This window comes from Paenibacillus amylolyticus, assembly GCF_036894225.1.
GTDB classification, from domain to species: Bacteria; Bacillota; Bacilli; order Paenibacillales; family Paenibacillaceae; genus Paenibacillus; species Paenibacillus amylolyticus.
In genome coordinates, this window is record NZ_CP145892.1 from 5,075,083 (window position 1) to 5,132,753 (window position 57,671).

At 45.6% G+C, this 57,671-nt stretch carries 56 protein-coding genes (2 of these 56 only partly in view); 17 read left to right on the forward strand and 39 right to left on the reverse strand.

The window, feature by feature from the left end; translation table 11 throughout:
- The 5 genes from V6668_RS22455 to V6668_RS22475 all read right to left on the reverse strand — a co-directional run.
- Positions 1 to 697, reverse strand: partial view of an alpha/beta hydrolase gene (locus V6668_RS22455; protein ID WP_338706782.1) — the 5' portion only. Its footprint begins 251 nt before the window's first position; the window shows 697 of its 948 coding nt (coding positions 1-697); the start codon lies at positions 695 to 697; the stop codon falls past the left edge of the window.
- Positions 698 to 806: 109 nt separating this feature from the next.
- Complete coding sequence (locus V6668_RS22460; protein WP_036668609.1) at positions 807 to 1,523, reverse strand: expansin EXLX1 family cellulose-binding protein; 717 nt, start codon at positions 1,521 to 1,523, stop codon at positions 807 to 809.
- Positions 1,524 to 2,042: 519 nt separating this feature from the next.
- Positions 2,043 to 3,248 carry a cation:proton antiporter gene (locus tag V6668_RS22465; protein ID WP_017687037.1) on the reverse strand — a complete coding sequence of 402 codons (1,206 nt, stop codon included), beginning with the start codon at positions 3,246 to 3,248 and terminating at the stop codon, positions 2,043 to 2,045.
- A 3-nt stretch (positions 3,249 to 3,251) separates the two neighbouring features.
- A complete protein-coding gene (locus V6668_RS22470; protein WP_036617317.1) occupies positions 3,252 to 3,758 on the reverse strand; it encodes a cation:proton antiporter regulatory subunit in 507 nt (168 codons plus the stop codon).
- Entirely contained in the window at positions 3,748 to 4,221 is a 474-nt protein-coding gene (locus V6668_RS22475) for a GreA/GreB family elongation factor (RefSeq protein ID WP_017687035.1), read from the reverse strand. The genes V6668_RS22470 and V6668_RS22475 overlap by 11 nt, the downstream gene beginning before the upstream one ends.
- Before the next feature lie 388 nt (positions 4,222 to 4,609).
- Between V6668_RS22475 and gdhA the strand changes: the two genes are divergently transcribed.
- Together gdhA and V6668_RS22485 are read left to right on the forward strand one after the other, a co-directional pair.
- Entirely contained in the window at positions 4,610 to 5,995 is a 1,386-nt protein-coding gene (gdhA, locus tag V6668_RS22480; protein WP_338706784.1) for an NADP-specific glutamate dehydrogenase, read from the forward strand.
- Between the two features lie 155 nt (positions 5,996 to 6,150).
- A complete protein-coding gene (locus V6668_RS22485) occupies positions 6,151 to 7,005 on the forward strand; it encodes a pentapeptide repeat-containing protein (protein ID WP_338706786.1) in 855 nt (284 codons plus the stop codon).
- A gap of 159 nt (positions 7,006 to 7,164) precedes the next feature.
- Here V6668_RS22485 and V6668_RS22490 read toward each other — a convergent pair whose 3' ends face one another.
- The 6 genes from V6668_RS22490 to V6668_RS22515 form a co-directional block, all read right to left on the reverse strand.
- Entirely contained in the window at positions 7,165 to 8,142 is a 978-nt protein-coding gene (locus tag V6668_RS22490; RefSeq protein ID WP_370739099.1) for a diaminopimelate dehydrogenase, read from the reverse strand.
- Between the two features lie 212 nt (positions 8,143 to 8,354).
- Entirely contained in the window at positions 8,355 to 8,933 is a 579-nt protein-coding gene (locus V6668_RS22495; RefSeq protein WP_338706787.1) for a hypothetical protein, read from the reverse strand.
- 32 nt (positions 8,934 to 8,965) lie between these two features.
- Complete coding sequence (locus V6668_RS22500) at positions 8,966 to 9,112, reverse strand: hypothetical protein (protein WP_165790037.1); 147 nt, start codon at positions 9,110 to 9,112, stop codon at positions 8,966 to 8,968.
- Between the two features lie 47 nt (positions 9,113 to 9,159).
- Complete coding sequence (locus V6668_RS22505) at positions 9,160 to 10,143, reverse strand: alpha/beta hydrolase (protein WP_338706788.1); 984 nt, start codon at positions 10,141 to 10,143, stop codon at positions 9,160 to 9,162.
- A gap of 233 nt (positions 10,144 to 10,376) precedes the next feature.
- On the reverse strand, positions 10,377 to 11,132 hold the full coding sequence (locus tag V6668_RS22510; protein ID WP_338706789.1) for an exodeoxyribonuclease III: 756 nt from the start codon (positions 11,130 to 11,132) through the stop codon (positions 10,377 to 10,379).
- Between the two features lie 110 nt (positions 11,133 to 11,242).
- On the reverse strand, positions 11,243 to 11,800 hold the full coding sequence (locus V6668_RS22515; RefSeq protein ID WP_338706790.1) for a GNAT family protein: 558 nt from the start codon (positions 11,798 to 11,800) through the stop codon (positions 11,243 to 11,245).
- A 133-nt stretch (positions 11,801 to 11,933) separates the two neighbouring features.
- Between V6668_RS22515 and solA the strand changes: the two genes are divergently transcribed.
- Positions 11,934 to 13,067 carry an N-methyl-L-tryptophan oxidase gene (gene solA / locus V6668_RS22520; RefSeq protein ID WP_338708989.1) on the forward strand — a complete coding sequence of 378 codons (1,134 nt, stop codon included), beginning with the start codon at positions 11,934 to 11,936 and terminating at the stop codon, positions 13,065 to 13,067.
- Between the two features lie 130 nt (positions 13,068 to 13,197).
- On the opposite strand, the gene V6668_RS22525 is transcribed toward solA, so the two are convergent.
- The 8 genes from V6668_RS22525 to V6668_RS22560 form a co-directional block, all read right to left on the reverse strand.
- Positions 13,198 to 15,042 (reverse strand): RICIN domain-containing protein, encoded by a 1,845-nt coding sequence (locus tag V6668_RS22525; protein WP_338706791.1) that lies wholly within the window; start codon positions 15,040 to 15,042, stop codon positions 13,198 to 13,200.
- Between the two features lie 40 nt (positions 15,043 to 15,082).
- The gene (locus tag V6668_RS22530) at positions 15,083 to 16,435 is read right to left on the reverse strand and encodes a glycoside hydrolase family 43 protein (protein ID WP_338706792.1); all 1,353 of its coding nucleotides are present in this window, start codon (positions 16,433 to 16,435) and stop codon (positions 15,083 to 15,085) included.
- 438 nt (positions 16,436 to 16,873) lie between these two features.
- A complete protein-coding gene (locus V6668_RS22535; protein ID WP_338706793.1) occupies positions 16,874 to 19,912 on the reverse strand; it encodes a beta-galactosidase in 3,039 nt (1,012 codons plus the stop codon).
- Positions 19,913 to 20,183: 271 nt separating this feature from the next.
- Positions 20,184 to 21,680 (reverse strand): glycoside hydrolase family 30 protein, encoded by a 1,497-nt coding sequence (locus V6668_RS22540; protein ID WP_100529191.1) that lies wholly within the window; start codon positions 21,678 to 21,680, stop codon positions 20,184 to 20,186.
- A 90-nt stretch (positions 21,681 to 21,770) separates the two neighbouring features.
- A complete protein-coding gene (locus V6668_RS22545; RefSeq protein ID WP_036617294.1) occupies positions 21,771 to 22,616 on the reverse strand; it encodes a carbohydrate ABC transporter permease in 846 nt (281 codons plus the stop codon).
- Positions 22,609 to 23,496, reverse strand: coding sequence for a carbohydrate ABC transporter permease (locus V6668_RS22550; protein WP_017687021.1), 888 nt, complete (start codon positions 23,494 to 23,496; stop codon positions 22,609 to 22,611). The genes V6668_RS22545 and V6668_RS22550 overlap by 8 nt, the downstream gene beginning before the upstream one ends.
- A gap of 100 nt (positions 23,497 to 23,596) precedes the next feature.
- On the reverse strand, positions 23,597 to 24,868 hold the full coding sequence (locus tag V6668_RS22555) for an ABC transporter substrate-binding protein (RefSeq protein WP_036668615.1): 1,272 nt from the start codon (positions 24,866 to 24,868) through the stop codon (positions 23,597 to 23,599).
- Positions 24,869 to 25,048: 180 nt separating this feature from the next.
- Positions 25,049 to 26,077, reverse strand: a complete 1,029-nt coding sequence (locus V6668_RS22560) for a LacI family DNA-binding transcriptional regulator (RefSeq protein WP_076328228.1) — start codon at positions 26,075 to 26,077, stop codon at positions 25,049 to 25,051.
- Between the two features lie 287 nt (positions 26,078 to 26,364).
- Here V6668_RS22560 and V6668_RS22565 point away from each other — a divergent pair, with 287 nt between their 5' ends.
- A complete protein-coding gene (locus V6668_RS22565; protein ID WP_017687018.1) occupies positions 26,365 to 26,727 on the forward strand; it encodes an iron-sulfur cluster biosynthesis family protein in 363 nt (120 codons plus the stop codon).
- Positions 26,728 to 26,878: 151 nt separating this feature from the next.
- On the opposite strand, the gene V6668_RS22570 is transcribed toward V6668_RS22565, so the two are convergent.
- The gene (locus V6668_RS22570; RefSeq protein ID WP_338706796.1) at positions 26,879 to 27,304 is read right to left on the reverse strand and encodes a hypothetical protein; all 426 of its coding nucleotides are present in this window, start codon (positions 27,302 to 27,304) and stop codon (positions 26,879 to 26,881) included.
- Positions 27,305 to 27,418: 114 nt separating this feature from the next.
- On the reverse strand, positions 27,419 to 27,889 hold the full coding sequence (locus tag V6668_RS22575; RefSeq protein WP_338706797.1) for an NUDIX hydrolase: 471 nt from the start codon (positions 27,887 to 27,889) through the stop codon (positions 27,419 to 27,421).
- A gap of 411 nt (positions 27,890 to 28,300) precedes the next feature.
- Here V6668_RS22575 and V6668_RS22580 point away from each other — a divergent pair, with 411 nt between their 5' ends.
- Positions 28,301 to 28,879: a hypothetical protein gene (locus V6668_RS22580; RefSeq protein ID WP_338706798.1), complete on the forward strand. Its 579-nt coding sequence runs from the start codon at positions 28,301 to 28,303 to the stop codon at positions 28,877 to 28,879.
- 160 nt (positions 28,880 to 29,039) lie between these two features.
- Here the strand turns inward: V6668_RS22580 and V6668_RS22585 are convergent, their stop codons facing one another.
- The 5 genes from V6668_RS22585 to V6668_RS22605 form a co-directional block, all read right to left on the reverse strand.
- Positions 29,040 to 29,243 (reverse strand): hypothetical protein, encoded by a 204-nt coding sequence (locus V6668_RS22585; RefSeq protein ID WP_047843932.1) that lies wholly within the window; start codon positions 29,241 to 29,243, stop codon positions 29,040 to 29,042.
- Between the two features lie 73 nt (positions 29,244 to 29,316).
- A complete protein-coding gene (locus V6668_RS22590) occupies positions 29,317 to 29,850 on the reverse strand; it encodes a hypothetical protein (RefSeq protein ID WP_338706800.1) in 534 nt (177 codons plus the stop codon).
- 85 nt (positions 29,851 to 29,935) lie between these two features.
- Complete coding sequence (locus V6668_RS22595) at positions 29,936 to 30,448, reverse strand: hypothetical protein (protein ID WP_338706802.1); 513 nt, start codon at positions 30,446 to 30,448, stop codon at positions 29,936 to 29,938.
- 241 nt (positions 30,449 to 30,689) lie between these two features.
- Positions 30,690 to 31,334 carry a hypothetical protein gene (locus V6668_RS22600; protein WP_338706803.1) on the reverse strand — a complete coding sequence of 215 codons (645 nt, stop codon included), beginning with the start codon at positions 31,332 to 31,334 and terminating at the stop codon, positions 30,690 to 30,692.
- Positions 31,335 to 31,463: 129 nt separating this feature from the next.
- Positions 31,464 to 31,796: a hypothetical protein gene (locus tag V6668_RS22605; RefSeq protein ID WP_338706804.1), complete on the reverse strand. Its 333-nt coding sequence runs from the start codon at positions 31,794 to 31,796 to the stop codon at positions 31,464 to 31,466.
- Between the two features lie 571 nt (positions 31,797 to 32,367).
- On the opposite strand from V6668_RS22605, the gene V6668_RS22610 reads away from it, so the two are divergent.
- The 6 genes from V6668_RS22610 (at position 32,368) to V6668_RS22635 (ending at position 38,973) form a co-directional block, all read left to right on the forward strand.
- On the forward strand, positions 32,368 to 34,047 hold the full coding sequence (locus V6668_RS22610; RefSeq protein ID WP_338706805.1) for a PucR family transcriptional regulator: 1,680 nt from the start codon (positions 32,368 to 32,370) through the stop codon (positions 34,045 to 34,047).
- Positions 34,048 to 34,288: 241 nt separating this feature from the next.
- On the forward strand, positions 34,289 to 35,065 hold the full coding sequence (locus V6668_RS22615; RefSeq protein WP_036617567.1) for an ABC transporter ATP-binding protein: 777 nt from the start codon (positions 34,289 to 34,291) through the stop codon (positions 35,063 to 35,065).
- On the forward strand, positions 35,065 to 35,931 hold the full coding sequence (locus tag V6668_RS22620) for an ABC transporter permease (protein ID WP_338706806.1): 867 nt from the start codon (positions 35,065 to 35,067) through the stop codon (positions 35,929 to 35,931). Before V6668_RS22615 ends, V6668_RS22620 begins: the two co-directional genes overlap by 1 nt.
- Before the next feature lie 34 nt (positions 35,932 to 35,965).
- On the forward strand, positions 35,966 to 36,997 hold the full coding sequence (locus tag V6668_RS22625; protein ID WP_338706807.1) for an ABC transporter substrate-binding protein: 1,032 nt from the start codon (positions 35,966 to 35,968) through the stop codon (positions 36,995 to 36,997).
- Positions 36,998 to 37,190: 193 nt separating this feature from the next.
- On the forward strand, positions 37,191 to 38,567 hold the full coding sequence (locus tag V6668_RS22630; RefSeq protein WP_338706808.1) for an amidase: 1,377 nt from the start codon (positions 37,191 to 37,193) through the stop codon (positions 38,565 to 38,567).
- Between the two features lie 19 nt (positions 38,568 to 38,586).
- Complete coding sequence (locus V6668_RS22635; protein WP_047843941.1) at positions 38,587 to 38,973, forward strand: RidA family protein; 387 nt, start codon at positions 38,587 to 38,589, stop codon at positions 38,971 to 38,973.
- Positions 38,974 to 39,072: 99 nt separating this feature from the next.
- Here V6668_RS22635 and V6668_RS22640 read toward each other — a convergent pair whose 3' ends face one another.
- Entirely contained in the window at positions 39,073 to 41,130 is a 2,058-nt protein-coding gene (locus tag V6668_RS22640; protein WP_338706810.1) for a methyl-accepting chemotaxis protein, read from the reverse strand.
- 276 nt (positions 41,131 to 41,406) lie between these two features.
- Between V6668_RS22640 and V6668_RS22645 the strand changes: the two genes are divergently transcribed.
- Positions 41,407 to 41,832, forward strand: coding sequence for a hypothetical protein (locus tag V6668_RS22645; protein ID WP_338706812.1), 426 nt, complete (start codon positions 41,407 to 41,409; stop codon positions 41,830 to 41,832).
- Positions 41,833 to 41,986: 154 nt separating this feature from the next.
- Here the strand turns inward: V6668_RS22645 and V6668_RS22650 are convergent, their stop codons facing one another.
- The 5 genes from V6668_RS22650 to V6668_RS22670 form a co-directional block, all read right to left on the reverse strand.
- Positions 41,987 to 43,150 carry an iron-containing alcohol dehydrogenase gene (locus V6668_RS22650; protein WP_036674351.1) on the reverse strand — a complete coding sequence of 388 codons (1,164 nt, stop codon included), beginning with the start codon at positions 43,148 to 43,150 and terminating at the stop codon, positions 41,987 to 41,989.
- A gap of 263 nt (positions 43,151 to 43,413) precedes the next feature.
- On the reverse strand, positions 43,414 to 44,292 hold the full coding sequence (locus V6668_RS22655) for an amidohydrolase family protein (protein WP_036617253.1): 879 nt from the start codon (positions 44,290 to 44,292) through the stop codon (positions 43,414 to 43,416).
- Positions 44,279 to 47,446 carry a GNAT family N-acetyltransferase gene (locus V6668_RS22660; RefSeq protein ID WP_338706815.1) on the reverse strand — a complete coding sequence of 1,056 codons (3,168 nt, stop codon included), beginning with the start codon at positions 47,444 to 47,446 and terminating at the stop codon, positions 44,279 to 44,281. Before V6668_RS22660 ends, V6668_RS22655 begins: the two co-directional genes overlap by 14 nt.
- A 299-nt stretch (positions 47,447 to 47,745) precedes the next feature.
- Complete coding sequence (locus V6668_RS22665) at positions 47,746 to 48,081, reverse strand: type II toxin-antitoxin system PemK/MazF family toxin (protein WP_338706816.1); 336 nt, start codon at positions 48,079 to 48,081, stop codon at positions 47,746 to 47,748.
- A complete protein-coding gene (locus V6668_RS22670; RefSeq protein ID WP_017687001.1) occupies positions 48,078 to 48,380 on the reverse strand; it encodes an AbrB/MazE/SpoVT family DNA-binding domain-containing protein in 303 nt (100 codons plus the stop codon). The genes V6668_RS22665 and V6668_RS22670 overlap by 4 nt, the downstream gene beginning before the upstream one ends.
- Positions 48,381 to 48,716: 336 nt before the next feature.
- On the opposite strand from V6668_RS22670, the gene V6668_RS22675 reads away from it, so the two are divergent.
- Complete coding sequence (locus V6668_RS22675; RefSeq protein WP_338706817.1) at positions 48,717 to 49,322, forward strand: DedA family protein; 606 nt, start codon at positions 48,717 to 48,719, stop codon at positions 49,320 to 49,322.
- A 196-nt stretch (positions 49,323 to 49,518) separates the two neighbouring features.
- Here V6668_RS22675 and V6668_RS22680 read toward each other — a convergent pair whose 3' ends face one another.
- From V6668_RS22680 to V6668_RS22690, 3 genes are all read right to left on the reverse strand, one after another.
- A complete protein-coding gene (locus tag V6668_RS22680) occupies positions 49,519 to 50,718 on the reverse strand; it encodes an MFS transporter (RefSeq protein WP_338708990.1) in 1,200 nt (399 codons plus the stop codon).
- Positions 50,719 to 51,024: 306 nt separating this feature from the next.
- On the reverse strand, positions 51,025 to 52,062 hold the full coding sequence (locus V6668_RS22685) for an ROK family protein (protein ID WP_338706818.1): 1,038 nt from the start codon (positions 52,060 to 52,062) through the stop codon (positions 51,025 to 51,027).
- A gap of 199 nt (positions 52,063 to 52,261) precedes the next feature.
- Entirely contained in the window at positions 52,262 to 52,531 is a 270-nt protein-coding gene (locus tag V6668_RS22690; RefSeq protein WP_338706819.1) for a hypothetical protein, read from the reverse strand.
- A gap of 302 nt (positions 52,532 to 52,833) precedes the next feature.
- Between V6668_RS22690 and V6668_RS22695 the strand changes: the two genes are divergently transcribed.
- Both V6668_RS22695 and V6668_RS22700 read left to right on the forward strand, forming a co-directional pair.
- Entirely contained in the window at positions 52,834 to 53,493 is a 660-nt protein-coding gene (locus V6668_RS22695) for a hypothetical protein (RefSeq protein WP_338706820.1), read from the forward strand.
- Positions 53,494 to 53,770: 277 nt separating this feature from the next.
- A complete protein-coding gene (locus tag V6668_RS22700) occupies positions 53,771 to 54,808 on the forward strand; it encodes an alpha/beta hydrolase (protein ID WP_338706821.1) in 1,038 nt (345 codons plus the stop codon).
- Here the strand turns inward: V6668_RS22700 and V6668_RS22705 are convergent.
- Positions 54,805 to 55,398, reverse strand: a complete 594-nt coding sequence (locus tag V6668_RS22705; RefSeq protein ID WP_338706822.1) for a YdeI family protein — start codon at positions 55,396 to 55,398, stop codon at positions 54,805 to 54,807. The genes V6668_RS22700 and V6668_RS22705 overlap by 4 nt on opposite strands.
- Positions 55,399 to 55,671: 273 nt before the next feature.
- Here V6668_RS22705 and V6668_RS22710 point away from each other — a divergent pair, with 273 nt between their 5' ends.
- Entirely contained in the window at positions 55,672 to 55,893 is a 222-nt protein-coding gene (locus tag V6668_RS22710) for a hypothetical protein (RefSeq protein WP_036617217.1), read from the forward strand.
- Between the two features lie 16 nt (positions 55,894 to 55,909).
- A complete protein-coding gene (gene yidD, locus V6668_RS22715) occupies positions 55,910 to 56,416 on the forward strand; it encodes a membrane protein insertion efficiency factor YidD (RefSeq protein ID WP_338706823.1) in 507 nt (168 codons plus the stop codon).
- A gap of 42 nt (positions 56,417 to 56,458) precedes the next feature.
- On the opposite strand, the gene V6668_RS22720 is transcribed toward yidD, so the two are convergent.
- From V6668_RS22720 to V6668_RS22730, 3 genes are all read right to left on the reverse strand, one after another.
- Positions 56,459 to 56,935: an EVE domain-containing protein gene (locus V6668_RS22720; protein WP_338706824.1), complete on the reverse strand. Its 477-nt coding sequence runs from the start codon at positions 56,933 to 56,935 to the stop codon at positions 56,459 to 56,461.
- 26 nt (positions 56,936 to 56,961) lie between these two features.
- The gene (locus V6668_RS22725; RefSeq protein WP_338706825.1) at positions 56,962 to 57,498 is read right to left on the reverse strand and encodes a DinB family protein; all 537 of its coding nucleotides are present in this window, start codon (positions 57,496 to 57,498) and stop codon (positions 56,962 to 56,964) included.
- A 67-nt stretch (positions 57,499 to 57,565) separates the two neighbouring features.
- Positions 57,566 to 57,671, reverse strand: the final stretch of a protein-coding gene (locus V6668_RS22730; protein ID WP_338706826.1) for a YafY family protein. The gene runs 842 nt beyond the window's last position; only the last 106 of its 948 coding nucleotides appear in the window; its start codon lies beyond the right edge, outside the window — the gene reads right to left on this strand; its stop codon occupies positions 57,566 to 57,568.

The following is a 57,671-nucleotide window of genomic DNA, read 5'->3' on the forward strand; positions in this document are numbered from 1 at the left end:
CCAACGGAATACGTGTAGCTGCCGCTTGTGGATCATTCATAATAAGCCGGGTTAAGTCCTTGTTATTAGTAATCAGTTGCATTCGGGATACCTGTTTGACCGAAATACGTACATGATCCAGCAGACCAGGGAACAGATCCATCATCCGTTTTCCCGCCCGGCTTACCAGAAGATTCGGTGCAAGCTGATCTCGCATTTTCGGATTACTCGTGTCTACAAATGTAGTTGCGATCAAACCCTTAACACGCTTACTGCGTGCACTGGTGTGATAGGCAAGCATACCTCCGATGCTACTTCCCAATACAACGATTGGCTTGCCATCTTTTTTGTGTTCCCGTTCGATGAGTGACACAAGCAGCTCTATCCAAAGTTCGTAGTTAATACGTGTACCAGACATTGCGTAACTTAACCCATACGGCGGAAGATCTGGCGATACCACCTCGTATCCATGTCGCTGCAACATGCGGGCATACGGAGCGAGCAACCTGCCATTGCCTCCCGCACCATGAATGAACAGAATTTTGATTGAAGACTCCGACGCAGGCAAGCGATCGATATGCAGATGAACCCCATTTGACTCCCACCATTCTTCCTCAGGAGCTGTATGCTCCCCTAACCTCACTTCTTCCGGGAAAAAGGCCTGATACTGTTTCCAATAGGGATGTGTTGTCTGATATGAAGGCAAACTTTTTTTCATACGTTACATTCTCCTCTTTTTGTATACAAAAAAAGCCGTACAGTGTACGACTTTTCGTTAAGAATACTTCTATGACCATACTTCTTTTTATAACAACTCCGTATATCTGTCAATCGGGAAACTGTACATTGCCCGGTACGATATATGCACCACCTGACCCATCATTAGGCAGAGCCGGGATCGTGTCATTTAATACCTGACCGCGAATATCGGTAATACGAACGTTTAATTTTTCTTTGCCCAGTCCAGTTCCGAGGAAATGATTATAGTCTTGCTTTTCAAGATTGAGCCACGTGCCATCCTTCTGTTTCACTTCGAACTTCAGCACCGGATATTTGTGATTACGAACCTGTATGGCTGCCCACCACTGACTGCTGCCTTCCTTGATCCGATAGGAGACATTGCCTTGAATTGGAGCTTTGACCACTTTCCAGCTGATATCGATTTTGCCTGCCTTTGGGTCACCGATCAGGTTAAAGGCATTCGGTGAGAGATCCAGCGCTCCGCTGGCGCCTTCTGGATAAAGGTCTGTTACATAGACGGTTGTTTTACCTTTAGGACCCTGCACCTCGAGATAGGCTCCCGCTAAAGCGGCTTTGACACCGTTATAATTGAGTTGGAACGGATTAAGTGCAGTAATCTTCATGTCCGCCGGGATGGGATCAAGCAACACTGCACCTCCCGAGTAGCCTGAGCCTGTATACGTCGCGTAACCCTGATATGTATCGTTCCATGCGGCAGATGCAGGTAGAGCAAATAATACGAGACTGAGCAACATCCCTGTACCGGCCCATTTTAACCGTTGAAATCTACTTTTCTTGTTCATAAGCTATTCCTCCTCGTCATTCTAACTTCTGTTACATTGAAACATAAGTTGAACTAAAGAATATTTACACTTGCCACTCCGATGACAGAATAACCTTCCGATCACTGTTATCCCCAGATTTTTTGATTCAATTTTACAAAGGTGAAAATCTGTTGATAAAGGCGAACGCTCCGCTTCTTCAGGTTTCTTCTGTCCTCTACGTTCTCGTGTAAATGATCCATTCAACTGCTAGATTTGAATATAACATTATTTTACATAATAACTTCTTATTTTCAATCCCTCTCAACTAAATCACATCTTTAGTCCTGCCCGTGGATTTGAACATTCACGACCACGCACAAGATATGGATACATACCATAATTTGGTGAAGTAGGTATAATAACAAGGCTGTATTCGATGGGTTCCCCGTAATAAAAAAACGCCACACCCCGGAGTAATTTCGCTCTCCAAATGGTGTGACGCCTATTAAACACTACAGTCAGAATACCCGGTCTGTCCAAGGACAGCCAGCGTTTGACTCAACCCGTTTCCCTTCGTTTCATCCGCTTCCTTAGCCGCGCATACTGAGCATAGATCCGCGGAGATTCTTTGGTCAGGATAGGCCCCAGCACAGCCAGAATTAACACATACAACACGGCAAACGATTGGATGGATGCCATCAGCCCTCCGGCCTTGCCGATGTTCGCCATGATAATGGAGAATTCGCCCCGGGAGACCAGGGTAAAGCCCACATTCAACGAGGCCTTAGGGCTCATTCCAGCCAGTCTGCCAGCGATCATACCTGCACCATAGTTACTGGCAATCGTCAGAATAACGGCAATAATCGTCATCCCAACAGCTCCGCCAAGTGAAGCCGGCTCAATGGTCAGGCCAAAACTGAAGAAGAAAATTGCACCAAAAAAATCTTTGAAAGGCATGATCTGATGTTCAATCCGACTCACATGTCTTGATTCGCCCAAGACAAGCCCCATCATCAACGCTCCAATAGCTTCCGCTACGTGCAGCGTCTCCGAGAAACCTGCTACCAGGAAGAGCAGTGTCATGACGGTAAGCAGAAACAACTCTGATGACTTGATATTCAGTGCCTTATCAATATATTTGATGCTTTTCCTGCCAATAATCAGGAACAGCACAATAAACAGCAGGGCAGACAGCGATACTAACAGAACACTTAAGAATGAAGTTGCCCCGCTGAGCACAAGCCCGGTCAGGATGGAGATATGAATCGCGATGAACAAGTCATCAAACATGATCATGCCCATAATAATCTCTGTTTCAGGGTTTGCCGTGCGTTTCAGATCAACGAGCACTTTAGCTACAATGGCTGTAGAAGAGCTGGTCATGATCCCGCAGACAACAAGTGTCTCCTGAAGGGGCAGATCCATGAACCACCCCAACAGCAATCCAGAGACAAAATTCAGACCAACATAGAACATGCCCCCGGTCAGAATGGCTTTGCCAGACTTTAATAACCGGGAGACCGAGAACTCCAAACCCAGATAAAATAGCAGAAACAAAATGCCAAGCCTGCCCATAAATTCAATAAAGGTCGAACTTTCGATAAAACGTAAATCCACTATGCCAATCTGTGGTGCATGTGGTCCAACAGCCATACCAATCAGGATATAGAAAGGAATGACTGAAAATCGTAATCGTGAAGATATCAGCCCAGTAAGTGTAATCAGCGCAACGGCAATTCCCACTTCGAATATGAGCATATCCATAGGCTAAGTCCGTCCATCAGTCAACAATTGTTTGAGATGTTTGATCTGATTCCGTTCACCGGCAACTACAATTGTAGCCCCAGCGGTAAAAGCATAATCCGGGCCTGGATTAAAATGCTTCTCCTTATCCTTGGTCACAACAGCGAGAATTACGGCGCCCGTAGCCTGACGGATATCCAGTTCACCAATCGTCATGCCTACGCTTGCGGCGTGGGGCTCAATCCGTAGCCATTCGATTAACAGCCCTTCAAGCATCACTTCACGCTCATCCTGAAACTTCGGTTTATAGGTCATACCACCAACAATAGCGGCTACCGCCCGGGCTTCATCATCGTCCAGGGTGACCAGAGATACCATATCACCCACCTCTTCAGGTGTATCCCCTGACTCCATATGGAACAGGTCACGTCGCTCGTCGTTATGAATCACTATGACCAAATGCTCACCACTACGGGTATGCAGCCAGTATTTACGTCCAATCCCGGGTAAGTCCGTCTCTTTAAAGTGCATGATCTGCACCCCCTAGCGCCGGCTCGTTCAAGGTTTCGCTCCTCAGCTCGATCCCCGTAATGCGGATTCTCATGGAACCTGATGGTGTATGAACAGACCTAACTTCCCCTTTACTGCCAAGCAGTAATTGACTCCCTACTGGAGAGAGGAAAGAAATACGACCCTCATCAGGATTAGTATCCTCTGGCATGACAATCATGAACGAATCTGACGTATGAAAATCGAGATATTCAAAATCAATATGACTGCCGATCAATACAGCTGAGTCCAGATCTTCATCAGGACCCAGGAGCAGTTTTTCCACATACTCTGTATATGCGGACAATTGTTTTTCCAATTGTATCCGCTCTGGATCACGCGCGTCGAAATAGGCGTCGAGAAATGTTCTTTTCTCTTCACCGAATGTAAACAGCTGGCTCACCAGCTTCTCTCTGCAATTATGGCGGGAGGTCCTATGGTTCATAGTAGATTTCCCCCCCTATACAAGCCTTGTTCTCCATGTTGATTGGCATGTTTCTCTTCATCATCTTGTTTTCCTCCTTTATATTTTAAAAAGACCCCGGGATACGAGACCTTCTTACCATCTTACCAAAACTAATATTTTAATCCAGTATATTCGTCTAACTTGCTTTTTTATTATCATTTGTGGTCATATCTTCCATTTAATAACTTAATTCTTCACATCATATGATAGATCCATAGAACATTTTAATTACTGCATAAAAAACATTTTATGAATTTTCATCTCGTATTTTTATTTGCTTTCCTGTATATTTAACTACAAACTTTTATTCAATTTATGCAAATAAGCCTCTACAGACTTTAACACAATAAAGGAGTGCATCGAAAAAGTGTCCACGATAACAAAAGAAACTAAAGAGTCCGTTCAAGTTACTGCCGCAGAATATGTTCATTCCGTTTATGAGTCGGTTGTCGCCAGAAATCCGCACGAAGATGAGTTCCATCAGGCTGTCAAAGAAATTCTGGATTCCCTTATTCCTGTTATTGAAGCACACCCTAAGTATAAGAACCATAGTCTGTTGGAACAGCTTGTTGAACCTGAACGTGTAATCACATTCCGTGTCCCATGGGTAGATGATCAGGGCAAAGTTCAGGTTAACCGTGGATTCCGGGTGCAATTCAACAGCGCGATTGGCCCTTACAAAGGCGGACTTCGCTTCCATCCTTCTGTATACTCGGGCATCATCAAGTTCCTTGGCTTCGAACAGATCTTCAAAAATGCTTTGACCGGTCTGCCCATTGGCGGTGGTAAAGGCGGTTCCGACTTCGATCCCAAAGGAAAATCGGATCTGGAAGTCATGCGTTTCACGCAAAGCTTCATGACTGAACTTTACAAATATATTGGTTCCGATACCGATGTACCAGCAGGTGACATTGGTGTAGGTGCACGGGAAATTGGTTACATGTTCGGCCAATACAAACGTATCCATGGCGGACATGTGGCAGGCGTATTGACAGGAAAAGGTCTGCTGTACGGAGGAAGCTTGGCACGTAAGGAAGCTACTGGCTTCGGCTGTGTGTACTTCGTGAAGGAGATGTTGCAATCCAAGGGGCTCAGCTTCCAAGACAGCACAGTCGTTGTCTCTGGCTCTGGTAATGTGTCCATCTATGCCATTCAGAAGGCACAGGAGCTTGGAGCTACAGTTGTGGCGTGTAGTGACTCAGGTGGCTATATACACGATCCACAAGGCATCAACCTGGATACCGTGAAACGTCTGAAAGAGGTTGATCGTCTTCGCATCAGCGAATACATCAACGAACATCCGCATGCTACATATACCGAAGGCTGTGAAGGCATTTGGTCTATCCCTTGTGATATTGCTCTTCCATGTGCAACGCAAAATGAGATCGATGAAGAAGCTGCGGCCCTTCTAATCAAAGGTGGCGTGAAGGCCATTGGCGAAGGGGCGAATATGCCTTCCACCCTGGCTGCCATTGACGTCTTCCACGGTGCAGGCGTGCTGTTCGGTCCAGCCAAAGCGGCTAATGCCGGAGGTGTAGCCGTGTCTGCTCTTGAAATGTCACAGAACAGCATGCGGTTGTCCTGGTCATTTGAAGAAGTAGACGCCAAGCTGCATGACATCATGAAGAACATCTACACCAGCTGTGTAGAAGCTGCTGAAGAGTATGGCTGTGAAGGCAACCTCGTAGCCGGAGCGAATATCGCCGGTTTCCTCAAGGTAGCGGATTCCATGATTGCTCAAGGTGTAGTTTAATTTAAATACGTGATTCTCCACGATCAAAGGGCGTTCCCATCTATTTGGGTAACTGCCCTTTTTTCCTTGTCTTCAATTGCTCTAATGGCAAGGCAATGGTAAAGTGGTACTGACGTAATTCCATCTATTTGTACTATTATAAGGAAGTGTTTACATTGTCTAACCAACCATTTGCCAGCACTGCGAGTCCTCATCTTAGCGCAGACTGTGAGCAATGTTTTGGCCTGTGCTGTGTTGCCTTGCCCTATGGCAAGTCATCGGACTTTGCTTTTGACAAGGCCAGCGGCACCCCCTGTCCCAATCTGCGCACGGACAATCGCTGCGGTATCCATACCCAGCTTCGGCAGAAAGGGTTCAAAGGTTGCACGGTATACGACTGTTTCGGAGCTGGACAGAAGCTGTCCCAAGTGACCTACGCGGGCAAAGATTGGCGTGATCATCCAGAGTCTGCAAACGAGATGTTCGATTGTCTGCCTGCCTTGCGACAACTTCACGAGTTGCTCAGTTATATGAAGGAAATGATGATGAGACCGGAGACGTCATCCCTTCATTCGGCATTTGGTGAGTTATATGAGGAGGTTGAGCGCTTGAGCAATCTGGAGCCTGCGGCACTCCTCCGTCTGGACATCGCCAATTATCGGTCCAGTGTGAATCAACTCTTGGTCCAGGCAAGTGAGATGGTACGCGCGAATGTGCCACCCACCGCTCATGGACAAGGGAAGTCGAAGAAGAGTAAAAAACGTACCGGAAGTGACTTTTTTGGTGCCAATTTAAAAGGGGCTGACCTGCGGGGCGCAAGCTTCCGAGGGGCTTTAATGATCGCAGCCGATCTCCGAAATGCAGACACACGAAATGCGGATTGGATTGGCGCGGACTTGCGGGATACGGATCTGGGCGATGCAGACCTGAGAGGTGGCATCTTCCTGACGCAATCCCAGATTAATGCAGCCAAAGGTAATGTGAATACCAAGTTGCCGGATCATCTTAACATTCCCTCACACTGGGTATAGGGTGCCATTTCCACAAGAGCACGTGCAGGGATACAGGCAGGATAGTACCTGCCAATTCATATGAATGTATGAATCGTATACAGCAACAGCAAAAAAAACAGCTCGTCCTATACATCCAAGGACGAGCTGTTTCTATAAAATCACTGGAACGAATCAGAATTATAACAAGTCGCGGCGAAGATCTTCAGCCGATTTTGGAGACAAATGACCGAGCGGAATATCAAATACCGTTTTCGCTCCCTTATGTCCTTCCACGCTCAAGCGTTGCGCGGCTCTTGCATACGCTACAAGTACGCTTGCTGTAAATTCAGGATTGCTGTCGAGTTTCAGACCAAATTCAATAATTTGCTTTTGACCTGCACCCGTAACCCCACTGCGAATAACAAATCCACCATGCGGCATACCTTCATGCTCGGATTTCAATTCTTCTTCGCTAATGAATGTTACCGTTGTATCGTAATCTGCAAAGTAGTTAGGCATCGACACAATCGTCTCACGGATCTCATCCTGATTAGCACCATCTTCAGCTACCACATAACATTGACGCAGATGTTTCTCACGTGTAGACAGCTCTGGTGTCTCTCCTGCACGAATGCGGTTGATCACCTCTTCAACAGGTACAGTATACTGTACACCCGCCTTAACGCCTGGAACACGACGAATAGCATCCGAGTGGCCTTGGCTCACACCTTTGCCCCAGAACGTGTACTCTTTTCCTTCTGGCAGGATGGACTGTGCAAGCAGACGGTTCATGGAGAACAAGCCTGGGTCCCAACCTGTGGAAATGACACTTACGTGACCGCCTTGCTCTGCCGCAGCATTAACTTCCTTGTAGAATTCAGGAATCTTCGCATGTGTATCGAAGCTATCTACCGTATTGAACAACTTGGCGATGGCTGGTGTCTGCTCTGGAAGGTCGGTTGCAGAACCACCACAGAGGATCATAACATCAACCTTGCCTATGTATTGCTCCGCTGCAGAGATATGCTCAAAACGTACTTCTGTGCTTTCAGCGACCATCTGCTCCGGATTACGACGTGTAAACACAGCAATCAGTTCCAGATCCTCGTTCTGGGAAATGGCTTTCTCTACACCTTTACCCAAGTTACCGTAACCAACAATACCCACTCTAATCATGTTCAATCCTCTCCTGTCTTCTTCTATAGTTGTCTATTACTCTGTTTATAATGATATAACATACCATGTAACCTGTCAGGTTTCCAGTTCGAAATAAAAATACCTTGCAGCGGTGCAGCAATAATGCGGCTCCGTATGCAAGGTAATATGGCATTCATTCGTTATTTTAGGAAGAAAAAAAGCAGGAAAGAAAAATAGCCCTTATCTTCTGCTTATGATTCTGTCCAGGTCAACGTCAGTTCAATCACGCCTTCCTGTCCCGCCAATGTTCCTCCAATCAAGGACCAGACATCCTGCGTCTCCGAATCGGTTCCCTGAATGATAATATTTTTGTCATCGATCGTCTGACCTGCATCCGTCAACTTTTTGGCGTTGAAGTAATCTTTATACAGCTGGGATACGGTTTTCATATCTTGTTCAGTGGAGAAAATCACCATGGCCGATTGTTTGCCTTCATTCTCACCTGAATTGGCTAAACGAATCGTAGCATCTTCCGGCAACGGGAAATCACTTGGCAAGTTCTCCGGCAACTCATTGGTTCCAGCAGTCGCTTCCTCACCACGATCTGAATCCGAGTCGGTTGGTGCAGTCGTACCCTCCGTTTCGGTCACTGTACTTGTTGTTGCTTCGCTTGCACCTTCATTAGTCTCCTGTTCACCAGTTCCGGAGGAAACTTCAGTGTCCACCTTCTCCGTATCACTCGGTTCGTCTGCCGCGCTGCTGCAAGCACTCAAGGCCACCATCATCACCAGTGCCGCACAGGCCAATACATATTTCCTTCTCTTCACCATCTGTTACCACTCCTTCTTCTTCGTTTTATGTGCTAATCACGTTCAAACGGCTGGATCACAGGCACCGCATGAACGTTATTCTTAACCCATATCACAGATACAGATAATACACTAAGAGACAATAGACAACTGACTACAAGAATGGACAGGAAGCGGGTGATTACTTTAAACTTTTTCATCCATCCCTCCTCCTCCTGTTCATCATGTATTTGTGGAATCATGTTACTCATAGGTCACTGGACGGTGTCACTAATTTCATGATCTCGGCGGCGACAATATCCGGTTGACTGTTGTGGATACTGTGTGTCGCTTGTGGAACTGTCAGCTGTGTTCCGTGTCTTGACCATGAAGCAAAATTCGCTTGGTCGGCCTGCCAAGCATGACTGTCCTCATCCGACTCCTCCGAACCGGCTGTGAGGATCGTCAGGGGGAAGCCAAACTTCGTTTTGTTCTCAAGCACACACGCTGCATTTGTTCTGGAATTCCGAACCTCTTCCATGACATTGTCATTGTACGCATGTCTCAGCGTGGATATCGTAACGGCTTTTTTCATCGGTTCCGTTACCAGATTTGGGTCAATGACCAGAGATGCCATCATACGATCCGATTGCAGCAATGTTCGTGCGATGCCTGTTTTCACCAGAAAACGGGACCAATCCATCATCCATTCCGGTGTATTCAAGTCTGTACGACTGTAATACTCCGGGCTTCCGCCATCGATCATGACCATGCCGGCCACCTCATCAGGATACCTTTGCGCAAACCGCAGTGTCTCCAGCGCCCCCAGGGAGTGACCAACCATGATGTAAGGTGGACGTTGACCGGATGTGCGCAGCAATTGGTGGATCTCTTCCGAGATGGTATCAACATCACGAGGTTCATCCGTATAGTCGCTGTATCCGTACCCGAACCGATCATATACCGCAATTTTTACCTGTGATTTCAACTTGTCATATAGCGGACTGAAATCCACATACGGATTGGGTGTACCCCAGCCTGAGGCAAACACCACGGTTACCTCTCCTTTGCCAGCAGTGTAGAGGTGCATGTTGCGACCACTCACTTCATAATACTTGCCTGGCGGGGGATAGGACTTCATATCCTGCGTGGATTGATACGCTTCATACGCTGTACCTGCCAGCAGCAAAAGTCCTGTGGCAAGCATGATGCCTCCCAGCACTTTTAACCCTCTCCGTAACCCCTTCTTCATCTTCTCTACCCCTTACCCCAAAGGTTCATCTATATATGTATGCTTCAATCGTACCCAAGAAATAGCGGGATTGAAACAATCCCGAGTCCAGTTCTTTCCCCAACCAAAGTCCAGTGTCCCTCCCCTACCTGTGACGCAAAAAAAACTGCAAATCTCCCATTCAGGAAACTTGCAGTTCATCTATACTTGTATTCTAAAACTCTTACCTCAATCTATCTCACAACGATCCTTACCTATAGTTGCAAAGTAAGACCCACCGGGCAATGATCACTGCCCATCACGTGGCAATCGATATGCGCATCTGCCACCTTAGGTGCCAATTGATTGGATACGAGAAAATAATCAATGCGCCAGCCCACGTTCCGTTCTCTAACCTTCGGCATATAAGACCACCAGCTGTATACATCCGTACGATCCGGATACAGATGGCGGAAGCTGTCCACATACCCGGAAGCAAGCAAATCGGTCATCTTGCCACGCTCTTCAAGGGTAAATCCGGAATTGCCCAGATTGGGCTTCGGATTCTTCAGGTCAATCTCCTGATGAGCCACATTCAGGTCACCACAGACGATAACCGGCTTAGTCTGCTCCAGTTGCAGAATATAAGCTCGGAATCGGTCTTCCCATTCCAGACGGTAAGGCAACCGGGTCAGATCCCGCTTTGCGTTAGGTGTATAGACGTTCACCAGATAAAACTCATCGTACTCCAGTGTAATCATCCGTCCTTCTGGCTCGCTGTCCTCCTCCATCCCGTAACGAACGGATATAGGCTTGATTCGGCTAAATACAGCCGTACCGGAATATCCTTTTTTGATCGCATAATTCCAATATTGATAAACATCTTCCCCCAGGTCCATCTCAATCTGTCCAGCTTGTAATTTGGTCTCCTGAAGGCAGAAAATATCCGCCTGACTCTCCTGATAATAATCCATAAATCCTTTGGTCACACATGCCCTTAAGCCATTCACATTCCAGGACACCAGCTTCATATCCTCATCTCCTCACATCTCTCCAATATAGCATGGGCTCATTCAGAGGGACAAGCCTTACGGCTCTGGAATGAGATGGAGTCATTGGAATCCTTATAGGGTTAGCTTGCCTATATATCGCTTCGTAACTTGGAGAACACCGCAAGGTCAATATATCTGCCTTTCTCGAACTCATGCTGCCGCAGTACACCTTCCTGTTGAAAATCAAGCTTGTGTAATAGGCGAATTGACGCCTCGTTCTCCGGTTCAACCTTCGCTTCGATCTTGTTAAGCTGCATGCTTGTGAATCCAAAATGTAACACAGCATGTGCCACTTCCGTCATCACACCGCGGCCCCAGAAAGAGGAACGCAAATCGTATCCAATCTCTGCACGGTTATGTACATCTTCATAGTTCAGGAACCCGCAGGTTCCGATCACTTTACGAGTTTCACGGTCTTCAATCATCCAGCGTAAACCCGTGTGTTCCTTGAAAATCTTCGTATACCAGTTCATCTCACCCTGTGCATCCTCCACGGATTCAAAGGGAGTGAATGGCATATATTGAACCACAGCTTCGTCGGAATATAACGCGAGCAGATCATGGCTGTCTCCAGCCTCTGCCGACCGGAGGATGAATCGTTCTGTCTGAATTAATGGAAATAGATCAAACCTAAATTGCTCACTCATGCGAGGTCTCCTTTGCCAACATTTATTGTAGAAGTCCATTTTACTACACTTGCCTTCATCAAGCTTTTACTATTAATATGTTCTATTAAGGCATTACTGTAGAAAAGGATTGATAAGGAGAGGACGTGCTATTATCACACAATCATATGACGTTATTATCGTTGGAGCCGGCTCCATGGGTATGAGTGCTGGGTATTATCTATCGCGCAGTGGATGCAAAACTTTATTAATTGATGCCTTTGATCCTCCGCATACGGAAGGAAGTCATCACGGGGATAGCAGACTGATGCGCCATGTGTACAGTGGTGGGCCTGACTATATTGCCATGGCATTACTTGCACAGAAGTTATGGCACGAGCTGGAGGAAACGACCGGAGACCAACTGTTTGTTCCTTCCGGTGTAATAAATTTGGTTGATCCAGAGATTCATTCCTTCCACAACCGATTGAGCCATGCAGATGATGCAGGTATTCGGTATGAAACGTTGCACGCAGCCGAGGTGATGAAACGCTGGCCAGGTATTACAATACCTGAACATTACGAGGGCATGTATGAGCCTGATGCGGGTTATCTGTATAGTGAACCCTGTATTCGTGCCTTCCGCAAAGCAGCCGAGACTCACGGTGCCACCTTGTTGACGCACACGCTTGTGGAGCATATCGAATACGGACCCCATTCCGTTGCAGTTCAGACTTCAGGTGGTGAGACATACCATGCAAATCAAATCATCCTGAGCGCTGGCGCCTGGTTTCAGACATTAAAACCTTTTGTGGATCTCCCCATTCAGGCAGTGCGTAAAACGGTTGGATGGTTTGATGCACCAGAAGCCTTGTATGGCGAGGCACACTTCCCCGGTTTTACACTGGCAGGAAAAGAAGGTACATATTATGGATTTCCAAGCATTGGCGGATCAGGTCTGAAGATGGGTCGTCATGATACGGGCCAAATGTGGACACCAGGAAGTACAATGGCTCCTTTTGGTAAGGAAGAAACGGACGAGGGGGATCTGCGCAGGCTGCTCGAATTTCATATGCCTCAGGCAGCTGGGGAATTGAAACGTGGTAGTGTGTGCAAGTATGAATTCACTTCGGATGAAGATTTTATTATCGACCGACACCCTGCCCATGAACGTGTGTGGCTCGCAGGCGGTTTCTCCGGTCACGGCTTCAAGTTTGCAAGTGCCATTGGGCAGATTCTATCCGACTTGGTGCAAACGGGGCACACGGATCAGGATATTAGCAGGTTCACCCTATCCCGTTTTCGTTAAGTACCAGCTGGGTGGATGAATATATGTATGTCTAAAATAGCTACTTTCCTTGAGGGTGCAGTGTCGCTTAGAGCACTGCACCTCCAAGAAAGAAGGACACGTAACAACGTTTAATTCATGCGTACTCACACTAATTAACTTTGACTAGGCTCCATTGCTGATTGGCCCCACCATTGTCGGCCCACTGAATCGTGGAGGCACCTGCGGTTAGAGACCCTTGATTGATGTCAACCGTCAGGCCACTGTTTCGATTCGCAAGTACCACATATCCTCCCACATCAATTGGCAGCCATTGCTGATTGTTGCCTCCGTTATCCTGCCATTGAATCAGAGCGGCTCCGCCTTGTGTAGAACCCGAATTCACATCCAGCAAAAGCCCACTGCCCACATTGCGGATGTTGTAATATCCGTTACCTGCGGACTCTAGCTTCCACTGCTGGTTGGCTGCTCCATTATCATTCCACTGAATGATTGTTGCCCCACCCGTAGAAGAAGCACCGTTAACATCGAGTGCAAGTCCACTGTTGCGGTTGATTAATTTGTAGATGGCCCCGGCTTCATATCCTGTACCGCCATTGTAAGTTGCACCGGAAATGACGTAGGTTGTGACCGAATTGGCCTTGGCCGTAGCGGTAAAGGTTTTGTTTTGCACCGAAATATTGGTCAGTTGCTGCAACTTCTCCGTTGAAGAGGTCCGATATACTTGAGCAGACGTGCCTGTGTTAGTAAAACGACTGAGATCATAGGTTACCGTTGTATCCGTCGATTCCGAATTGGTTGTTACCAGCACAACTTTGCCGGAGGCTGCATCATAGGCTGCAAGGGTATTGGCATCATTCATGCCGATAATCTTGTATCCAGGACGAATAAATTTGCTGTAATTGCCCATGACATAGTATTTTTGGTTCACGGTGTAACTGGTCGTTTGTGTATTGTTCAACACGTTCTTGAAAAATCCCCATCCTTCTGCACTATCGACGGCTTGCCAATACACCCATCCACTTGCGCCCATATTGCGAATATCCTTGAGGATGGTCCGTGACATCGTAAGTCCGCTTGCATCTCCGTCTCCATATTCCGAGGTCCACAGATGTTTGCCCGCAGACGTCGCTGTGTTGCGCAAAGCAGTACGATTGCTTCCGCCATACGTATGAGTGTTGATCTGAGTGATCGCTGATTTAACCGCATTACTGTAGCTGTTGAACGACACATCGGTATCATCGATACTGTATTCTTCCGGTGCGCTCAGCTTGGTGGACAGGCCCTTTGCATTCAACGAAGCTTGTACCTGATTCAGAATCGTGTTCTGATCCGCCCGGTCAAAGTGCATGCCCTCCTGGTCATTGCCCTGCTTCCACCATGTCGAGATTGGTTCATTCAGCGGAGTTACACTATCAAATGTGATCCCCCAGTTATCCCTAAAATGCTTCACAACCTCGGTTAAGTAATCAGCAAAATCATCGTAGTAATCAGGCTTGAGGTTGTTACCACCATTGGCCGAACCGGACACATTACCACTGATCGTCATCCAGTAAGGTGCGGAATTCGCAAAAGCTTCGATGACATTCACGCCTTGAGCTTTGGCAGCTTGCAGCATATATCGTTGATTTTCATCTGCATTCCAGTCATACACGCCCGGAGAAGGCTGGTAACCAGGAACGGCTTTGCGATATTCAAGGATATTGGATGACGGATTATCCCCGCCTCCAATGTTGTACCGCAGGATATTCAGACCCAGTCCGGTATTTGCATTGAACATTTTCTCCACATACTCATCCCGATTGGAATATTCTCCAACCACTTTGCCCCACCACGCGAGGGATGTTCCCCAGCCTTCCATCGTCTGATATTGCTTCGATGGATCGGCAACAGCCGTGTAGGCTCCCGCAGCAGATACCTCTGTTCCCAGACCCAAACTGCCTGTTAGCAGACTTCCTGCCAGCAACAGCGAGCTCATTCGTTTTAACCACTTCATCCGCTTCACTCCTTATCATTTTTCAAAACACGAACACCCATTATTGCCCGATCTCTCGGAAGGTCGCGTCTGACTTATCGATTGCGTTAACTACAGCTTCCAGTTTCAGCACATTATTATAATGTCTCAGGTACAGGTTCGGGTTACTAAACGAGGCATACGATGTCCAACTAGCGTTAGCAAGTCCACTTACACGTTTGAACGTGGCGTCATTTCGGAATGTAGTGCTGCCGTCATTTTTCACGAGTGTGATGCTGCCATTATTATTGCGCAGGAAATAACCCGGATAATTCATGGACTCAAACGAAATGCCTGTTGCATTCGACAGCCCGGGAACGATACGGAATTGTGCATCTTCTGCCGGACTGACACTTGCATCAATCCGTGCCTGATAGTTGTAGTGACGAATGAAGCTGCCAGGCACATTGAATGACTCCAGCTTGCGGATATCCCCCGGTTGTCCGGACTCTTTCAATACAGTCATATGCCGGACGAGTCCGGTAAGACCTGCAATCTCTTGTTTGGCACCCCAAGTCTGGAAGTTGTCAGCAGAGTCGCTGTAATAATATTTTTGTGTTGCATAGCCGTCAAAGTAGATTCGCCATGAACCATTATCCAGCTGAACAAGCGCCGGGCCTTCCACCCAAGAACCCCAACCTGCCCAATCCCCTGTACCTTTAAAGGTATAAGGACCCGTTAGCGAGGTGGATGTCGCATATTCAATGTATTTGGTGGTCTCGTTCTTGCTAAAAGCATGATAGGTTGAGCCTGTCTTCACGATAAAAGTGTCGATATAATTGGGAGCAATGCCTGCCAGTTCAGTAGGTGCAGACCATGAGGTAGATGTTAGATTGCTGCCTGAAGCTGTGAGTACATAAGGTTTGAAATTCTGATAGTTGCCTGGTGAGAGGGACACGATAATGTTCAGACTGCCGTTGCTGTCTTTGAACCATTCTGGTGCCCAGGTGTGTGCAATTGTGGTAGGTGTGGATAATGTAATGTTACGGACAAATGTCCAGTTTACCTTATCCGGGCTGGAGGCGATGCCAATGGTGTTACCTGACCAGTTCGTGGTGTAAACAACGTAATATAGACCATCTGTGTGCTTCATGATGCTGGGATCACGGATCAGATTGGCCGGAGGTGTATAGGCTGGCCCTTTTAGCAAACCATAGTGGGTTGCATTATACGATTCATAGATGTACATATTGGACTCACTTGTGTTCGTAAAAGCGGATATCGTATATACACTTGTCGCTGCTCTGGCTGTATTGGGGAATAACATCGTTAATAGAAGTAATGTTCCGAGCAGCAGAATCATTCCGGCCTTGAAACCTTTGGACTTTCCTACTCCTACTCCTATTCCTATTCCCTCTTCCTTCTTCGTCAACATTGGGTCATCTCCTTATCCATGAGTGATGAACAGAGGAATACCTTACTGTATTACCAATGACAAAGCGTACCTGGGACTGCCACTGATGAGCAACACCTCACGACTACCTGTTCAAATTCCAATTACATGAAGCATCACTCCCTTCAAAGATCATGAATGAACACTCTTTATATATGTAAACGGTTACAATTAATTAAACTACAAGTGTTACCTTAGTTCGTTGTACCAACCTGATCACCACAGTGCCCCATTCCCTTAGCTAATTCACTCACAAGACTGAATCCAAAGATTCACAAGCTCGGGTTATTTGACTAAGAAAATGAGGTAGTGTGACTGTGGTAAAAGATGAAATGTTGCGTGCGACTCGAACTATCTCGATCCAGTTCTTGTTCTCAACCATAGTTGGATCGGTAAGACAGCTAACGATCCATACATGAACTATTCCACCGCAACCCACGGATAACGGGATAATGCGTCCAACAGGAATCGTACACGTTCTGGTGTTCTGCCTTCTTCATCGAACAAAAGTAATTCATTCTCTTCCTGTAGCCATGCTACTGGAATTTTGTAATCCTCTTGCGGACCAATCTGCCAGTAACGGCCCAGATGATGTCCGTTTAAGTGAATGGTTCCTTTGCTCATTCCGGTCAGGCGAAGCATCAGGTTCACCTTATGGTGCTCGGAAATAGAAGGTTTCGCGAAACGCCAGCGGTACCAGACCGGCTGACCATACGATCCTCGGACTGGAGTATGATTGGATACAGGGTGAGATTTCTCACTCAATGTAGCACTATTGACCGATTCATTCGTGGTGTCGGGCACCAGATTGGCAGTACAATTGCCACCTGCGGCGATACCAGGCTGTCCTGCACGCTGGATTGACCCCTGTGCTCCAGGATGGATCGATTCCTGTCCTACCTCGTAGCTCTCCCATTGTTGCGGAAGCAATGCATCCGTCCCTGCCATACGCCAATCCTTCAGTTCTCCCTGACTCGGATATGTGATCAGTTCCAGTCGATTCAGCGAAGAGCGGCTATACGGCATTTCCAGTGTATTTGTCTCTCCGGTCTTGATATACAAGGATATGTCTAACGTCTGGAAGGCAAACCAATCCTGATATCCTTCCATCGGAACTTCGATACCATTGATACGAAGACCTTTACTCAAAGCACCCACAAGAATCGCCCGATCCATGCTATCCAGTGTAAAGCTTCTGCTCAGAAGTGGAGATTCTTGGAGAGAGTTCACCTCATCGAGATGCACAAGTCCACGCTCCATACGCCAATCCCGACGAATATCCTGAACCTTGCCATCCAGATACACAGCACCAGCCAGACCTTTGCTCTCACCCAAATACGGGGAGAAGTTCAATCTGCCCATATGCTGTACCAGAATCTGAAGTGTATTCTTCCCTTTGGCCACCTGCAACTGCACACCTGCTGCCCCTACCTGACGAACCAGTGCCTGCTGAACACCATTAACGATGATTCTGGCAGTATCCTGGATATCCGGCAAAATGAGGTTAGTGACCCCTTCGGTTGGACTCTCGAAATCACATTCGTACAATAGATAACCAAAATCTTGTCCGTATCGGGAAAAGTCTTCTGGTTGTCCACTCGCCGGACGCTGCTTCGCAGTTAACGTAACACGTGACAGCTCAGGAGAATCAGACAATGTCGGCGCACTCGGTAATGTCCACGGAAGCTGCTGCTGTATACCTGCAATAGACTCCTCGCTGGCATAGAATTCCCAACCTGTTAACGTTTGTTCTCCATCGGTCCAGTCACCAAGCAGCGTAATTGTGCGATCCGGATCAGTAATCATGCCCTTGACCTGACCAGTTGGCAATACGTCCACGTCATCGAAACCGATCACATAACGTAGTCCCTTCTGATCTGTTGCTTCCAATCGCCATGTTCGATTCATCGTTTCTTGATCCAGAATGATGAATCGGATCGGTGTGCCGTTTGCTTCCAGCTGGATCGTTCCCGGCTCTTGGAAATGGAATAAATCGAAGCGGTATACGCTCCTGGCTGAATCATGTTCAACCAGCACTTGCACCGTACTGCCCGTGACGTATAGTGCCCTGGCTTCCAGTTCGACAACTGAACGCTGTCCCGTAGCGGCCACGATGAACAGGGTCAATTCTCCGTTTATCATTTCATTGCCCGTAATCATCGTACCCGCAGTCAGGTATACGTGTTCAGCAATCTGTACCCGATCCAGCAACGGAACAATCTGACCCGGATTCACCGATACCGGAAGAGTACGCCCTTCTTCCAGTGTAATGTGCATCGTCTCGCGTTCATCCTTGTGACTCTCCAGGAACCAAATCTTCTGGTTGTCAGCCTGTCTGCCTCGTACAGATATGCCTTCAGGATGACGTACAACGATCTGTTCTTCTGGAATTTCCTCTGTTTCCATCAGAAGGGCCCCGAAAGCATGGACGAAATAGGACAAATTCTTGGTTACTGCATATTTCGGTGTCACCCGTCCATATTCGTTCAGCGGTGCATCATAGTCATAGGACGTAATCATGAAGATGTCACTGCTACCCATCGTTCTGCCGCCATATCCACCGAAGTTCGTGCCACCATAGAACATGTAGTGACTGATTCCGGTATACCCGGCACGCAGAATCTCCATAATACGTCTCTCCAGCAAAGGCGCTGTCTTCTGAATAGCCGAAGGCCCTCCCCAATTCTCGAACCATCCGGTCCAGAATTCCGTGACCATCTTCGGGGTGTCCGGTTGTTTGGCTCGAAGTTTCTCATAATGCCCGTCAGCACCTGACCAGAAATTAGCCCCTTCAATCGTGCCTTCCGCCCCGCCAACGCAAGTGATCAGCGTAGCGTCAATGCCACGTTGCAACAATCCATCTCTCAGCGTATTCATATGGTCACTTGCAGCAGCGTCATCCATCAGATACCCGTATTCATTCTCCACCTGCACCAGAATGACCGTGCCCCCAGCGGACAGCTGGCGTTCCCGAATAATCGGCACAATCCGGTCAAAATACAAATTCACATAGTGCAGATACGTCTCATTATTTTCCCGGAATTTCACGCCGTCCTTCGTACCCAGCCAGTATGGAAAACCGCCAAAATCCCATTCTGCACAGATAAACGGACCCGGACGCGCGATAACCCACATGCCCAATTCTGCGCACAAATCCAGAAACGCGCCGCAATCGTTGTCCCCTTCAAAAGACCACTGTCCTTCTTCCGGTTCATGCACATTCCACGCAAAGTAAGTGTCGATGCAGTTCATACCTGCCAGCTTCGCCTTCAGCAGAACCTCACGCCATTCCTCCTTCGGCATTCGGAAATAATGGATCGTGGCACTGTTCAGAAATACACGCTCTCCGTTTAGGAAAAAGCTGCGTGCATCGTATGTTAATTCAGATAGAACACCATTCTCAGCCCTGGCGATGTTCTTCTCCTGTTCCTGCAGCAAAAGGGATGCTTTCTCTGTCAAAGTAATCCCCTCCTTCTCTTTATTGATATAAATTGAACTAAAGATTATTTACACTGCACACTTCGATGACAGAACAACCTTCCGATCGCTGTTATCCCCAGATTTTTTTGATTCCCTTTTCTCAAAGGGAAAATCCGGGGATAAAGGCGCACGCTCCGCTTCTTCAAGTTATTTCTGTCCTCTCCGTTTCTGTGTAAATGATTAGTTCAATTTATATTGTTCATATTCACACCAGCACTCAGATGTCAGAACAACCTTCCGAGTGCTGCTATCAGTTCCCCTGCAACGTCACGCCTTCCAGTACAACCGTTGTGATGGAATTGTCGGCCGTAGGCACTTCAAGTCCGTTGGCATACACCGGGATGTCTTCAAGCTGTTCCATGTTCCGATCCGGTGAAGTCTGATACACCTGAGCGGTGGATGATTTTCCATACGTATACCCTTCCAGTTCAAACGCTGTTGTACCCGCTGACAATTCGTTACGAATCACCAGCACCAGTCTCTGACGTTCCGCGTCATAGGCAGCCAGTGTGCGTCCACCATCGGTTGGAATAATTGTCGCGCCGGGACGAATAAACTTCGTGAACTGGGCCATACCATAATACTGTTTGGTCATCTCGTACTGCTCTTCTCCGTTGAAATTGGCATGAATGAAGCCCCAATTGTTATTGGCACCTTCATCTTCAACGGCCTGCCAGTATACCCAGGCGGATGGCTGCATGATTTTCAGATCAAACATGATCCGCTCCGCCAATTCTTGCACCGAGGTCATATCCTCATGACTGTGCGGCTCGCTGCCGCCGGTTCCGTACTCGGACATCCACAGCTTTTTGCCTTGGCGTTCTGCCAGCGTGCGCAGCTCTTCCATTTTGCTACCATTATAGGAGTGAGTATTGATCTGCTGGATTACGTCCAGCGTGTCCTGATCATAGAGGTTGAAATTAAACACCGTCTCATCAATGCTGTTATCGTCCGCGGCACTAATGACGGTTCCATCCAGTCCTTTGCTCTTCAACGATGCAGCAACTTTCTTGATAATCTCGGCCTGTTTCTCATTGGTAAAATGACTACCTTCCTGCATATTGCCCTTCTTCCACCAGTCGGAGGAAGGTTCATTGAGTGGATTCAGTGTGCGGAAGGTGATCCCCCACTCGTCCCGATAATGCTTCACGACTTCAGTCAAATAATCGGCAAACGCATCATACTGGTCGTCACGCAGATTATTGCTGCCATCCACAGCTCCGGTAACGGATCCACTGATCGTCATCCAGTAAGGTGGTGAATTGGAGAATGCTTCGGTAATGTTCACGCCACGCTCCATCGAGCCTTGTAATACAGCCCGCTGACCTGCATCAGCATCCCAGTCCCACTCTCCAGGTTCAGGCTGGAAGCCAGGTACATCCCCGCCGGGACGAAGAGCTTTCATCTCCGGATTTTCCTCGCCGCCAATATTGTAACGAACGATGTTCAGACCTAATCCTTTCTCCGGGTCAAAGACCAGATCCATCACTTCACTCACCTTCGCCTGATCCTTCCATCCTCCAAGATCGTTGGCCCACCAGGCAAGTGACGTACCCCAACCTTCAAAATGATTATAGGACTGATCCAGCTTCAGACGTACTGGTTCCCCTTGGAACTCAAGTGTTTTGGATGATTCATTGGCAAAATGATTGATAACAATTCCTCCTCCTGCCAGCAGAGCAATCAGAGCGACACCCATGAGGATATAACTCCGTTTGCCTCTGCTGCGTTGTTCTTTATGCGCCATGGGCTATACAATCCTTTCTCCATGTACGTTGATTATTCCGTTGACCCTGAACATCAATTTCAATACATACAACCACTACAGACACTTCGGTTACTTGATTCCGCTGCTTCCGCCGCTAATGTTGGCTTCATAGACATAACGTTGTCCGAACAGATATACCAGCACCATCGGAATGGTGAGGAACAGGGAAGCGATCATCACGAGGTTCCATGGCGGCATCTGCCCGCCACCTACCGTAGTCAACAGCTGCACCCCAAGTGCCAGCGGCATTTTCTCCGGATCATTGATATAGATGAGCGGCCCCATGAAGTTGCCCCAGTTATAGGAGAATGAGAAGATCGCAATGGCCGCAAGTATCGGATAAGTCAGTGGCATGATGATCTTCCAGTAGATTCCCGGGTGTCCCATACCATCGATCATGGCCGCTTCATCCAGTGATTTTGGAATACTCATGACAAACTGCCGAATCAGGAATACGTTGAACGCTCCGGCGAAGAAACTCGGCACGATCAGCGGGTAGAATGTATTAATCCAGTCCAGATGACGGAAGATGATGAACTGCGGTACCATCGTCACCTCACCCGGAATCATCATCGTACTGAGCAACACAATAAACAGGAAACGGCTGCCTTTTGCTTTGATTCGGGCAAAGCCGTAGGATACGATCGAAGCTGATAATACCGATCCGACAATCGTAAAGATGGTTATGATGACCGAGTTTTTGAGATACGTGCCAAGATTGTTATTCGTGAAGATCGTATAAAAGTTCGACCATTGGAACTCCATTGGAACAAAGGTAAAGGCTGATTTGACGGTTGTTGCGTCACTTGCCAGTGCAATAGAGATCATGTACAAGAAAGGCGAAGCAAGCAGCACCCCGACCAGAATCAGAAAAATATAGGATATCGTCTTCTCCACAGTGGATGGATTACTCATTGGCTTTTCCCTCCTCGTAGTGCACCCATAGCGCCGATGAACGGAATACAACGAGTGTCAACACCATGATGATGATGAATAGTACCCAGGCAATCGCCGATGCATATCCCATTTTGTAGAATTGGAATGCATTCTGGAATAGGTAGGGAACAACCATCTGACTTGAATTGTCAGGTCCCCCGGCAGTGACGATAAATACCTGCGCGAAGGTCTGGAGCGCTCCAATCATGCCAGTCACGAGATTGAAGAAAATGACGGGAGTCAGCATTGGGAATGTAATATGGAAGAACGATTGTGTACTTTTCGCCCCATCGATGGCAGCGGCCTCGTACAGCTCCTGTGGAATGCCTTTCATCCCTGCAAGCAGCAATACCACTCCACCACCCACACCCCATAAGGACATGAGAATCAATGCAGGCTTAACCCAGTTGGGATCAAGAAGCCAGGCAGGACCCTGAATACCGAAGATCGCAAGTGCCTGGTTGATCAATCCTTCCGTCGGCGCAAGCAAGTGGATGAAGAGCAATGAACTCGCAACCACCGGAACAACGGAAGGCAGATAGAACAGAATACGGAAGAAGGTGATCCCTTTGATTTTTTTGTTGAGGTAATATGCAATCCAGAGCGAGATCGACATGCCCAGCGGAATGGATATTAGCGCATAGAAGAATGTATTGCCGACAGATTTCCAGAAGATCGGATCATCGGTCAGTAACGTTTTGTAATTGTCGATACCGATGAATTCAGGGGACTGGAACAGATCCCAATTCGTGAAGCTCATATAGATGGAAAACAGGATCGGACCCAGGGTCAGCCCCAGAAACCCGATCAGCCAAGGCGAGATGAAGATGTAGAACCATTTCCCGTCCTTTTTTCTCACGTTAAGCCCTCCCATGACGCAGAGAGCAGATGGAACCCGCATTCACGCCGATTCCACCTGTCCTGCTGTCGCTGCTATTTGTGCATGTTCAGAAAATCCTCTATTTGTAGAGTCTTTCCAGTCCACTCTGAATTTCGGTTACGGTATCATCAAGCGTGGCTTTGTTGTTGAAGTAGACACCCAGCTTATCGTTAATGAGCTTCATCATTTCGTTCCATTGCGGGTTGAATGGTTCCGCATAGATCGTTGATTCACTGAACGCAGCCATGTTGATTTTTTTGCCACCGTATTCAGCATTGAGGAATTCATCACTGGACAGACCCGCTTTGGTTGCAGGAGCATCCTGACCGGCTTTGACCATTGGCATCTGTGCTTCCGGTGTGGTCAGTGCTTCGATGACTTTGAATGCTTCTTCCTTGTGTTTGGATGCGTTGGTAATCGTTAACCCGTTGAAGAATGCGTTCGTCTCACCCCATACCGGAGAGATATCCCAATTAATGCCTTCCACCTTGGCAAGTGAACCGATGTTCCAGAACCCTGTAGTTTCCATGGCGATCTTGCCTTGAGCGAACAGCGGATCAGCTCCGATATTCCCCATGTCGGCAATCTCGGTTGGCGTTGGTCCCGCACCGTGTGTGAAGGTCAGATCATTCATGAATTGTAATGCTTTCCGCACAGGCTCTGTATTGAAGGTTGGTTTGCCACTCTCATCGAACAGTGAGCCACCGTTCTGGTAGATCAGCTGCATCCATTGCGGCCACCAGCTACCGGGATAGTAACCCCATTGAGTCGTTTTGCCGTTCTCCTTCACCGTCAGCTTCTGAGCTGCCGCCATCAGATCATCCTGCGTCCAATCTTTGGTTGGGTATTCCACCCCAGCCTTGTCGAACAGATCTTTGTTATAAAAGAGGACCATCGCACCTGCACGATCCGGCAAACCAAATTGTTTGCCATCATACTTCATCAGGTTTGCGATATCATCGGAATAACGCTCGGACATGTTCACATTGTTCGCCTGAATCATGTCATCCAGCGGTATAATCTGATTCTTGGAGGCGTAAGCCTGATAGTTCTCGGCAATCATCATGATGTCCGGTGCCGTTCCTCCGGCGATCATGGTCTGTACCTTCTGGTCATAATCCCCTGCAACCACGTTCAGCTTCACGTTAATATCGGGATACGTCTGTTTCACAATGTCGAGTCGTTCCTGATAAATCTTCTTCTCATCCTCCGAGCCCCAGATTGTCATGCTCAAATCAACCTTGCCACCGGACTCGCCGGAAGAACCGTTTTTACTCCCGCTGCTACAGGCTGTCAGACCCATTACCATGACCAGCATCAATAACGAAATGACCTTTAGACTTCTTCTCATACGTTACGCCCCCTTGATATAATGAATGGATGACTACACTGAAACCCGTTTCATGAAATGGGTTTCATTAAGCTGAAACATAAAACCCGTTCCACTTTATGAAAGGGGTTTCATTCACGCACTCATTATATTTCACCCTTTGAGAAAATGTCAACGCTTTCTTTTCCAATTACAGGCCCTTTATCTTGCAGCAGGTCCTGTACTTTGACGCACAATTAGCTCCGGTTGCAGAACGATCTGCTTCTTCGGTTTGCCTTGGTTAATCAACTCATGCAGCACATCTACAGCCTGTTTGCCAAGCTGATACGTGTTCTGGGATACGGTTGTCAGTTCCGGTATAACGGCACTGGCGAGCGGCGTATCATCATAACCCACAATGGATATATCCTTCGGAATCGAGAGCCCATGCTCAATCGTTGACTTAATGGCACCAATCGCTGTATTGTCATTGACGCAGATGACTGCGGTGGGCGGATTGTCACGATCCAGCAGTTTGGACATCTCCCGTTTGCCGTCGTCGATGGAGAAACTGCCGAGGAGCTGACGCTCTTTCGGGATTTCGAGCCCATGCTCGCGAAGTTTTTTCTGCACAGCTCTGACCTTGACCATGGTGGTGGATAACTCTTTCAGGCCGCCAACAAAGGCGATATCGCGATGCCCCAGTTCAAGCAAATGCTCCGCTGCAAGGGCTGCCCCTGCACCTTCATCCGTGTACACCCGGTGGAACCCGCCTTTGGCAATATTGCCATTGACCAGAACGATTGGCATACGTTTGCCCATATCAATCAATTCCTGCGCCATGTCATCCGGACAGACCTGCATGTTAATACGCCCGCCGAGAAAAATAATCCCGTCTACCCGCTTCTCTCGTAGGATGGACAAATATTCAGATTCCCTGTTATAGTCGCCTGCGGTATTACACAGAAAGAAGGTATACCCCAATCCGCGAGCCTCATTCTCCGCGCCCCAGAACACTTCCGGGAAGAAGGGATTGGTAATGTCCGGCAGGATGATGGCAATAGTGCCCGTCTCTTTCTTGATCAGACTGCGCGCCTGCGCGTTGGGCTGAAACTGGTGTTTTTCAATGATGGACATAATCTTCTCTCGGGTGCTTGCACGCACAGGTGCCGTATCATTCAGTACCCGGGAGACCGTCGCTACAGATACATTTGCTTCTTTGGCGATGTCGTATATGGTGATCGGTGTCATAGCGGAACCTTCCTTTTTCTCTAATTTTCCCTATTTTCCCTGCTTATCATACCAGATAAGGAATGGCGATGAAATGGGTTTCATTGACGGGCGAATGATTTCACACTGAACCCATAGAAATTCCGGGTATAACATTCATACGTAAATTATTCTTTGCATTACGCATTAGCGTCAATATATACAGGACATGTTTGCTTTTCTTTATTTCACCTTCTAATCTGCGTTTATGGTCCATATATTAAATTGTAAGCGAATTCATTGGAGATTAGAGGAGTGTGAACAACGTCATGATCATTCAAGTCAGTCCGCTGGCAGAAGCAAGACTTACTGAAAAGCTGGGAGATCGACCAGGCTATTTCAAATTGTTTTATGATACCGATGGATGCGGTTGTGACGGAATTGCGGTACTTCTGATCTTAAACGAGCCGGATAGCGATGATGTTACCGTAGAAGCGGGGTCGCTTCCCTTTGTAATCAACAAACAGCAGCAGATTTACTTTGAACCGTCTCTGCGTCTGCAATCCGAGCACAGTTTCCCTTCATTCCGACTGAGCAGCGATTCCATGATCTATGGCAGTAATGTCAAAGTCCATGATTTACGAGATACCGCAGACGTAGCCCCTCAGCCCACTGGATGGTTTGTACGATAAACGTTTAATTAGCACTATAATCAAAACCTCCCAAGCCCAGATGTCATGCGGGACGGGAGGTTTTTTATCATTTCTAATGAGTTTATTAGGCATTATTTTCGTAAACATTTCATGTGAGCTAACGTTTGTTGTCAGTTAAATATTACTAAGATTACTTCACAACAATTTCAATTGAGTTCATGGTCATAGAGATATCCGCGGTCATATCCACAATGAGGTTTTGTTTCCCTTTTTTGGTTACTATACACTCATCTTCAACCTCAACCACTTGACCTGACTTAAACTCAGTTACATATCCCACATCCGCATAATTACGCTGCTCGTTACTACCGGAGAAGGAAAAACGAATGATTGGTTCTCCATGAGATACTTCAACAGGTTTAATACCTGTATATTTTAATGTTCCTTTTACTTTCAATATCTCACCCGTACTTAAAACTGTTGGTGTTGTTACTTCGAGAATAAAATCAGATGTTACTACACGTTCAGTAATTGTATCTTCATTTTTTTCTTTTGGTGAACATCCCGCAAATATCATGGATACCACTAATACCAACATTAAGATGTTATTACTCATTTTATTAATTTCATATCACCTCTTTCATATTCTAACGAATGATGTATAGAAAGGGTTGCTCAATTTGTTCCTTGATTCTCCTGAACTATCGTTTACTGTTAGTTCAATCATATATCACACGAATTCAATTAACTTCTTATCTATTTCTGCGATATCACCAATCTCCGATGTACCATCCCATAGGATAATGGAAGAAGCTTCATCGTTTTCAACAAAATCATCAAGTTGGCACAATTCACCCATGAACAGAGCTCCATACTCCGTCCGTTCGGGTCCATGAAAACTTGGCTGGAGTCTAAACTTCATTAGCCCTTTGAATTCAGTCGTATCCATATTTTGATTGGTTTCCTCAAACAATTCTCTAATTACACATTGCTCCGCATTCTCTCCAGCTTCAATAATACCACCCGGAAGTTCCCAGTTGTTTCTCCACTTATTATGCATGAATAGATACTTTCCTTGGCACTTCACCACAATTAGAGCATGTGTTAGTGGAGCATCCAGTGTGCTTGTAATGACCTTATCGTACTCGATACGAATAAATTCCAAAAAAATGTTACCTCTTGAATCTGTCATGATTGCCATTTTTACTCCTCCATTTCTTTTGTAACAAAAATAAAAAAACGCGCTAGACCTAAGTCCTGCGCGTCATATATCACAGGATGGGAAGCGCGAATAGCGTTAACCCATCCCAAATTTTTTTAGGAATGGATTAACGCTTTTCATGATGGTGAAATTGTTTTAATTCTAAAATCAACATAGGCCATTCTCCTAATCATCAATATATGGAAATAATACCCACTATAGTACTTTAAAGTCAAGTATATAATTTTGCTCATTTACCAACTTTCGTCTAATAAAGTATTCACCTTTGATTCATGGTCTCTCAGTGTGCCGTTTTGAAATTTGATGTGAGAGAAAAAGGGAATAAGTAGAATAATATTGAACAACTACATAATCATTAAAATAATCGATGATATAAATGAGGTTGGCAAAATGAATAGTCATAGAAACTGGACAGTTTTATTTATTGGTGGAGCATCAGGAATAGGTAAATCAAGTATTGCTTATGAGATTGCTCGATATTATGGTGTGAATGTCTTGGAAGTAGATGATGTTCACCTATCCGTAAAAACAGTTACAACAAAGGAGCATTTTCCTGTAATTCATTATTGGGATTCTGATATAGATGGGAAATACTTTGGAGTTGACGGCACGGTAAACTGGCTGATTGATGTCAGCAAAGAAATGGTTCCAGTATTAAAAGAGCTTGCAAACCGGCATATTGAAGATAAATTACCTATCATTATTGAAGGCGATTTTATCTATCCCGAATTAACATTATCTTTTGATAACCCACAGGTGAAATCAATATTTGTACATGAATCAGATAAAAATCAAATAGTGCAGAATTATTTAGCAAGAGAAGGTGGCAAATTACAACATGATAGAGCTGAAGTAAGTATATCGTATGGAGATTGGATAGCAGATACCTGTAAGAGGAATGGAATTGAATTGATTGAATCAAGACCTTGGAATACTACTTTAAAAAGAGCAATAAAGCGCTTAGTGTAATACGGACATTAGGATAAATTGCTTCTTGTAGCTCTATGGGAATTAATGGCACTTATTGAACTAAACTGCCCATTAGTTGAATAAAAGCAGCCAATCAAAAATGATCGGCTGCTTTCTTTGTTTTATTCAGCTAACGTTTCCCGCTAGCTTAAGAGTAATTTCACTTTTTTAATTGAGTCATCTTTTTCAGGAGTACGGCAGTGCAAACAGATATAACACTGGCTAAGTATAAAAGAGCATATGCTATGGCAGCATAATATGTAAGTTCAGCTTCAATATCGGAGCTTGTAAGAAGCAGAATAATGGAAAAGCCAACAACAAAAACTACAGTACCTAACAGAACATTTTTAATTCCTTCTTTCACATACTCACCTCCCAGGGATTTTTGACAGTTCCCGACCTGCTATTTTAGCGTTTATAATTTTTCCTCCCTTAGGCTATTCTTGATTGTGATCTAGCCCTTTCCCAAAACAAGTCTTTCGGTTGTATGATTCGAAAAATTCGGAACGAATATCCAGTGTTTTAATAGTGAGTAGATATCCATTTATCGTGTTAGTAATCATTTCAATTTCAGATACATTGTATGAAGTTATATCCATTTTCGAAATGATCACTTGCTTACTAAGCACTTTTGATAAAGAAGAGGTAATTTGTTTCTTTACATCGTCATTTAAACTTCCAAACTGGAGTACAAGTCTTTCAAGGTCATCCTTGCTACCTTTCATCAAACTGTGGGATTGGATAGCACTATGCTTTGGAGATGAAGACTTGATAGCATAAATCTCAATGATATCATCCATTTTAAATTTAAAGTTTTTACCTTCTTCTGTTTCAACAAATAGGTAGTCTTCCTTTAATTCTTTAGCAACACCACGGAAAAATTCATCTCGATTATTAACTTTAAATACTACAGAATGTTGTTCTTTAACTGTCATCTCAATAAATTTTCTCTTATTCATCATATTATGCAATGTGTTCCCCTCCCTTTTAAAGATAAAGTATTCTATATGAGATAGTATATTATTCCATTGTCCTTACACTAACCTGCCCGTTAGTTCAATAAGTTAGATGAACAGTTTCGTCCGGGTCTGCACCAGCTGATCCCCATAGTTCCCCTTCAACGCGATAACCGCCACCACTCCATTGAAGCAAGTAGTCTCCAGTACTCATACCCTGTGTGAAACCTTCTTTACTATTTATCCAATTCAAAGATTCCCCGGGAGCAATCGTTCTAGCGAAATACAATTTACTAGTATCTAAGTGCGTTAAACTAACATTGACTTCATGGCTACTATTGTTTTTCATAAGCAGTTTTATATGTATAAATTCCGGATTTACGGAAAAGGGTTGCTTTACCGTTGCGCCTCCAGAAGCAATAAAGTGGGACGGTTTGCTCTCTTGTTCGCTTAAAGACTTAGAAAGGGTTGTACTTTCGGACTTTCTTGATAATACACCAGTTTTTGGATTAGACATATTCTCATGAGTTGGACTTGTTGAATCACAGGCAGTTACGGTCGCTGTTGTTAAAGCTAATGATACAACAGTAAAAAATAGTCTCTTTTTCTTCATTACTTCATTCCTCGTATTCTTTTATTAGTTATTCTAAAAACCTATAAGAGGTTCCTCGTTGTTAACAACGCTATCAATCAATAAAAGTTACACCTGTAATTCACAAGATGGCATTGAGTTACCTTCCCGTTGCTGAACAAAAGCAGCCGATCAGGTTGATCGACTGCTGTCTGAGGTTTATTGAGCTACCGTATACTTTTAGTGTAACAAATGACGACTGATATCATTTGATACTTCAGTATCATCGAAAACCGAAATGCTTTTCAACTTCCAATAACATCTGATCTTTATTGGACTGAGATGTTCTCATAAACCATTTTAATTGATACTGCTCTGCTTGTTGCAGGTAATGATTCGATGCTCGAACCACCGTGTTTAATGTTTCGTCCCGTGCACGTTGTGGATCTGATAAATTAGGGAACACATCCTCCATGCCTCTCAGATGATCTCGATCCAGATACTCCGCTCGAATTAGGTCATCTTCTGCAAACATATAAACAACACGGTTGGGGTTAACAATCTCCCTTAGATAAGCAGGTTCCATAAAAGTATCTACTACGATTGGCTTCTCTTTCCCCATCTGTAACAAATCCAAAATAATAAACTCAACGCTTTCATCAAACACTGAATTCAACCAGTGACTTCTATCGTTCCCACTCCCTAAAAAGAACCATTCCCAATCAATGAAGTGTCGCAAAATTGCTGGATGATCCTGCCGATTAGCCTTTTTTTGATAATCGAAAGTGTGGTCATCTGAGGAATAATAATTCAGTTCCCATTTTGAAGAAAGTAACTTTGTCATCGTGCTTTTGCCGCCGCAAGGGCCTCCACATATCCAATAAACGTGATCTAGATATTGTCTTAATAGTCGGTCTGAAATTTTCATTGTACAACCATCCCCTTGTATAAGATTGTTTCTTAAAAGGGAGAATGTCTCTTTTTATTTGCATTAAATGTCCAGGTCGCTGGCATTGCTACACCGCCTTTCCGAGCTTAATTTTCTGAAAAATTCATTCTAGGAATCGCTTTTTACAAAGTAATTACCGTGAGAAAGAATCTGTTTGGTATCAGCAGTTAAATGATCTAAGTTATCCACCGTTTCATTTTCGGAAATGAAGGCGTCTTTCTCGGGTACCCTATTAAATGTTCCAAAAGAAGTCGTTATACTACTGACATTTTCTAGAGCTCTATTAATTTCCTCTTCTGATAATTTTACTGCAGGACCAAAATCCGGATAGTTTGGATTATCCGCTTTAGCATCATCATAATAATTACTCGCATAAATACTTAAAGCAGTCACTGCCGAAACAGTCATTAATAATGCCGTACTGATAAAGAATTTTTTCATTGGTGGTCACTCCTCAATCGTTTCTATAGAATGGGACCTGTGTTTTAGTAGAAACCAGATAAAACAACTACTGATCTGTATACTGCAAAGCGTGAATCGGTGTACCTTTAGTGACTTCACCTGTCAATGTATTGATTTCTAGTGGCTCTACTAAAACCTTCCATCCATTTTCGCTTTTGAAAATTTTATATGGAAGTGGTGGTGACTGTTCATATCCTTGTCCTGAATACTTTTGAACTACATAAAATTGAACTTCATCTGTGTTGATTTGTTTGCTTTACACAATTTCATACCCTAATAGAACCAGCAACAACACTGGCAAGTAAAAGCGATACTATTCTTTTTCCTTTCATGGATTGAGGACTCCTTTTTAGTGATAGAGTTGGTAATAGCGATCAAACTTTCTTTAGATCTATTTAGTATAACGCATTGAATTATTGGAAAGTTTTTATATTTATGAGAAATTTGTTTACATCTATCTTTCAACCTCTTTATCCAAACACTTCTTTACGCCCACCTCACTTAATGTTAGATTTTATAACATATCATTATGAAAGCGAGTGGGTTGAAGATGGATCTGCAACAGTTATTGACTATCCCCATTCTCTCCAAAGCAAAGGTTATTGCCGGACATCGCGGCCTTAATCGCTTGGTGCAATCAATTAATATTATGGATGCCCCAGATATTGTACAATTCCTGAAGCCGGGAGATATGCTGCTGACCAACGGTTATATCCTGAAGGACCGCCCTGATGCGCATCTTGCATTCATTACAGACATGCATGCAATTGGTTGTGCAGCGCTTGCTGTCAAGACACAGCGTTTCTCTCTTGAATTATCTCCGCAACTGCTTGCAACGGCCGACAGGTTGGGCTTCCCGATCATCGAGCTGTCTGAGATAGACAATACACTCGGTGAGATATTTCAACATTCGATCAGTGCCATCCTTCAGAACAAAACCCATGAGCTCCACTACGCCTTGTCTATTCACAAGCAATTTTCCACGATGGTGATGCAGGGAAAAGGCATACCATCCATCGTAGATACGTTGTCTCAGTTGCTATCCTCACCTGTACTTCTGCTTGGTTCGAAGAAGCAGATTACGGCAAGCTCCCATTATGCACAACAGATGGATCACCAGTCTCTCGCCGCGCCCTTACTGACTTTTATAGATGAGCACCCTTCCTTCCATACCGCAATCTCGATCTGCCTGCTTACTGCTGATAAATATCGACATGCCGAGCTTCATCCCATCTTCACGGATCGGCACGAGGGTTATTTGATCGCACTATACGACAGTTCCGCAAGCTCTAAGCTCTCCACTCTAGCACTGGAACAAGCGGTCAATGTGATCGGTCTGGAGTTAACCAAGAAGCAAGCCGTCAAGGAGCGCTCCCGCCGTTACAAAAATGAATATTTCTCCGATCTCATTCAGGGCTTCATTCGTTCGGAACAAGAAGCGCTGCATCGCGGCAAGAAATATGGGCTGCAAGCCAAAGGAAGTTCCGTTCTGATCATCGCCAAAAAGGATGAATCCTTAGCGGGCATACCTAAGCAGAACTCTACTCCCTCTGGGGAAGAGCGATTCATCTCGGAACGAGACGCTAATTATGAGCTGATTAAACAGGAATTCGCCAGATTGGATCTCTCCTTTGTCATGTTTACTAAGAACGACCAGTTCGGCATACTCGTTTTTTTGGCTGAATCGTCTTGGGACGAACACACCGTTGTTCAGCAGCTTGAGCGGATGGCGATCAATCTGTATACAGAGTCGCAGCTCAGCCTATCCTTCGGCATAGGTAATTCCTACACGAATGTATTGGATATTGGACTCTCCTACAAAGAAGCAGTCAAGGCGCTCCAATCCGGTTATCAGATGCGAAAGACCCGCTTCGCTCATTCCTATCAAACCATGGATATAAGCCGTCTGCTGCGCATGATTCCCCACGATGAGATGCTGCAGTTCCATCAAGAAACCTTTAAGCCCTTCAACGACCGAGATCCAAACGAGCGCAGCGAACTGATGAAAACCTTGTCCTCCTTCTATGAGAATCATTGCCAGATCGTCGATACAGCGAAAGAGCTCTTTGTACATCGCAATACAGTGATCTATAGGTTGGAGAAATGCGAGAAACTAACCGGCAGGAACATTAAGGACCCAATGGAGAGCCTTCGCTTCCGACTTGCCTTCGCACTTGAGTCCCTTTTGAATGTTAATCCAGCTCCTAGTGAAGCTAATCATACGTCTTAAATCGAGAACGTGTCATGTATAATGACACGTTCTTTTGTTTTCTTTTCATATTCAATTCACGTTCAATCTTCATTTGTGCATTTTAACTGATTTAATTCTATTTTTATGTTCAGAGTAACTAATGACAATGATGCAAACAGTCTATATGATTAGGAATATATTCATTAATGTCATGTTAATTAACATCGAATTACATCGAGAAACGAAAAAACATCAGGCTGTTGGAAAGGGGCTACCTATCATGGCTATACAGATACAAGGCGTATCCAAATCATTTGTCAGTGCAACCGGAGAAGATATTCAGGTCCTGGCTGAGGTTTCGATGCAAATCAAGAAACAGGAGTTCTTCAGTATCGTGGGACCGAGCGGTTGCGGCAAAAGTACGATTTTCAATATTATCGCAGGTCTGCTTAAGCCGACAAATGGGAAGGTTATCGTCTGTGGCGAAGAGATCGATCAGACCACCGGGCATGTCGGTTATATGATGCAGAAGGACCTGTTACTTCCTTGGAGAAGCATCCTGGACAATGTCACGCTAGGCTTGGAAGTGAAGGGCATGTCCAAAAAGGATCGCGGCGATATTGCCATGGATTATCTGGATCGCTATGGCCTGGCCTCATTCGCAGAAGCCTATCCCTCCACACTATCAGGTGGTATGCGCCAACGTGTAGCCCTCATTCGTACCCTCGTTACCCAGCCCGATATTATATTACTGGATGAACCCTTCTCCGCACTTGATTATCAGACCAGACTCATTCTGGAAGATGAGATCTTGTCTATCCTGAAATCCGAGGGCAAGACAGGCGTCCTGATCACGCATGACATTGAGGAAGCCATCGCCATCTCCGACCGCATTGCCGTTATGAGTAAACGACCAACAACTGTGAAGCAGGTGTATGACATTGGTCTCGCCTCGCAATATGGCTCAGCACTGAAAGCCCGCTCCGACCAGAAGTTTAAACAATATTTTGAATCGATCTGGTCAGAGCTTGATATCCAAATGGGGAGGATCAGCTAATGAAGAGCACATCACCTGAAATTACCCTTGCCGGAAAGCCTGCTGGAGTTGCGAAAAGCAAACGCAGACAGCCCACCTTCTCCAAAGAATGGCTGATGACGATGCTGTGGCGGTTCATTATTGTAGCGGTCATCCTGGTGATCTGGGAATCCGCTGTTCGCTTGAAACTCGTTAACGGATTCCTCATGGGATCACCAAGCGCCATTCTTGATGCCGCCATCACCATGGCTAGCTCAGGACAACTGCTTACAGACGCGTTTGCAACGGTAAATGCCACCGTTATCGGCTTTGTAGCCGGAAGCTTAATTGGCTCATTGGCAGGACTACTCATGTGGTATTCCAAGTCCGTTGCCCGTGTACTCGATCCATTCATTGTAGCGATGAATGGTATTCCGAAGATCGCACTTGCTCCCATGATTATCATCTGGTTTGGTTCAGGCATCTTCTCCAAGATTGCTCTGGCCTCCGTGGCGACATTTATCGTCGCGCTATTATCCGCCTACCAAGCGACGCATCAAATCGACGAATCCCAGATTAATCTAATGAAATCCTTCGGTGCAAAGAAATCACAAATTTTCCGCAAAATTATCATTCCTTCCTCTCTGCCATGGATCATCTCAGCCTTCCGGATCAATATCGGTTTGGCACTGGTGTCTGTTGTAGGTGGAGAATTCATCTCTTCAGATAAAGGACTTGGACACATGGTATTCGTCGAAGGTAACCTGTTCAACCTTCCGGCCGTATGGGTCGGCGTGTTCATGCTTATGCTGGTCGCCATGCTCCTCTACACCTGTGTCGGTTATATCGAATCCCGTCTCCTTCCATGGAATGACAACAAGACCAGCAGCAAATCCACATCTGTATAGCTGACCTACAACGATTAAAGGGGACTGATGACTAATGCGTACATTCAAAAAGATAGCTTTTCTAGCAACGATGACGGTTATTTTGACTACACTGCTCAGTGCATGCGGAAGCAATGCCACAACACCCGCGAGTGGTGCAGGTGCATCTAATAGCGGGGGGCAAGCAAATACGCAGGTGGACAAAATTATGGTCTCCGAGGTGTATCACAACCTGCTCTACCTTCCCTTGTATGTAGCGAACAACCAAGGTTTTCTAAAGGAGAATCGCATTGAGCTCTCTTCCATACGTGCTGCCGGAAGCGGTCCAACAGCATTGTCTTCGGTGATCTCAGGCGAGTCGGCGTTCTCCTTCCACGGTCCTGAGCATGTCGCATTTGCTAATGCAAAGGGCGGAGATGCTCGCTCACTGGTCCTTCTATCCGGCAGTGCCCCAGTCTGGGCAGTTGCGCGAGAAGGAGTAACCGTGAACTCGACAGCGGATTTCAAAGGTAAAACCATCGTGGTGGGTTTGGCACCTACAAGTTCGAACAGCTTACTGCGGAAGCTGTTCGCTGACAATAACATCGATATCGACAAGGATGTGACGATCACCGAGGTTCAGAATGGCTCCGAGCTTGGTGCTGTATTAGCTGGCAAAGCCGATATTGCTATCGTTTACGAACCTCAGCTGGATCAAGGCATTGCAGAAGGACTGCATATTGTCCATGATTTCACAAAGGATTACCCTGACTTTGCCTTTGCAACGATGAATACAACCGCAAGTTTCATTGAAAAAAATCCTGATCTCACCCAGCGCTTTGTCACCTCTATTGAACAAGCCCTGGACTACATTCAATCGAATCCTGAAGGCGCAAAAGCAGTTGCCGTGAAGGAATTCCCGAATCTGGACAAAAACGTCGTGGAGCAAGCGGTACAACGCATGATCGACAGCAAGGTATATCCTGCGGAAGGACTCATCAATGAATCAGCATTCGAGACCGCAATCGATATGCAACGCTTCATCGGCAATCTGAAGGAAGACCTCGCTTACGAGGAGATTATCGATTCAAGCTTCACCACCAAATAGAGAGAGAAAGGGTGATTACTCTGAACCAGGACGAATATCTCACACACCGCCGTACAGAAAGCGCCAAATATGCGGACGGAGTTATTACAAGCGAGGAGCTTGCCCTATTTACAACAGACTTGGAGCTGATTCGAAACTTCAAGTTGCCAGAAGAAGTAGGGCCCAATCCCCCGCATAGGAGCGTGCCTCTGCGATGATTACGAAACCACTTAACGAGCTGACGATTGCTGAAGCCGCAATACTGATTAAAAATAAGTTGATATCTCCTGTCGAGCTTACAAAATCCTATTTGAATCGCATTGAGAAAGTAGAGCCTTCTGTGCAAGCCTTTGTTACGGTCACCGCCGAACAGGCTTTGCAGGCCGCAAGAGAGTCTGAACAAAAACTGATGAATGGCGAATATCTCGGTCCTCTGCATGGTATTCCCTATGGAGCCAAAGACATTATCCATACCGCTGGCATACGCACCTCCGCTGGATCAAGTACCTTTCCAGACTTCGTACCCGGAACGAATGCAACAGTGATTGATAAGTTGCAAGCTGCAGGAGCTATCCTGCTCGGCAAGACAACAACGACGGAATACGCCTTTCAGGGAGGAGAACCACCAACCCGCAACCCATGGAATTTAGAACATACCCCGGGCGGTTCCAGCTCCGGCTCTGCCGCTGCAGTAGCGGCTGGCATGGCTTCCTTCACGCTCGGGACACAGACCTTTGGATCTCTGCTTAGACCCGCAGCTTACAACGGATTAACCTGTATGAAACCCACTTACGGCAGAGTTAGCCGTAATGGTGTCATCACAGCCAGTTGGAGCCTGGATCATATTGGCGCATTCACTCGGTCCGCACAAGATAACGCAATCGTTCTGGAAGCAATGGCCGGGCAAGATGAGCTGGACTCCTTCACGCTTCCTTATGGCAAGCCAGACTTAACAAGTGCTCTTGAGCATCCTATTTCAGAAATGGTAATCGGGCTACCGAGCAACTTCTTCCAAACCGATGAACCAGCGATCTTGTTAGCGGTAGAGTCGGCAATCGCTGTGCTTGAGAAGCTGGGCATGCAATGGAAGAAAGTTGACCTGCCCTCTTATATGGAAGAGACCATTGCTGCTCATCGTACGGTTATGCGGGCAGAAGCTGCCGCCTTCCATCAGGAACGCTTCGCGGAAGCCTCTGATCGTTACGGCCACACGATGCGGGAGCAGCTTGAACTCGGTTACCAGACGAGTGCCGTTGATTATTTGCAGGCACAACGCATCCGAACGATATTCCGGAGCGAGATGATGATGCTTTTCGATGAAGTGGATGTGTTATTGACTCCATCAACACCCTATGTGGCCCCATACGGCTACAAGACGGGGAGCCCGATTTTTAACGGACCGTTCACCAATACGGGTCTACCGTCCATCACCGTACCCATCGGGTTTGATACCACCTCAGGGAAGCAATTACCTATCGGCATGCAGCTTGCTGGTCCACTCATGCGAGAAGACCGCCTGTTGTCCATCGCTCATCATTATCAGCAGGCTACGAACTGGCATCAGTTAACACCAATCATACACATTCATTAGGAAAGGAATGACCGCTACGATGTCTACCATCATACATGCAAGTGCAGCACCCAAGTTCCCGCTTCCTTTCTCCCATGCTGTCCGCGCAGGAGATTTCCTCTACGTCGCAGGTCAGGTAGGTGTCGATCCACAGACGCTTGAGCCCATTGGCGGCATTAAGGAGCAGACGGAGCAGTGCATTCGTAATATTGAGGTGATCCTGCAAGAAGCCGGACTTACACTCGATCATATTGTGAAGGTAACCACTCATCTGGCCCGAGTCGAGGATCAACCCGAATACAACGAAGTGTATGCGCGAATGATTAAACAACCCTATCCCGCCCGTATTACCGTATTCAGCGGTTTAGGCCCTTATTTAATTGAAATGGAAGTGCTGGCGTATGCGCCTTCCATTCGAGGAGAGTAACACACACCAAAGAGCACCTGTAGCCATAGATGGGTACAGGTGCTCTTTTTGTTCTAGAAACCCGGTTCTCTTTTGAGAAAAGGGTTTCTTTTCGTATTCCTATTTTGTTTTGAAGCGAGATACTTCTTCGGCAAGTTGTTTGGTCAGTCCATCAATTCTCTGCACCATATCTGTCAAATGTTCCGTCATGCCGGACTGTTCCTGCATTGTTGCTGTGACTTCCTCAACAGAAGCCGACACCTCTTCACCGGAAGCAGACAAGTTCTGTGCCGCCCCAATGACGTCATCCTTATCACGTTCAATGGATTCGATCTCTGTGGCAATAGCTTGAACCTGGCTCATCATCTCATTCATATTCTCGGTGACAAAATTGAATGTCTCCTTCGTCTGGCTAACGCTACTCTTATGCTGTTCCGCAATCGCTTCAATAGCCTGAACACTCCGGTTATTCTGCTCCACGTGATCAATGGTCTGCATCACAATTCGGTTGATATCCTCCGATTGAGCTGTCGTCTGCTCTGCCAGCTTGCGGATCTCAGAAGCAACGACTGCGAAGCCACGTCCCTGATCACCAGCTCTCGCCGCCTCGATTGAGGCATTCAACGCAAGTAATTTCGTCTGATTTGCGATCTCGGCAATCGTACCTGTAATCTGGTGAATGCCGGAGGAGCTTTCGGCGAGTTGCACTGTAATTTTGGAGATGTTACCAACTTCAATCTCGTTCTGTCCGTTCACCGCAATGAGTGCATCAATAACTTCATGATTATTTTGGAAAGCATCCGTAATTTCATCTGCCTTGAACTTCACTGCCTGCGACATTCCATTCACGTTGGCAATCTTGTTACCAACATTCATGAATTTGTCCACAATGGCTTCCGTATCGTTCGCCTGGGACTCCATCGCTCGTGAAATCTCAAATGCTGTTGTCGTTGTTTCGGCAATCGTGGTCGAAGTTTGCTGAGTGGACTGTTCCAGCTCGGATGTACTTGTTTTCAGGATGCCGATGGAATGGTTCATGCTGGAGATCAGCTGTTTATTACCTGCTGCCATGGTATTGAAGCTGTCCACCAATTGTTTGAATTCTCCGCTATATTTACCTTGAGCCTGCACCGTCAGATCGCCGTCAGCAAGCTGTCTGAACAACACAGTTAGTCTGGTAATTGGTCTGGTTACCAGCAAAGAGATCAGAATACCCGCTACGACGGAAACCGCAATAGCACTAAACAGAACAATATACATCTGTTTTGCCATCGCACGCAAAGGTTTCTGCACATCACTCAGTTTATCTTCAACAACGACGGTCCAGTCGGATCTTGGGATTTTGGAGTAATACGCGACTTTCTCATCTGTGCTAATATCCCCTTGCTGCAGTTCAGCGCCAGGAGCAAGATCTATCAATGATTGGTATTCGCCGGACTCCATCTTCTGGCCTGCCAACTTCTCATCCGCTGAATCGTAGATGACCGTACCTACACGGTCCAGAATGATCACTTTTCCCTCATCATTAATATTGATATTTTGTAGCTGATTAACGAAGAACGAGGTGGATGCTGCAGATACGAGCACTCCCTGTACTTCTTGATTCTCATTGTAGATTGGCATGGCAAAAGCCGTACCTAATTGTCCTGAGGACTTGGCTACAATCCCTTCGCTAATCACGTTTTTACCCTGAATTGCTTCTTGAAAATATGCCCGATCTCCGCGTTCTGCCTTGATAACTGCCGGATCATTCGCTGCAATAATAATGCCATTCCGATCCAACAAAATCAGACTGTTGTTACCTTCCATACCTGCCAGACTGTCCGCGAGAATACCACTTGCCTTATCCAGCAGCTCATTGTTTTCCGAGAAAAAGTTCTCACCTTCCTGTCCATCCGTATTTCGAATCTCCAGCAAATCCTGGAAGGTCCGATGTGTTGTGATCAAAAAAGTGGATTGTTCTTCCAAACTTAGTGAAGCATACAAACCTGCCCCCACCCGGTCCGAGGTTGCTTTAATCTCATCTTTGCTTTTGTCGAGTGTGATGACAGCCGCTACAGTGTAGGATACTACTGCAGTTACCGCCAGTACGATACACACCAGCAGACTGATCATAAGTGGCAGTTTGACTCTGAACGACATGTTGCGCATGCGTTCTCTTGCCTTGCTAAATACCATGATTACATTCACCATCCATTTTCATTTTCATCATTATGAAGTCCAAATTCTATGTATCTACTTTATATCGGTCGATATCAAATAATCTGTAAGCTGTTTCGCCAGTTATACTAGGTCAAAGGCCACTGCAAACGATTGGAAAATGAAGACTTTGGGTTAATACAAAATATGACATCAACATCGTATACTATATGAAATACATATCGTGCAGGAAGAGGGACAACGCATTGAATCCGAAAATGCCTACTTTATTAAATGTCGAATAGGAGAAGTGATATGGCAAAAACAGCATTACCTACGCTATTAAATGTCGTGCGCATTTTGTTGAGTGTAAAACTGATCTACGTGATTGTGTCCTTTATCGTGTTCCTCATTGACTTCAACCAGAACCTGGAGACCTATCTGGGTTTCTTACGCAAAGGAGATGATCTGGCTTACGCCTCTGGCGTAATCTTAGCCAGAATGTTGTTTATCATCGGTCCCAGCCTGCTTGCTGTTATATTCATCACCAAAAGAAAGTTCAAGCTCACCGTGACGTTTCTGAGTCTGGCGCTATTCGTTTCCATTCCAAATGAGAGTAACCTGTTCACCCTGATTCATCTCTTTGCCCTGCTTATCGTGCTCTTGCATCGTCCAAGCAAGTTGTATCTGAAACGAAAGGATACCCCTGTCAATGAAGCCGTAGTTGAACCGAAGAATTAATTCGAAAAGCGATCACATGACATTGAAGCCTAGAAAAAAAGGGAGAGCGCACAAGATATGATGTCATAATAAAAAAACAAGGACGTTCCTATGTATTACAGGAAGGTCCTTGTTTAATGTGACTCATTATACAAAGTGATTGTTAGATTTACAATTACAGTGCAGCTTGATAAATTTGTACTACATCTTCACGCTGCAAGTTTTTGAAGAATCCGAACGGACCAAATCGCATAGCTTTATCAGCCATTACGTCAATCTGACTGTCGTCGATGTCATAGTCCGCCAGACGGCTAGGGGCACCAATCGAAGTCCAGAATGTACGCAGCGCTTCAATCCCTTCTTCAGCAACTTGTTTGTCCGACTTTCCAGTAGGATTAATATCAAATACATTAATGGCCATACGTTTGAATCGATCTACATCCACATCCAGATTATGCTTCATCCAGTGTGGGAAGAGGATTGCAAGACCTCCCCCATGAGGAATGTCATACACAGCCGATACAGCATGTTCTATATTGTGAGAAGCCCAATCTCCGGCAAGACCCATATTCAGGACATCGTTAAGCGCCATTGTTCCGCAGTAGAGAATGGTTTCACGCAGTTCATAGTTTTCTGGATCTTTAATCAGACGAGGGGCCGTATCAATAACGGTACGAAGAATCGTCTCACAGAATCCAAGCTGGACCGGTGTATTCGTATCCAGATGGAAATAGTGTTCAAACACATGAGACATCATGTCTACCATGCCGTATACTGTCTGATCCAGTGGTACGGTGTATGTGTACTCCGGATCAAGAATGGAGAACGCTGGGAAAGAATACTCGCTGAACCATGCCCATTTTTCCTGCGTGTCCTGATTGGTTATTACTGAACCGTTGTTCATCTCGGAGCCTGTCGCTGCCATCGTTAGAATTGTCCCCAGTGGAAGGCCGCCTTCTGGGGTTGCTTCGCGCACAACAACATCCCACATGTCTCCATCGTATTTGGCTCCTACTGCGATGGCTTTCCCGCAGTCAAGCACACTGCCGCCGCCAACCGCAAGAACCAGATCAATGTTATGTGTTCTGCATAGTTCTACACCCTTATGAACCGTAGACAGACGAGGGTTCGGTTCCACACCAGCCAGTTCCGTAACCTCTGCTCCGATTTCATTCAACTGGCTGATTACCTGATCGTACAGCCCGCTACGTTTGATGCTTCCACCACCATATACAAGCAAAATACGCTTTCCGTATTTTGGAACTTCGGTTTGTAGTGCTTGAAGTTGCCCTTTGCCAAAAATCAGCCGGGTCGGATTATAAAACTGAAAAGATCTCATAACGTATGTTCCTCCAAAGAAATCTGAAATTTTGTGCATCCACCATTATAGTTCTCTTTATTCGTAAAAACAAATACAGGCAAGAAGGAGACAACAGATGAGTATGGAGTCTGTCATGGCTAAACACTGTTTTCCTGGACCAAAAAGCTCCTGCCAGCAAAGTGGCAGGAGCTTACACCACAGAGATTCAATATAACCATCGCATGCTTCCATAACAGGATGGTCTACATCCCCTCAGAAATTAAGAATTCGATATTTAGGTTCTAACCCAGATCGGCAATCCGCTGTCCAATACGAGGAAACAGCCCAAAGGCATTCTCGTAAAAGACTTTATCATGATGCTGTTCCGGTACAAGTCGACGGACAAATTCGGCATACAGATCGATGGGCGCAAGCGGCCAGTCGGTGCCAAACAGCATCTTCTCGTAATGATCCGAATAGACTAAGGCCCGGCGGAAATGATCCATGAATAAAGGTTCGTTCATGAACCGTTCAAAATGAGGCCGATCTCCCACCACAAGACCAGACAAATCCGCATACACGTTAGGATTCTTCGCCACCACTTCAGCAGCATCCATCACCCAAGGATCACCCAGATGACAGATCATGAAGTTCACACCGCGCTGTTGCAAGGCTAATTCATCCACCGTCAGTGGATGCGAATACTTAAGCAACCCATTCATGGAGTACGTGTCACCCGTATGAATGACAACAGGCAAGTTGTACTTGGCTGCAAGTTCATAGACCGGAGTATAGATTTTGTCATACACATAGTGATGATAGTATCCGGCATAGAGTTTGATTCCGGCTACTTCAGGGGATTGCAGTCTTGCTTCAATCCGGTCAAGCTCGTCCTGCGCATTTTTACCATCTAGCGCATTGGGATTAATCCCCACACATTCCATGAGGAATGACGGAACTTTCTCTTCCAGATCAAGTCCCATTGGGTTAGGAGAACTGGAATCCGGGAACGCTCCCTTCGTCTGCTCCGTAACCCCCATTCCGATACCCATAATGACGTCGTTTTTATCAAACTCCGCTTTAAGACCAGCGGCAGAGTAATCCACTTTAGACAGATCGATCGCTGTTCGGTGAAAGCTGTCGATGTCCGACAGATGAATGTGAATATCAATGATCGACATGTGCAGCCTCCTTTTCATCGTTAGAAGTTACAAAATTCAGTTTGAGAAGGTCATGCACATCCGCTGAACTCAGCGGGATCTGTCCCAGAACCAGATATGTCGGCTCCGTCAAGACCGTCTTCCCCTGCTGGAGTGTCAGATGATGATGTACATTCAGACCCGTCACCTGATTATTGGCAAACCCCCACGCACTCTGATTCGGGTAACGATGGACCGCATGAAGCATGTTTTCACGCGAAACCGATCCTACTCGCAAAAGGTCTTCAAGTGGCAGGCCCACATCCACCTTGCCCAGCGGGAATCGATCTTTACCCGGTTGCTCTATCCAACCTTCCGCAAATACAGATGAAGGCTGGAGGAAACGTTCCTCCGCAAGCGAGTAATCCGTCAGCGTCAGGCCGCTTTCGTTGGTCACGGCAAGCAGCGTGCATAGCACAGGAACACCCGGGAGCATCAAATAATGCTGGTGGATCGTAATTCCCCGATTCGCTTCATGCTTCTCAATCCGGGTGGTCAGTTTTATGCCTTTCCAGACATTACCGTATTGATCCTTGTGCTCAGTCCAGGAAGCGACTCTTTGTTCCAACTGACGGCTGAAACCATTCATGCCCGGAACCCCCACACCCAGTCCGCCGTACCACGGATTCCACCACGAGCGTGGAGCCGGTTCAGGGTATGAGCTATCCAGCCATTCTTCTCCTGCATATTTCAGAGAGTGTACTACGCTCCCGAAGTCAGGAGCAACGGAGATCGACAATACTCCATTGTCTACGGTGTACACAGGGCCAGACGAACCTTCTTCAATCATCTGCTTCACCTCTGTTCCGCTCTGCGGGAACCAAAGGGCCGTTCGCTCCTGGACCCGATCTTCGCCCCGGTATATCCCACGAACTTTCCAACCACTCTCGTGCTGGTCTCGGTCCGCTTCGTCTGGTGAAAATGTCAGCTTGGCGGAGTTTAGATTCTGCTCCGGATTGAATTCCTTAGCGTTTGCCATAACCTCCGGTTCGCCACCCTGCTGCACATACAGCTCCAGCTTGCCCGCAAGCGGAACCAGTTTGTGTTCAGTCAACGTTGCTTCTAGCACATCCGGGCCAAATGGATTCCCCTCATTCAGTGTCAGATCCAGATGACTGTCCAGCAACGGAATGACCGGGTTACGCTCCTTCCGTGCAAACGCACGGAAATCATACCATTTGGCAAACGTGTTCAAAGCATATACAGTTGCTTTGGTCCGTACAACGGCTCCTGCGGCAATACGGCCAAGCTCATGCTGCAACCCCAGCGTGTATTCCGGGCGAAGCAGCTTCAGAGAAGGGTCCCAATAGATACCGCTGGCACCATACTCTTCTTTGCAGAACAGCCAGTTCTCCGTAATCTGTGAGCTATTCCAATGGCTCGGATCGCCAGCGTAAGAATCCCCCATATCCACAAAACGACCTTGGTAAGGGAGGATTAGCTGGTTTCCGTAGAAACCGAAGTTATTCATCAGAAACAGGTCTTCTTCCCAGGCGGTGTCTCGTGTATTTTCAACCTCTTGGTGGAATTCGGCGACTCCATTCGCAGACAGCTTGACCACGGACTTAATCTGCAAGCCAGGGAAATCCTCCGAATCATACAGTGCTTCAAGAACCTGACGTTCACCTTCGGGATAAATATTCACTTCTTTTGCTTGTTTCTTGGATAACTCTTCGGCAAACGGCTTACCCAGCTTCGGATAAGTCCACCAGAATGAATGACGGGAACCGGGATATTCAATCCACATGTTATTATCTTGCTTGCTCATATGAAGAGAGAATGCACCATTAACAGCCACCCATTGATCCTCAATCTGCCCGCCATATTTCCCTTCGATTCCCTTCATCAGTACAGAAATTTTGCTTGTAAAAGAGATCGCATGGTTCCCCACTGGGACAGCCGTCACTTCTACTTCTTGGGAATAGAGACCATATGAACGCAAGGTGAAAGGCACCGGCACAGACATTTTACCTTTGGCTGGCACCGTAAAGCGCACCGCACGCTCCGCCCATTCAAGGAATTCATCCTCAGGCAGGTCTAAGCTGAACTCCGTTTCGGCATCCACATTATTTTCCACGTTCAGAACCAACTCCGCCGAGACGCCTGGATAAAGCTCCTTCACAGGCAGGATAGTCTTGATCTTGGCCGGGAATTTCGGGGCAATACCCAACCTGAACTCCGCTTTCTTACCGCCGATCAACCAGGTGCTGGCAATAACGGGATGAGTCTTATTGTTATTCTGTTCCTCTGTAATCGGATCAAGGTGAAACTCACCTTCCACGATGATGGTTTCTCCCGGAGCCACTGCTCGTGCAACGTCCAGCGCAAATCGAATCTTTTTGTTATCCTCACCCTTGATCTCGACTGCCAATTCGGACGTAGAAGTGTTCTTAATGCGATAGCGAACCTTATAGCTGGAACCGAATACCAGATCATGATCATCGACGTCTGTTGAGATTTCGTAATCTGGTGTTTCGAGGGCAGTCAGCCCGCGACCCGACTTTTCAAATTCAGCCCGCAGGGAGACATCTCCCTTTTTCCACGTATAGTCAAAGAAATCAAAACCACGCTCCCGTCGGCCATCTGGCTCGACCACGAGTTCACGCGTGCTATCTGCATACCAATCCAACTCCTCAAAATAAGGAGCAAGTGCTTCGGTCTGCAAAATGGTAGGGATGAAATTCATCAGATGCACATTATCGTCTTTTTTCTCCCAGAAGAATCCACATTTCTTGTACATCGGTACAGCCTTCGTGTTGCCTGCCCATGTGAACAGATCCAGGCGGGGCCATCCGGCCTCCACGGTCTTGCGCACAGCATTCAGGATCAGGTTACGTCCGACCTTATAACCGTGATAGTCTGGGCGTACGTTAAGTAGCGGTACATATAGCGCTCTCTCGTCATAGCGGTAATGAGCAAAACTGCAGAAGCCAACAACCTCTTTCTCATGAACAGCTAGAAATGCATAAAGATTGGACGAACTCTCCATCTCCCGGCGAACGGTTTCCTCTGTTCTAAGGTTGGTGCCACCTCCCCAGCTTTCATTACTACGGTTCCACATATCCGCGAGTGCGGCAGCGTAAGAGGGATCGTATTCAATAATATGGATTTGATCAATAATCGAAGTTACTGTCATATTTGGATCTCCTTATCTTTATCTATAGGATGGTCTTTGTGAACTTTCGATATGGCCTTTGCCCGATAGCCGCAGAGATAATACAGGCCATGTTTGAAGAAGCTAGCGATAGTCTTATCATACTATAAATGGAAGCATTTTCAGAGAATTAAAAATCTTTCTTTCCAACTTATATGTGCCTTTCGGAAGCTCTTGTTAGAAGCGTCAAGGATGGACGAATCTATTTAGGCATGAAAGAAAAAAACCACGTCTTTTAGTTAGACGTGGATTTAGGAATATGATCAGCTACTAATTTTCAATTATGCCAATATAGAACGGACATTGCGTAGAACTGATTTCATAAATTCAGAGGTTGGTTCGGCATGCCCCGCAATTTGGATACGTCGTTGCCGCACATCAAGACTCTTCAACTGATCCGTCAAAACACCACCTGAAAATGGTAGCTCTTCTGGTAGTGTAACTTCAAAAGGATAATCCTTGGCTTGGCTCGTTATGGGACATACAACGGCAAAACCCGTTATTTCATTGAATTCAAGTTCCGATAGAACAATAGCCGGTCGTCTCCCGGCTTGCTCGTGACCCGCTTGAGGATCAAAGTCAAGCCATATCAGATCGCCTCGTTTGGGAATAATCAAAGTAACTCGTTCCCTTCAGTGCCAAAGTCTATTTCTTCATGTCTTGTATCCTGTTTCACTTTAGAGAGCAAAGTCTTTAGATGGTTACGTAGTTCCTCATTGGACTCTACAGGCTTGGTTTTTGGACGCAACAACAATTCATTATCTTCTGTCACCAAAATCTCGATTTCCGAGCCTTCTTCCAGATTAAGACGCTTAAGCAATTGGTTAGGAATGCGAATTGCACTGCTATTTCCCCATTTGCTAAGTGTGGCTGTAGTCATGGCAATCCCACGCCTTTCGTTTGATTGATGCTCCAATTATACCTCACCTCCCTACAGTTGTATATCTATATGATATACATGAAACAATAAAAGGATACATTGTATACAACCATAAAATAATGATTGTACAGCCTATGATTATGAATAGATATACCATTGGTATAAAGCAAAATAAGCATATCATTGCCTGGTATCCACTTCTGTATGAAGTGTCAATGAATCCATGCCTTATGTACGGGTAAACATATTGCCGCAGTGTGTCCTGAAATGGCCTTTCATGTGAACTTTGACAAGCTCTATTCGCTATTGTTACTCTTTGTACAGGAGTGTTTCTTTTATATATAAAAAAAGATAGATTCATGGAGGGAAAGCATGACAGAATGGATCACGCAATTTATACTCTTTTTTAAAGATTTGTCATACGCAGGTCTCGTTATTGCCTTGTCGTTTGAATTCGTACCTGCTGAACTTGTGCTGCCCATGGCGGGATATTGGGTGTATCTTGGGGATATGAAGCTTTGGCTGGCTATTCTGGCTGGTACCGTAGGCGGAACGTTTGGACCTCTGACGTTGTATGCCCTGGGACGATACGGTGGCAGACCGATGGTCGAAAAATTCGGCAAGTATTTCTTGATTCGCCCCCACCATCTGGACGCTTCCGATAAGTTCTTCGAGAAATATGGCAGCGGGGTAGCTTTCTATGGACGTTTTGTACCCGGCATTCGGACGGTGATCTCAATCCCATGTGGAATGGCGAAAATGAATGTGTTTAAATTCAGTATCTTTACATTCTTGGCCATGCTTCCGATCACCTCATTGTACATTTACTTAGGCTTCAAATTAGGCTCTCAATGGGAGCATGTGGATGAGATTGTTAAGCCTTATATCGTTCCGGCAGCGGTGGTTTTCTTAAGCGCTTTTGGATTGTACGTGCTTTTGAAACGTTGGAAAAGAAGAACGGCTCAAAGCGAGTCATAGGCTTGCTGAGGAAATGCGGGCTGTATAGTAGAGTAGCTGGTATTGATGAAAAAAATCCTTACTCTACATGGCCTGTGGTTATGATTTGTTAAGATACTAGTGATAGATGATATACCGTACTAATCTAATCGTATGTTCATATGCAAAGCCCCACCGATCATGGCGATCAGTGGGGCTTTATCAGTTCAATTGATTTCTAAATCAATTCCTGCCTTCTTTTCAAATACACATACAACACTACGCCAGATGCCCCACAGATCACAGCACATAAACCGATGAATCCATACCCTGCCTGAAGTCCGCGTAGCAGACCCAACTGAGTCGTTGGACCGTACAGATTCTTCACACCTTCAATCACCCAACCAATTACATAGTTACCGATGACACTACCAACCCCCATCAAGGTAACCGTGAATGTGATCGCGGTGTCACTCCCGTTTGGATATCTGCGTGCGATAAACGCCATAACGGTTGGATAGATCATCGCTATGCCCGCGCCAGATATCGCAAAGAAAATCGCAAGTCGTTCTCCCCCTGCAAGCGCAACGAACGTACATACTCCCGAGAAAGCCGAGAACAGAATCAATGACAATACAAATCCGATCCGGTCCGTCAATGGACCAAGCAGCAGACGTCCCAGCGAGAAGCTGAGGAAGAACGCAGATAGTAACCCCGAAGCTTTCACGGTGTCCCACGTGTAGGCTTTCTCCAGGAAGTTAACCAGCCAACCCCCAACCGCCAATTCTGATACCACGCCAAAAGAAAGAATGAGTACCATCAGCCAGATGGCTGGATCACGTGTTAACGTCTTGAGTGAAGTCCGATCTTCATGAGGAAGATCATCTCCCGGAAATTTGCTGCGCAGCGCCGCAATGATCGGCAGCAGACAGAGTGACAACATCACCAGATACATACCGCGCCAATCCAGCTCGTGTCCAAACACACTCAAAGACATCACACCTGTCGCCAGCAAAGGCGCTACTGTTGAACTCAGCCCATAGAAGAAATGGGACAAGTTCATCATCGTACCTGTGTTTTTCACAAAGATCCGTGCACCCAGAATTGCCAAGGCAATCTCCAGCATGCCGTTACCGATGTACATGAAGAAATATGATGAAGCAAAGAGTGGATAAGTATGAGACACATAAATGAACACACCCGAGAGGATCATCGATGCAAATGATATGATGCTAACCGCCTTGATGCCCCATTTGCGAACCAGAATAGCCGTGAAGGAGCACGCGATTAGGTAACCCAGTGCATTTAGGGACAATAACGTCCCGAGCTGTTTCTCATCCAGATTGAAGTCGAATTGAATGCGCGGGATGGCGGGCCCCTTAATATTTTCCGATATGCCAAATACGATAAATCCCAAAAAGATCGTTGCCAGTTGCATGGCGTACAGCTTGTTGAACTTTCGTTTGTTCCCTTGCGTACCTGCTTGCTGATTCAAAATAAGTTCCTCCAGTGTGTTCAGGAAAATGATTGCACGTTATAACTACGATTGCAGTACCATCTTCCGACCGCTGTTATCCCTGTATTTTTTGAATCTTTTCTAAAGGTGAAAATACAGTGATAAAGGCGTTCTTCAGATTGGTTCTGCCCTCTCCGTTATCGTGTCAATAATTTGTACATTTGAAATAGGAAACATGGTTAAGCTTTATTCCTAAAAATAGAATACTCGAAAAAGCTCCTTTTTCCTTTACCACTGCTTCTCAATCACCTGAATACGGTAGGTCAGGCTCTCAAGGGTCACTGCGACTAGCCCAGTCACATACTCGCGCCGAGTGTCTCTTTGGATAATCAACTCCGGCAAATGCTCCAGTGGAATCATTCGATCCAGACAACCTTGCGTTAGGCCATCCCGCATAGCCGGGTCCATTGTATCCCCTGTAACCACAATCGTAGCCGGGTTAATGATCGCGATGATGGATACCAGCGTCTGTACTACCAGTTCCTGCAACCCTTCCGCCGTTTTCAACATGCGTAGCTGCTCTTCCCGTGACACACCAAAAGGTAAGAAAGACACCTCGCCCCCAAATTGCGTATTCCCGGTCAGCGGACGACCATCAATGATAAAGCCTGCACCCGGAAAATGATTCTCCGGAAACGTCACCACCGCAAAGTTCTTCTCTTCCTCAAATTGCTGCTGGTTATACAGTCCGTAGACCGTCAGGTTCATGTCGTTGCCAATGACCACTTCCACGTCTTCATATTGCTCCTTAAGCCTTGGGCCGAGTGGCTGATACATTAGCTCCGGTACATCACAGATCCCAATAACGCCGTTGTGCGCCACCCCAGGTATACCAATACCAATCGCCTGCACATTGTGGTGTTGTTCGATCAGGTTTGCAATTAGATCCTCTACCACCGGGACATTAATCTCATCCAAAAATAGTGTCTGTTCGTCCGCCATCTCTCCGTTCAGATTGGCATATGTATGTGTGATCGAGTGAACGCCGCCCTCTGTTCGAATAATCAGGCACAGTACACTGGCGTAGTCCGCATTGAATTGATACCGACTCGCAGGTCTTCCCCCGCTCGATTCATCCGGGCCCAGATCGATAATCTCACCAGTTTGGAGTAATTCGTTCAGGATCGTGCCGCATGTCGCTACGCTGAGTTTGGTTAGGTTCGCAATGGAAGCCTTGGTGCCTACGCCCATGGATCGGAGCGTGTTCTTCACCAGTTCAACGTTGATCCGCTTCACCTGTTGGGTGTTGTGTGATGTAGGTAACATCGTTAGTTATATGCCTCCTTTCGTTCATTTCGAACTATTCAATGAAAGTTTTTAAAAGTGTTTTAATAATTGAAGTGTAGGGGGATTTGGGAGGAAAGTCAATGCTTAATTGAAGGAGAAAAACGTTTGGATGGAAAGGCAAAAGGACAGTTCAAGATCACCATATATGATCCTGCGCTGTCCTTTAGTTAAGGTGATTTTATGTAGACTGACTCATTTGATTTGCTAAGATGCTTTTCTCCAGTCGGACTCTAAATAACTTTCGGTTCAGATCCTGTTCCATGGAATGCAGGTGATATGCAGCCTGTTTCACCGTGTCCATATGCAGCACCCCTGCCCGCTTGGCGATGATGTCCATGGCGTCCAATATGAGTTTGTTGCATGTAACGAGTTGATCAACGTAATCGTCTTCTTGTCGGACTAGTTGTGCGTACCGGGAAGACAGGTCTTCGCTGTTGGTACTTGTCATGTTACCCTCTCCTTTTATAATGAGAGGGTAACATATCACTAGAAAAGATGTGGTACGTGAGAACGTACCATTGTATTCCTAATCGCATCTTTGTTTATTAACAGTAATCATCTATTTGACTGAATTTATAGTAATCTTTAAGTTTTGCCTGCTACACATGCGGCTTTATGAAGTATTATTATTATAGATTTCCAACATAAAAATCATTAATTCAATTTTTTATATAAATATGTGAACCATTTCTAGAAGTTCCACCGTCTAATTATTGGAAAGAACATAAATTTAGATTGGAGGTTAGCTTTATGAATAAAAAATTAGTTTTTTCAACAGTCATACTCTCTTTAATGGCAGGAGGAATGATTTACTCAGGTACACTTGATCAAAGGAATTCAGGGTCAGTCGTTAATGGGGATGCTCAGACTTCAGGACCTATTAATAATCAAGAAACGGATGAAAAGAAAACCTTCAAAGGTCAACTAGAGGTATTTCCCTTCGAGGATGGGGTTAAACAAGCAGATTTAATTGTCAAAGTAGTATTACGTGAAAACCTTGGTGAACTTACCGAACCCGTGCCTAAAAGTATATTTAATGCTCAAATTCTAAGTACACAAAAAAGTGACCCTACACTAGTATCAGAAACTATTAGTATCATGCAACAAGGTAATAGTGAAGTCTTGTTTAATGATAATCCGTTATTCCAAGAAAATGAAGAATATATTCTATTCTTGAAAAAAGCTGTTGGTTCTGTGGCAGAAGAATATCCAAACCTTTATTGGATACTGGGTGAAGAGACTAATATGTATAAAAATATTAGAAATAACACTGTTGAAAAATTAGGGTATATTGACAAAGAACTTTATGATGTTGAGAACAACCATACTTTAAATCTCAATGAAACGACTAACACTCAAGTGCTCAACGAAGAAGAATTCATTAAGAAAATAGAATCAGTAACTAAATAGTTATTAACAAAGAGAGAAAGAAATGGGGTATAGATTATGAGAAAATTCCTAGTGAAATTGTAAGCATACTGAGGTCTTTCCATAAACATAAAAAGATAGTTAAGCGGCGGCCTTGGTCCTGAATTCATCAGGGCTGATGTCTTTTATGTCCAACCTGAGACGGAGAACAAAGTCAATCTGGCGTACGATTTGAATCAATGAAGAGTCACGTAAGATAGAATTATGAGTTTATGAATAATAGTTACATCAAGACATTGAACCAGAGGAGACATATCCTATGAACAAAATGAAAAAAACAGGTTTGTGGCTAGGTGTTACGACTCTAACACTATCACTCGTAGTTCTTTATTTTCCAACATGGACGCCAAAAATAAAAGGCACAAACCCTATTCATGTATTGGAACAAGTTGAAATCAACGGTACAGGACATGAAATCATGATCAGAGGACAGGATCTGGACAACCCAGTTATCCTTTATTTACACGGGGGACCTGGTGCATCTGAACTTCCGTACGCGAAAAAGTACCAAGATTTATTAGAATCTAAGTTTACGATTGTGAACTATGATCAGAGAGCAAGCGGCAAATCTTATCATTTTTTCGAGGCCTATTCCAATCTCTCAGCTGACTTGCTGGTTGAGGATCTACTAGCCGTCACGGATTATATTACTCAACGTCTAGGGAAGAAAAAGGTGATCCTGATGGGTCATTCGTACGGAACATACATAGGAACTCTTGCTGCGCATCGAGCACCCGATAACTATGAAGCGTACATTGGAATCGGGCAGATGGCAGATACACAACAGAGCGAGATGGACGGATGGAATTACGTTATGGAGCAAGCCCAGCTGGATGAGAATGATGAAGACGTAAACCAGTTGAAGCAGATCTATGAACCGATCAAACAAGGACAGGCATTCACGCCGCGAGATATCGTTAAACGTTATGGGGGCGCTTCGAGGTTGATGGACAGCCCGGACACCAGCTTTCTCGGAATAACGTTCAGCCATGAATACAATATGCTTGATGCCATTCGTTATAATAAAGGAATCATTTATTCACAAGAAATACTGATAAGTGAAGCCATGAGCCGTCCTTTGCCATCCTTGATTACGAAGCTGGACCTACCCTTTTATTTTGTCATGGGAGATTACGACTTTATGACTTCATCCCATACCGCCAAGGTGTTTTTTGACCAGATTGAAGGCAATCAGAAGGAATTCATTGCCTATAAGAACTCGGCTCACTATCCACATTATGAAGAGAAGCAAAGGTTTTTTGATTGGATGGTAGATACCTTTAAGCAAACACCTTAATCATTCAATCCTTTGCCCTCCAGGATCGGCTGCATGTACTTCTCGATTCGTGACACTTTTGTTTTGGATTGCTTCGGTTGTGAGAAATAATAGAGATATGCCCGCTGACGTCCAGGTGTCAGTGCCTCAAATGCATCTCGGAAAGCAGGATTCTCTTCGAACTGCTGCTGGAGTTCCTCGGGAACGCTATATTCGGCAGTTTTTTTCATCTCCACTTGTAGTCCGGCTTGTTCCACTTCAATCGCTTGCTGGATATAGGCTTTGATCATAGCCTCCTGCTCCACAATCTGCTCCAGACTGGTGAAGCGAAGCTGGCGTTCTGCCTGTACATTCTCCGTTTGCTGGACCAAAATGCCGTGTGTATCCTTCAGTAGAGCACCTTTGAAAAACAGAATAGCCACGTATTCTTTGAATCCATGGATTAAGACGATGTTTTTCCCATCCAGCATGTAACAAGGATGCATCCATTTCATATCCTCTGTCAGTTCAAAATCCCGAATAATCTCTCTCAGCTTTGTGGACTCTTCCTTCCACGTTTTGAGTTTCTTTAGATAGCCGTCAACTTTACGATTCACACTTGTATCCGTCATGGAGAAATACCTCTCTTTATCTCATGGTTTTATAGGTTCAATTGTACTGGTTTTCAAGGGATTGTACAGCGTTGCTTACAGAGCTTTTATTGACTTTTCCAAGTGAATTTAAACCTTAATAACAACAAAGACCATATTAGATGGCCTATAGTTTAATCCAATTTAGTTTAATCCAATCTCTTCTAATAAGTTTCAATCGACAGTTCACTATACCCATAGTAAAATAATGGAATGTCTATTGCCATAATTCCAACATAAGAAAGGATGATTTAAATGAGAGAGTACACAGTCGTTCCAGGTCCGAAAAATGTTCAAGTAAACCGAGGTGATACTCAGGCTGCTGTTAATTTATTTGCGGATATCATTAATCACAAAGCACAATCTGGATGGACCTATCAATCGATGGAGTCGCTATCCGTCACTGAGAAGCCCGGTTGTCTTCAGCAACCTGTTACAACGCATCATTATATGCTGATTTTCTACAGAGAGATTTAATAATCGTACAACAATCATGAGAAACTCAGAATCTGATGAACTGATTTATAATAACATGCCATCCGAAGAAGAACTTATTAGACTCTTACATACACATCATGAAGAAAACGACCCTCGAAGCAGCTTCTATATAAGAACTCATGTTATTCCAGAAATCGATTGGTTGAAGTCTTTACTTAACGTTACACTTGCATTATTCGCAGGGCTAATCATCTCTATGATATGTTTTTATCTCTTGAATCCATTCATTCCAGGATATGCTTTGCTAAGTGCCCAGATTGTTTTCATAGCAAGTATGTTATTCATAGCTCTACGACGTGTTAGAGTGATCCTGATATGGAGTATTAGAATTTATCAACGTTTTGCCCCCATTGAGGTGAGGAACAAATGTCGTTTTGAACCAAGCTGTTCTGTGTATATGATTCAAGCTATTGAGAAATACGGGGCGATTAAAGGTCTTTCCTTGGGCATTCATCGTCTTCGCAAATGTAATATCAACGGTGGAGGTTATGATTATCCATAAAGCAAAAAGGTCCATAGTCAATCTATGGGCCTTTTGCTTTGGTTAACATTTCTGGCTTAAGCTAATATCCAGCAGTGACTGTGTCTCATCTTCCAACATGGAGGAAGCAATCATCATGAAGTCTTCAGCCCCAATTTCAAAGTGACCTTTACGAAATGGAAACCCCCAATTGCGATTCCCGCGTGTAAAACTGAGCTGGTCTAACAACGTTGCGATCTTTATTTCTCGACACGGAAGATAACGGAGATCTCGGCGAAAGGGTATAAAGGATTCCGACATCTGATATTGGTATATCCTGTCATCGGTAATTTGACCAATAGCGGTAAACGCCTGAAGTGGCTGCCCTGTTGATATGTCTGTGCGTGGAGAATAGTATATCAACCAGTCACCCGCGGACATCTGTCGCAAAAGTGCTGACTTGCCATGGCACAACTGAGCAAACCCTCCCTCTACGGCTACATTTACATGAGAAGCAGATACAACACCAATCCAATATCTACTGTCCTGATTTGGTTTCATGGATACATTCCATTCCCTTCTCTCATTTACATTTCCAGATTGGATTTCAATCGATCCAATTGCAAAAAATGATGTCTGTAGTGCATCTCTATCAACATAAACCACTCCTGAGCATTTAGAGCGCCAAGCCTTGGATGACGTATTTTGTTGTTTACGGACGCTTGGTGTAAAACAGATGCCGTGCTTCTCATCCGATCCACTACCTCGTGAAGCCCATCGATCAAGGACTCTATACTCTCGGGTGGTTGCGGGGTGTACTGCGGGGAAGCAGGGACTTTAACAGGCACGGGAGGGAATTGTCCTAATTCAAACACTTGCCTGCCCAGTTCTGTTTTTTCCTCACCCGAGTTTAATGTTGAATCCCCGCTGCTCAAACACTGCTCAATATTATGCAGATGCAAGAAAAGCGCTGATTGAATCAAATGTACATACATCTGTCCAATGGACCATTCCTCTTCACTTTGTTTTTTATGTAAGCTCCCCATATCCAATTTGTTCAGTTCTGCCAAATATCGTTCTACAGCCGTTTCCAATGATTTCAATACTTCCGTTGTACTTCTCATCCTTCAACCCACTCCTCTTGATCTGTGATATATCAAAGTATAAAAAAACACTACTGACAGGTGTATGTCAGTAGTGTTTTAAGATGTTTTTGGCTACTTCATGCATTCGGAAGCGTAGAGACTCCGGCTCCAAGACCTCGATATCTCCACCCCAGCCAAGTAAATAATGCAAT

Bases quoted from the DNA above. Each gene is read 5' to 3' on its own strand.
- V6668_RS22460 (WP_036668609.1), bottom strand. From the start codon at position 1,523: ATGAACAAGAAAAGTAGATTTCAACGGTTAAAATGGGCCGGTACAGGG.
- V6668_RS22465 (WP_017687037.1), bottom strand. From the start codon at position 3,248: ATGGATATGCTCATATTCGAAGTGGGAATTGCCGTTGCGCTGATTACA.
- V6668_RS22470 (WP_036617317.1), bottom strand. From the start codon at position 3,758: ATGCACTTTAAAGAGACGGACTTACCCGGGATTGGACGTAAATACTGG.
- V6668_RS22475 (WP_017687035.1), bottom strand. From the start codon at position 4,221: ATGAACCATAGGACCTCCCGCCATAATTGCAGAGAGAAGCTGGTGAGC.
- V6668_RS22490 (WP_370739099.1), bottom strand. From the start codon at position 8,142: ATGATTAGAGTGGGTATTGTTGGTTACGGTAACTTGGGTAAAGGTGTA.
- V6668_RS22495 (WP_338706787.1), bottom strand. From the start codon at position 8,933: ATGGTGAAGAGAAGGAAATATGTATTGGCCTGTGCGGCACTGGTGATG.
- V6668_RS22500 (WP_165790037.1), bottom strand. From the start codon at position 9,112: ATGAAAAAGTTTAAAGTAATCACCCGCTTCCTGTCCATTCTTGTAGTC.
- V6668_RS22505 (WP_338706788.1), bottom strand. From the start codon at position 10,143: ATGAAGAAGGGGTTACGGAGAGGGTTAAAAGTGCTGGGAGGCATCATG.
- V6668_RS22510 (WP_338706789.1), bottom strand. From the start codon at position 11,132: ATGAAGCTGGTGTCCTGGAATGTGAATGGCTTAAGGGCATGTGTGACC.
- V6668_RS22515 (WP_338706790.1), bottom strand. From the start codon at position 11,800: ATGAGTGAGCAATTTAGGTTTGATCTATTTCCATTAATTCAGACAGAA.
- V6668_RS22525 (WP_338706791.1), bottom strand. From the start codon at position 15,042: ATGAAGTGGTTAAAACGAATGAGCTCGCTGTTGCTGGCAGGAAGTCTG.
- V6668_RS22530 (WP_338706792.1), bottom strand. From the start codon at position 16,435: ATGTTGACGAAGAAGGAAGAGGGAATAGGAATAGGAGTAGGAGTAGGA.
- V6668_RS22540 (WP_100529191.1), bottom strand. From the start codon at position 21,680: ATGGCGCATAAAGAACAACGCAGCAGAGGCAAACGGAGTTATATCCTC.
- V6668_RS22545 (WP_036617294.1), bottom strand. From the start codon at position 22,616: ATGAGTAATCCATCCACTGTGGAGAAGACGATATCCTATATTTTTCTG.
- V6668_RS22555 (WP_036668615.1), bottom strand. From the start codon at position 24,868: ATGAGAAGAAGTCTAAAGGTCATTTCGTTATTGATGCTGGTCATGGTA.
- V6668_RS22560 (WP_076328228.1), bottom strand. From the start codon at position 26,077: ATGACACCGATCACCATATACGACATCGCCAAAGAAGCAAATGTATCT.
- V6668_RS22565 (WP_017687018.1), top strand. From the start codon at position 26,365: ATGATCATTCAAGTCAGTCCGCTGGCAGAAGCAAGACTTACTGAAAAG.
- V6668_RS22570 (WP_338706796.1), bottom strand. From the start codon at position 27,304: ATGAGTAATAACATCTTAATGTTGGTATTAGTGGTATCCATGATATTT.
- V6668_RS22575 (WP_338706797.1), bottom strand. From the start codon at position 27,889: ATGGCAATCATGACAGATTCAAGAGGTAACATTTTTTTGGAATTTATT.
- V6668_RS22580 (WP_338706798.1), top strand. From the start codon at position 28,301: ATGAATAGTCATAGAAACTGGACAGTTTTATTTATTGGTGGAGCATCA.
- V6668_RS22595 (WP_338706802.1), bottom strand. From the start codon at position 30,448: ATGAAGAAAAAGAGACTATTTTTTACTGTTGTATCATTAGCTTTAACA.
- V6668_RS22600 (WP_338706803.1), bottom strand. From the start codon at position 31,334: ATGAAAATTTCAGACCGACTATTAAGACAATATCTAGATCACGTTTAT.
- V6668_RS22605 (WP_338706804.1), bottom strand. From the start codon at position 31,796: ATGAAAAAATTCTTTATCAGTACGGCATTATTAATGACTGTTTCGGCA.
- V6668_RS22610 (WP_338706805.1), top strand. From the start codon at position 32,368: ATGGATCTGCAACAGTTATTGACTATCCCCATTCTCTCCAAAGCAAAG.
- V6668_RS22615 (WP_036617567.1), top strand. From the start codon at position 34,289: ATGGCTATACAGATACAAGGCGTATCCAAATCATTTGTCAGTGCAACC.
- V6668_RS22620 (WP_338706806.1), top strand. From the start codon at position 35,065: ATGAAGAGCACATCACCTGAAATTACCCTTGCCGGAAAGCCTGCTGGA.
- V6668_RS22625 (WP_338706807.1), top strand. From the start codon at position 35,966: ATGCGTACATTCAAAAAGATAGCTTTTCTAGCAACGATGACGGTTATT.
- V6668_RS22630 (WP_338706808.1), top strand. From the start codon at position 37,191: ATGATTACGAAACCACTTAACGAGCTGACGATTGCTGAAGCCGCAATA.
- V6668_RS22635 (WP_047843941.1), top strand. From the start codon at position 38,587: ATGTCTACCATCATACATGCAAGTGCAGCACCCAAGTTCCCGCTTCCT.
- V6668_RS22640 (WP_338706810.1), bottom strand. From the start codon at position 41,130: ATGGTATTTAGCAAGGCAAGAGAACGCATGCGCAACATGTCGTTCAGA.
- V6668_RS22645 (WP_338706812.1), top strand. From the start codon at position 41,407: ATGGCAAAAACAGCATTACCTACGCTATTAAATGTCGTGCGCATTTTG.
- V6668_RS22650 (WP_036674351.1), bottom strand. From the start codon at position 43,150: ATGAGATCTTTTCAGTTTTATAATCCGACCCGGCTGATTTTTGGCAAA.
- V6668_RS22655 (WP_036617253.1), bottom strand. From the start codon at position 44,292: ATGTCGATCATTGATATTCACATTCATCTGTCGGACATCGACAGCTTT.
- V6668_RS22660 (WP_338706815.1), bottom strand. From the start codon at position 47,446: ATGACAGTAACTTCGATTATTGATCAAATCCATATTATTGAATACGAT.
- V6668_RS22675 (WP_338706817.1), top strand. From the start codon at position 48,717: ATGACAGAATGGATCACGCAATTTATACTCTTTTTTAAAGATTTGTCA.
- V6668_RS22680 (WP_338708990.1), bottom strand. From the start codon at position 50,718: ATGCAACTGGCAACGATCTTTTTGGGATTTATCGTATTTGGCATATCG.
- V6668_RS22685 (WP_338706818.1), bottom strand. From the start codon at position 52,062: ATGTTACCTACATCACACAACACCCAACAGGTGAAGCGGATCAACGTT.
- V6668_RS22690 (WP_338706819.1), bottom strand. From the start codon at position 52,531: ATGACAAGTACCAACAGCGAAGACCTGTCTTCCCGGTACGCACAACTA.
- V6668_RS22695 (WP_338706820.1), top strand. From the start codon at position 52,834: ATGAATAAAAAATTAGTTTTTTCAACAGTCATACTCTCTTTAATGGCA.
- V6668_RS22700 (WP_338706821.1), top strand. From the start codon at position 53,771: ATGAACAAAATGAAAAAAACAGGTTTGTGGCTAGGTGTTACGACTCTA.
- V6668_RS22705 (WP_338706822.1), bottom strand. From the start codon at position 55,398: ATGACGGATACAAGTGTGAATCGTAAAGTTGACGGCTATCTAAAGAAA.
- V6668_RS22710 (WP_036617217.1), top strand. From the start codon at position 55,672: ATGAGAGAGTACACAGTCGTTCCAGGTCCGAAAAATGTTCAAGTAAAC.
- yidD (WP_338706823.1), top strand. From the start codon at position 55,910: ATGAGAAACTCAGAATCTGATGAACTGATTTATAATAACATGCCATCC.
- V6668_RS22720 (WP_338706824.1), bottom strand. From the start codon at position 56,935: ATGAAACCAAATCAGGACAGTAGATATTGGATTGGTGTTGTATCTGCT.
- V6668_RS22725 (WP_338706825.1), bottom strand. From the start codon at position 57,498: ATGAGAAGTACAACGGAAGTATTGAAATCATTGGAAACGGCTGTAGAA.